Raw genomic sequence first — 56,414 nt, forward strand, 5'->3', positions numbered from 1 at the left:
CGAAGGCGAGACGAGGATCCTGAACGCGGCGAGCGAGCCTCACGTGCAGGATCTCTGCTGCCTCCTGAAGGCCATGGGAGTGCCGATCGAAGGTGTCGGAACGAACCTGCTCGTCGTCCAGGGCGTGGAGCGGCTGGGCGGGGCCGAGTTCGAGATCGGTCCCGACTACATCGAGGTGGGGTCGCTCATCACGCTGGCGGCCGTGACCGGCGGCGAACTGCGCATTCCGAACGCCCGGCCGCGTGAGCACCGGGCGACGCGGATCGCCTTCGGCCGGCTGGGCATCGACTTCGAGGTGCGTGGCGACGGCAGCGACCTGTTCGTGCCCGGCGGTCAGGAGCTCCAGGTGCGCACGGATCTTCAGGGCGCGATCCCGAAAGTCGAGGACGCGCCGTGGCCAGGTTTCCCCGCCGATCTCACGTCGATCGCGGTGGTGGGCGCCACCCAAAGCCGGGGCTCGGTACTGATCCACGAGAAGCTGTTCGAGTCCCGCATGTTCTTCGTCGATCGCCTGGTGGCGATGGGCGCCCAGATCGTGCTCTGCGATCCGCACCGCGTCGTCGTCAGCGGGCCGTCGAAGCTGTACGGACGGGACATGGTGAGCCCGGACATCCGGGCCGGCATGGCGATGCTGATCGCCGCGCTGTGCGCCGAAGGCCGCAGCGTCATCGACAACGTGCAGCAGATCGACCGCGGCTACGAGCGGATCGACGAGCGGCTGCGGTCGCTGGGCGCCGACATCGAACGCGTCGCCGATTCACTCGGCTAGGGTTGCCTCATGGCGGGCCTCTACTACGAGCAGTTTGAAGTCGGTCAACTCTTCGACCATGCGTTGCGGCGCACGGTGACCGAGGCGGACAACGTCTTCTTCACGGCGATCACCCACAACCCGGCCGCGCTCCATCTCGACGCCGAGGCGATGAAGAAGAGCGAGTTCGGCGAGCGGATCGTCAACAGTTGCTTTACCTTGAGCCTGATGGTCGGCATCTCGGTCGGCGACACGACCCTCGGTACGACGATCGCCAACCTGGGCTGGAACGACGTCGTGTTCCCGCGGCCCGTGTTCCACGGCGATACCCTGCGGATCGAGACCGAGGTGAAGGACAAGCGGGAGAGCCGCTCACGGCCCAACGCCGGCATCGTGACCTTCGAGCACCGCGCCTACAACCAGCGTGACGAACTCGTTGCCCGCTGTACGCGGCTGGGGCTGATGCTGAAGCTGCCGGAGGAAGACGACTCATGAAGTTCGTCGAACTCGCGACCTTCGATTCCCGGCTCGAGGCCGAGACGATCGGCCACGCCCTGGACCAGTACGACATTCCGTTCCTGGTGCAGAGCGCCGGGGTCGGCATGTTCGGCATGGGGATGATGGGGAAGTCACCGGTGCCGGTGAAGCTCTGCGTGCCGGACAACCGGCTGGACGAGGTGAAGGAACTGCTGAGTTGTGTCGCTGGTCCGTTGGAGGACGGCGACGAGCCGCCGGGAGGCTGAGGACCGCCCCCGGCGGATGCCGGCCAGAGGGCCGGCGCACCGACATTTCGGTGGGTCGGCGGTTTAGTCGGCGAGCAGTTCCAGGACCTCGGGCAGCAGCCGGCGGGTGGTGCTGAACGCCCGGTCGCCGTGGATCGTCTCGTTGCCGGCCCAGTCGCCGAAGTAGCCGCCGGCCTCGCGGAGGATGACGGGGAACGGTCCGCAGTCCCAGGCGCTCATCTTCGGGTCGACCATCAGTTCCAGCCGTCCGGTAGCGACCAGGGCGTGGCCGTAGGCGTCGGACCAGCCGACGCGGTAGGCGGTGCCGTCCATCATCCGCTGCCATGCCTGTCGGTGGCGGGGGTCGACGAAGAGTCCCGGGTCACCAAAGGAGACGTAGCCGTCGGCGAGGCTGGGTGTTTCGCGGACCTGCGCCGGCTCGCCGTTCAGCGTGCAGCCCCGGCCGGAAGCCGCCGCTACCGTCTCGCCGATGCCCGGGAAGTGGGCGACGCCGACTTCGACCCTTCCATCGACCTCCAGGCCGATCAGGATCCCGTAGAGCGGCACGCCACGGACGAAGGAACGGGTACCGTCGATCGGGTCGACGTACCAGTGGCGTTTCGAAGCGGCTTCCGAGGCAGACTCGCCGCCACCTGCCCCGAACTCTTCGCCGACGACGAGGTCGCCGGGAAAGGCCTCGGCGATCCGTGAACGGATCAGTTCCTCGGCGCCCCGGTCGGCCTCGGTGACCGGCGTCATGTCGCTCTTGAGTTCCGGGTCGACGCCGAGACGGAAGAACTCGAGCGTCAACTGGCCGGCGATCCAGGCGGTCTCGACCGCGAACTCGAGTTCGGCTGCGTAGTTCGTCACGGTATGAGGCTAGCGCGGCCGCCGGGCGCTGTGCGCCGGATGAGGCCAGGACGCTGCGTTTTCCAGGGCCTCCAGGGAGCGTCTAGAAGTTCTCGATCGTCCGCTCGTCACTGTTGGCGGGCAGCGCGATGTGCATGCCGTCGGCGGCGACGACCGCATCGTTCGGCGCGTCCTCGGCCCGGCCGCGCATGAACACGCCCTCCGCCTGCGCAGCGGGCAGGGGCGGTACGAGGTGGTTCAGCACCAGGAGTTTGACCTTCGCGTCGGCGGCCAGAGCATGCACGTCGGCGGGAAAGGTGTGGTAGTCGAGCGTGTCCCTGAGCATTTTCGCTGTGCGTTCGTTGCCGGCACTCTCGAGCGCCTGCGCCGCCCCGCCGATCAGAGCGCCGGACAGGACCTCGTGGACCAGGACGTCGACGCCCTGGCTCGCCGCCTCCACGTTCGCCGAGCGGATCGTGTCGCCGCTGACCACGACCGAGCGGCCGCCGTAGTCGATGCGGTAGCCGAGCGCCGGCGAGATCGGTTCATGCTCGACCAGGAACGCGGTGATCCGGAGACCGTCCTTGTCGTAGAAGACGCGCGAGGGCGCGTCCTCGGCGAGTTCGATCGCGTGCCCGTTCGCCTTGCCGCCGTCCGGCGCGAGCAGGTCGGCGCCGTGGTGAGCGACCCGGTAGGAGACGTCCAGTTCGTAGGCCGTCTGAAAGCCGGCGACGACCTGTTCGACTCCCGCCGGACCGTAGACGTCGAGGGGCACGGCCCGGCCGCCGGTCCAGCTCGCGAAAACGACCTCGCCGAGTTCTCCGATGTGATCGGAGTGGAAGTGGGTCAGCAGAACGCCGGTGAGACTTCCCATCGGCAGTCCCCAAAGCCGCAGATTCTCGGTCGACCCGGGGCCGACGTCGATCAGGAACATCCGCCCGCCGGCGATCACCGCCGTGCAGGGCCCGGCCCGCTCGGCGCTCGGCAACGGTGAACCGCTGCCGCAGATGACGATGTGGAGCGCGCCGTCGTCGAGCAGTGACGACCGGTTGGGCGGCAGGTTTCCGAACTGGGCAGCGGCGGCGGAACTCAGAAGCAGGAAGGTCGCCGTCAGCGCGGACACGATGGCCGCTGTGCGATGTTTCATGGGCGAAGCTCTCCTTGCTCGTCAGGCCCGGGATGGGTGGCGCCGGAACAGGTCTAATGACAGACATTAGCACATGGGTCCCAAGCCGGCAGCCAGACGCGACGCTAGCCCATACACTCGCCGGCGATGGCTGAGCAGGCGCTGATCAACGACCCGACCGCGCTGCTCGTCTTCTTCGCCGGCTTCGTGGCTCTGATCTTCGTGCTGGCGCAGACGCGGCCCTTCGACCGGCTCTTCAGGTACCTGCCGCCGATCGTCTGGATCTACCTGCTGCCAGTGGTGCTGACCACCGCCGGCATCACGCCGGCCGAGTCGGCCTTCTACGACTGGTGCACGGACTACCTGATGCCGTGCTCGCTACTCCTACTGGTGCTGGCGACCGACGTGCCGGCGATCAGGCGCCTCGGACCGCTGGCGGCGGCGATGCTGCTGTCGGGGTCGGTCGGCATCGTGATCGGTGGGCCGATCGCGCTGGCCATCTTCCAGCCGTTCCTGGATGACCCGCAGATCTGGAAGGGACTGGGAGCGTTGTCCGGCTCCTGGATCGGCGGTCTGTCGAACATGATCGCGATCAAGGAGGGCGTCGGCGCTCCCGACGACGTCTTCGCTCCGATGATCATTGTCGACTCGGTGGTCGGTTACGGCTGGATGTCGATCGTCATCCTGCTCAGCGGTTACCAGAACCGGATCGACCGCTGGAACCGGGCCCGCCGCGAAGAGCTCGACGCGCTGAACCAGCGGCTGCAGCAGGTCCAGGCCGAGAACGCGCGGCCGATCACGCTGCCTGCCTTCGCCTCCATGCTCGGCGTCGGCCTGGTGGCGAGCTGGCTCTGCATGCGCGGCGGAGAGCTGCTGCCCCAGGTCGGCTCGGTGCTGTCCCACTTCACCTGGGGCATCCTGCTGGTCGTCGCGGTTGGCCTCGCGCTGTCCTTCACGCCGGTTCGTCGTCTCGAACATCGGGGAGCCACGCCGGTGGCCTACGGTGGCCTCTACCTGATGGTCGCGACGATGGGCGCGGGCGGCGATCTCGCCGCCATCGCCGAGGCGCCTTTGGTGCTGGCGGTCGGCGTCGTCTGGATCGGCATCCACGTCGCCTGCCTGTTCCTCGCGATGCGCCTCCTGCGCGCGCCGATCTTCCTGTTCGCGACCGGCAGCATGGGCAACGTCGGCGGCGTCATCTCGACGCCGGTCGTTGCCGGCGTGTTCCAGCCCGCGCTTGCCGCGGTTGGTGTGCTGATGGGCGTCCTCGGCAACCTGGTAGGCACGCCGCTGGGGCTGCTGTGCGCCCAGCTCATGGCCTGGGTCGCGCGGGCGTACCACGGCGCCGCATCGTTGTAGAGCTGCCTGGCCGGCTACGCGACCTCCGGCTCGGGTGCGTCGTCGCCCACGGTCAGCGCCCGGAAGAGATCGATCTCCGTCTTGCAGGTCTTGACGACCCAGGCGATGACGGCGGCGTCGTCGATGAAGCCGGCGACCGGGACGAAGTCAGGGATGACGTCGATGGGAATGACGAAGTAGAGGACGGCGCCGGCGATGAGGATCAGGGTCTCTTTCCGGAGCCGGTAGTTGCCGCGCGCTACCGCGCGAAGCAGGTCGAACATCGTTCTCAGGTCGTCGATCACCCCGCTGAGCGGACTCGTGGCGCCGCCTGCGGAGTCGGCCTTCTCCCTTGCTTCGGCGACCATCTCACGGAGCTTGTCCGGCGATTCGACGATCTCCGCGGCCTGGTTCCTGGCGTGGAGCGGGAGCTCCATCTCGCCGGTCAACTCCCGATCGGATGCCATGTCGTCTTCACTTCCTGGAGGTCGGTGATTTCGTAGGGGCTCTGGATGTCCGTCCAGTCGTCGCTGGGGCGGAGCGCGACGCGTTTCAGGTTGTGGACGGCCTCGATCTCGGCGGACCTGGCGACGTCCCGGTCGGCGGTGCAGAGGAGCAGCCCGTCGACGTCGCGGTGCGCGGCGAGTGGGGCGAGCATCTCGTCCCGGCGACCGGTGAGGATGTTCACGACGCCGCCGGGGACGTCTGAGGAGTTCAGGACTTCGCCGAACGTGGTGGCCGGAAGCGGCTGGCTGCCGGTGACGAGTACGACGGTCGTGTTGCCGCCGGCGATCGCGGGGGCGATGGAGGAAACGAGGCCGAGCAGCGGAGACTCGGGGGCGAGCACGCCGACGACGCCCATCGGCTCGAGGATCGAGAAGTTGAAGTGCGACGTGGCGACCGGATTGACGCTGGAGAACACCTGCTGGAACTTGTCGGTCCAGCCTGCGTAGTGGACGAGCCGGTCGACGGCGGCCTGGACTTCGGCCGCGGCTTCGTCGGGGGTCGCACCGCCGGCGGCCAGCAGGGCCTCGAACTGGCCGCTCCGGCCCTCCAGCATCTCGGCGATCCGGTAGAGGATCTGGCCCCGGTTGTAGGCGGTGCGGGCGGCCCATCCGGCCTGCGCGGCGCGCGCCGCGGTCACCGCGTCCCGCACGTCCTTGCGCGAGCAGCGGCAGATGTTCGCGATCGGCGTGCCGTCTGGCGCCAGAGCCCGGTCGAAGCGTCCCGACTCGGAGCGCGGGAACTTGCCGCCGACGTAGACCTTGTGGGTCTTGAGCACCGGCAACCGGTCGGCCGCAGCCGCTCCCGCGGGTCGCTGCTCGCTCATGCCGCTCGCTCCGGTTGCAGGTAGGCGTGGAGCCCGGCCAGTCCGCCCTCGCGGCCGATGCCGCTTTCCTTGTAGCCGCCGAACGGGGCCGTCGGATCGAACTTGTTGTACGTGTTCGCCCACAACACGCCGGCGCGGATCCGGCTGGTGACGCGGAACGCCTTGGCGCCCTTGTCGCTCCAGACGCCGCCCGAGAGGCCGTAGGGCGTGTTGTTCGCCATCGCGATGCCTTCGTCCACCGTGCGGAACGTCTGCACCGCGAGTACCGGGCCGAAGATCTCCTCCTGAACCACGCGGTGCGACTGGGATGCCTGCAGGAACAGGGTCGGCCGGCACCAGTAGCCGCGTTCCGGCACCGGGCACGATGTCTGGAACGGTTCGGCGCCTTCCGCCTCGCCGATCTCGAGATACTCCTCGATCCTGTCGAGCTGGGCGCGGGAGTTGATCGCGCCGATGTCCGTGTTCTTGTCGAGCGGATCGCCGACGATCAGGGTCTCCATCCGGTCCTTCAGCTTGGAGATCACCTCGTCGGCGACGGACTCCTGGACGAGCAGGCGGGAACCGGCGCAGCAGACGTGCCCCTGGTTGAAGAAGATGCCGTTGACGATGCCCTCCACCGCCTGGTCGACGGCGGCGTCCTCGAACACCAGGTTCGCCGCCTTGCCGCCGAGTTCCAGGGTGTAGTACTTGTCGCTGCCGGCGAGCGCGCGCCGGATCAGCTTGCCGACCTCGGTGGAGCCGGTGAAGGCGACCTTGTCGACGTCTTCGTGCTGGACGATCGCCGCGCCCGTCTCTCCGGCGCCGGTGACGATGTTGACGACCCCGGGCGGAACCCCCGCGTCGCGGATGATCTCGGCCAGCTTGAGCGCGGTGAGCGGTGTCGTCTCCGCCGGCTTGAGCACGACCGTGTTGCCGGCCGCGATGGCCGGCGCGATCTTCCAGGCCGCCATGAGAAGCGGGAAGTTCCACGGGATGACCTGTCCGGCGACGCCGAGCGGCCGGGCCCTACGGCCGGGAAAGGCGTAGTCCAGCTTGTCGGCCCAGCCGGCGTAGTAGAAGAAGTGCGCGGCAGCTAGCGGGATGTCGACATCCCGCGACTCGCGGATCGGCTTGCCGCCGTCGAGCGACTCGGTGATGGCGAGTTCGCGGCCCCGCTCCTGGAGTACCCGGGCGATCCGGTAGACGTACTTGCCGCGCTCCCTGGGCGCGAGCTGTGACCAGACCTCGTCGTAGGCGCGGCGGGCGGACGCCACGGCGGCATCGACGTCGGCGTCCGAGGCGAGGGCCACGTCCGCGATCTTCTCCTCGGTGGCCGGATTCGCCGTCTCGAAGGTCCGGCCGCCTTTCGCGTCCGTGAACTCACCGTCGATGAACAGGCCGTAGCGCTCCCGCAGTTCGACGTGATCGGTCGACTCGGGCGCTGGCGCGTACTCCCAGCCGTCGCCGTTGCGGAGACGGAGCTTGGGCGCCGCGGCCTCGATCGATGGGGTGCTCGTCATCGGTTGAACATCATCTCCTCTAGAGAGAGAAGTCGTCGAACGACTGGTAGATGCCGCTTCCCTGCTTGACGATCTGGCGCAGGACATCGTTCGCCAGCGAACTGGCGCCGAAGCGGTACAGGTCGGGATCGAGCCAGTCCTGACCGAGCGTTTCCCGGACCATGACCAGGTGGCGGATCGCGTCCTTGGCAGTCGAGATCCCGCCCGCCGGCTTCATGCCGATCTTCTCGCCGGTGTTGCGGTAGTGGTCGCGGATCGCCTCCAGCATGACCAGGACGACGGGCATCGTGGCGGCCGGCTTGATCTTGCCGGTGGACGTCTTGATGAAGTCGGCGCCGGAGCGCATCGCCAGGTCCGAGGCACGGCGCACGGCGTCCAGTGTGCCGAGCTCGCCGGTCTCGAGGATCACCTTGAGGTGGGCGTCGCCGCAGGCCTCCTTGACCGAGGCGATCTCGTCCGCGGTGTAGGCGCAGTCGCCGGCCAGGAAGCGGCCGCGCGAGATCACCATGTCGACTTCGTCGGCGCCGGCCTCGACGGCTTTCCGCACCTCCAGCAGCTTGATCTCGATCGGGGCCTGGCCGGCAGGGAAGCTGGTGGCGACCGAAGCGACGTTGATGCCGCTGCCCTCGAGCGCCCGCTTCGCTACATCGACCAGGGCGGGGTAGACGCAGACCGCGGCCACGTGCGGCAGATCGGGCAGCGCCGCGTGCAGTTGCAGCGCCTTGGCGCAGAGCTGCCGCACCTTGCCCTCGGAGTCGGCGCCCTCCAGGGTCGTCAGGTCGATCATCGACAGGGTCAGGTGGAGCGCCTGGAGCTTGGCGTCCTTCTTGATGGAGCGCGAGCAGAGCCTCGCCACCCGCTCCTCGACGCCGACGGCATCGATTGGCGGCGACTCGAACGACGCGGTGGCAGTCGAACTCTGCATCACCCGTCAGTCTACGCCGGTTCGGCCTGCGGCGGGGCTGTGGCAGAGTCCTCGTGTCATGGCTGGGAACACGTTCGGAACCGCGCTGCGGTTGACCACGGCCGGCGAGAGCCACGGGCCGGGCTACGTCGGCATCCTGGACGGAGTGCCGCCGGGCCTCGAACTGTCCGAGGCCGACCTGCAGCCGGACCTCGACCGCCGCCGGCCCGGCCAGTCGAAGCTGACCACGCAGCGGATGGAGCCGGACGAGGCCCGCATCCTGTCCGGCGTCTTCGAGGGCAGGACGACCGGCACGCCGATCGCCTTCCTGATCGAGAACCGGGACCAGCGGCCCAGGGACTACAGCGAGATCAGGGAGAAGTACCGACCGGGACACGCCGACTACACCTTCGACGCCAAGTACGGCTTCCGCGACTACCGGGGCGGCGGCCGATCGAGCGCCCGCGAGACGTCGGTGCGGGTGGCGGCCGCGGCGGTGGCGAAGAAGCTGCTGCGGGAGCGCTGGGGAGTCGGGATCGTCGGCTACGTGAAGAGCATCGGCGACATCGAGGGCCGGATCGACGATCCAGCCGCGGTGGCCCTGGAGCAGGTTGAGGCGAACCCGGTTCGCTGCCCGGATCAGGAGGCCGCCGGACGGATGGCCGAACTGATCGAGCGGATGCGCTCGGAACGTGACTCGGTCGGCGGCATCTCGGAACTCGTCGCCACCGGCGTGCCGTCGGGTTGGGGCGAACCGGTCTTCGACAAGCTGAAGGCGGACCTGGGGAAGGCGCTCTTCAGCCTGCCGGCGGTGCTCGGCGTCGAGTACGGCGCCGGGTTCAGTGTGGCGACCGCCCGCGGCAGCGAGAACAACGATCCGTTCGAGATGCGGGAAGGGCGCGTCGCCACTCGCGGAAACCGCCACGGCGGCATGCTGGGCGGCATCTCCTCAGGCCAGCCGATCGTGCTGCGCTGCGCCGTCAAGCCGACCAGCAGCCTGCCGCAGCCGCAGGACACGGTGACCCGGGCCGGCGAGCCGACGACGATCGCCACCAGGGGCCGGCACGACCCGTGTCTCCTGCCCCGCTTCGTGCCGATGGGCGAGGCGATGATCGCGTTGGTGTTGGCCGATCACGCCCTGCGCCAGCTGACGCAGGGCGTCCTGGAGTAGCGCGGCCGAGTAGCGGCGACCCTACGGCTACGAGTCGATCTTCGCCGTCGCCTTACCCATCACGACGACGTCGCCGTCCTGGTTCACTGTCGAGACCGACAGGTCCACGAGGTTCTGGCCGTCCTCTTCACGCACCGCGTCGACCTTGGCCGTCGCGGTCAACGCGTCGCCCGGCCAGACCTGCCGCGTGAAGCGGACACCGTAGGCGGTCAGCCGGCCGTCGCCGACGAAGTCGGTGACCATCCGGCCCGTCATGCCCATCGTGAGCATGCCGTGGGCGAAGACGGTCGGGTACTTCGCCACCTTGGTGGTGAAGATCTCGTCGGAGTGGAGCGGGTTGTAGTCGCCCGAGGCGCCCGCGTACTGGACGATCTGCGTCCGGGAGAGGTCGTCGGTGAGCTTCTGCGTGTGGGTGTCGCCGACCTTGACCTTGCTTGCCTGAAGTGCCATCTGGTTCTCTCCTCAGTCGCTCTCGACGACCTTCTCGGTGCGTACGCCGACGCCGGTGGCGCGCACGACGAGTTCGCCGGATTCGTCGTAGTACTCGGTGATGTTCTCGCTGAACGTGAGCTTGCCGCCGCGCTTGCCCTGCCGCTCCCACGTGTTGCCGGGGCGCGTCTTGATCGTCAGGGTCTCGCCCGGGCTCACGTGGCGGAAGTACTCGAAGCGCTGCTCGGCGTGCAGGCCCGTGCCGCCGTCGCCGCCGGTCCGCTTCGGCGGTACGCCGGTGGGGTTCTTGCCGGAGCCGAACCAGGCCTCGCCGATCTTGGGCCGGAGGAAGTAGTCCGGGTCGTACTGCGCCGAGGATTGGTAGAAGGTCGGCGGCGCGATGACGTTGCCGGGTTCGGTGTCCGCCGCCGCGTCGGCGTCGTGATAGATCGGGTTCGGATCGCCGACCGCGCGCGCGAACATCATGATGTGGCCGGCCTCGATCGGGAACTTCTTTGCTGCCATTGCCGTTCCGTCCTCCTCTTCAAGTGGTGTCTGGAGCGCAGTTCTGCGTCGTTTGAGCGGGTGACTGTAACAGCATGAACCTGCTCCTGTTGGAGGACTCGGACTTCGATCCGGCGGCCGGACCCGGTGTGCGCGCGGTCGTTTGCGGCGAGCGCCTCCGGCATGTCCGCAAGGTGCTGCGGGCGAAGGGCGGCGACACGCTGGCGGTCGGGCGGCTTGGCGGCGGCATCGGCCGCGGCCGGATCGTCGAACTCAACCGTGATCGGGTCGTCCTGGAGCTGGGCCTGCTCGACCGGGAGCCACCGGAGCCGTTGCCCGTGACCCTCGTGCTGGCGCTGCCCCGGCCCAAGTTCGTCGGCCGCATCCTGCAGGCCGCGGCGGCGATGGGGGTCAAGCGGATCCTGCTCGTCCACACGGTTCGGGTCGAGAAGAGCTACTGGCAGAGCTCGGTGATGCGGCCCGAGTCCCTGCGACGTCACCTGATGCTGGGTCTGGCCCAGGCGCGGGACACGGCGCTGCCGGAGATCGAGTGCCTGAGAGGGCCTAGGGAACTGACCGATGCGCTGCCCGGCCTGGTTCAGGAGCACGAGCAGGTCCTGGTGGCCGATGCCGCCGGTGACGAGCCGTGTCCGCTGGGCGTCGATGGCCCGACGGCGCTGCTGGTCGGCCCCGAAGGCGGCTTCCTGGACGAGGAACTCGCCTCGTACAGGCACGCCGGCGCTACTGTCGTGAGTCTCGGCCCGCGGGCGCTGCGGGCCGAGCACGCGGTCGTGGCCCTGCTGTCGCGCCTCGCCTCCTGAGCGGGCCGGACGCGCGAGCTCCGGAGCCCTACTCCCGCAGCTTGGCGCCGACGGACCTCTCCACCTGTCCCAGGATGCGCCGGCGGAGCTTCTTCACGTCGCGGTCGCGCAGTGTGCGGTTCGGGGCCCGGAAGGTGAGGTGGTAGGCGAGGCTCTTCGAGCCTTCGCCGATCGTCTGGCCGCGGAACACGTCGAACAGTTCGACGGCGCAGAGCAGGGGCTTGCCGGCGGCGAGGAGGGCGGCCTCGACGGCCGCGGCCGGCGTCGCCTCGTCCACGATCAGGGCCAGGTCCTCGCGCACTTCGGGATAGACGGGAACGGGCTCGACCTGGAGGGAGTCGGGGACGAGCTCGAGGATGCGGTCGAGGTCGAGTTCGGCGGCGAGGACGGGGTGACCGTCCGCGGGCTCCAGATCGAAACGGGCGGCCACCGCCGGCTGGACTTCGCCCAGCCAGCCGACGGGCTTCGAGTCGGCACCGATTTCGATCGCCGCGGAACGCCCGGGGCGGTACGACGGTGGCGTCGCGTCGGCCTCAGGCGCCGTGAACTGGACCGCCAGGCCGAGCCGGTCCAGGACCGTCTCGACCACGCCCTTGACGTCGAAGAAGTCGAAGCGGTCGTCGTTCTCGCCCGTAGCCTGCCAGTGGCCTGCCCGGCGCGGACCGGTCAGCACGACGGCGGCCCACTGCCGCTCCTCGGGCAGCGAATCGCCTTCGTTGACCGGGAACACGCGGCCGACCTCGAACAGGGCGAGCCGGTCCGTGAAACGGCTGTTCGACGCCGCCGCTTCCAGCACGGACGCGAGCAGGCTGCGCCGCATGACGACGCGGTCGAGGGTCGAGGGATTGGCGAGCCGGACGTAGGGCGGTGGCTCGCCGTCTTCCAGTTGCAGCTTCGCTTCCGCCTCCGGCGTTGTCAACCGGTAGCTGACGATCTCCTGGAGTCCCAGGTCGGCGAAGGTGTCCTTGACGCGGTCTTCAAAGGACTGCTCGCGGTTGCCGCGCTGGGGCGGCAGCACGTCGCTGAGCACTGTCGACGGGATGCGGTCGTAGCCGTAGATACGGCAGACCTCTTCGACCAGGTCGTGCTGGCCTTCGACGTCGAGGCGGTGATCGGGAACGGTGACATGCAGATTGGCAGAGCCGTCCTGGACCTCGACCTCGAACTGGAGGCGTCGCAGCAGGTTCGCCGTCTCCTCGGTGTCGAGATCGAGACCGCTCAGGCGCCGCAGGTAACCGAGGTCGAAGTCGACGGTGACGCTCGGCGCCGGTTGCGGGTAGTGGTCGACGATCCCTTCCGCGATCGAGCCGCCGGCGTGAAGCCGGAGCAGTTCCGCGGCTCGCCGGGCCCCGAGCAGGGCCTGACTGGGATGGACGCCGCGGCTGAAACGGAAACCGGCCTCGGTGTGGATCCCGAGCTGGCGCTGGGTGCGCCGGATGCTTCGCGGCTCCCAGGCCGCCGCCTCCAGCAGCACGTTGCGGGTTTCGGGACCGATCTCGCTGTCCTGGCCGCCCATCACGCCGCCGACGCTGAGCGAGCCGGCGGGGTCGGTGACCATGATCTGGTTGGTCCTCAGCTTCTGCTCGGCGCCGTCGAGGGTCGTCAGACGTTCCCCCTCGCGCGCCAGCCGCGTGACGATGCGCACCGGGCCGCCGTCCGCGTAGCCGTCGGCCCGCTGCCGCAGCAGGTCGTAGTCGAAGGTGTGGTTCGGCTGTCCGATCTCGAGCATCACGTAGTTGCTGATGTCGACCACGTTGCTGATCGGCCGCTGCCCGGCGAGCTGCAGGCGGTGCTGCATCCAATAGGGAGACGCGCCCTGCTCGATGCCCTCGATCAGCAGGGCGACGAACCGCGGATTGAGTTCGGGGTTCTCGGTTTCGATCTCGACCCGGTCGGCGATCGGCGGTCCGTCCATCGTGAGCGGGACCGCCGGCGGCCGGAACGCTGCTTCCGTGAGTGCCGCCACCTCGCGCGCGACTCCCAGGATCGAGGCGCAGCGGGCGATGTTGGGAATCACGTCGATGTCGAGCACGACGTCGCCGAGCACTTCGGCCAGGGGCCGGCCGGGCTCGAGCGCGGGCAGCTCGTCGGCCGGCTCGAACAGGATGATTCCCTCGTGGTCTTCGCCGAGCCCGAGTTCGGCCGCCGAGCAGAGCATCGCGTCGCTGGTGATGCCGCGCAGCTTCTTCGGCTTGAGCCGCGTGATCTTCAGGTCGCGGTAGGGGTTGCGGTAGCTGGCCCCGGCGAGCAGCAGCGCGCCCCAGATGTCGGAATCGTTCAGATCCTCGCCGAGATACGGGAACAGGTTCGGCGCCCCTGTGATCACCTGCCGGGTGGCGTCGGCGCCGTAGTCGACGGTCGCCAGCACCAGGCGGTCGGCGTCCGGCACCGGGTCCACTCGCAGGACCTTCGCGGTCATGACCAGCTCCGCCGGCCACGGCAGCTCGGCGCCGGCGACGCCGAAGCGTTCGATCGCCTTGACCTCGAGGCCGGCGTTGGTGAGCAGCTCGGCGAGGTCGTCGGGTGGAAGGCCCGGGTCGAGGAAATCGCCGAGCCAGTTGAGTGGAACGCGCACTAGGCGACGCCCGGGAACTGGCGCAGGAAGCGCAGTTCGCCGTACGAGGAAACGGGCATTAGACGAACCGCTGGAACTGGTGCAGGAAACGCAGGTCGTTGGACCAGAAGTAGCGGATGTCGCGGATGCCGTGCCTGAGCATGGCGATCCGCTCGGGCCCCATGCCGAAGGCGAAGCCGCTCCACTCGTCCGGGTCGTAGCCGCCGTTCCTGAGAACGGTCGGATGGACCATGCCGCAGCCGAGGATCTCGAGCCAGCCGGTGTCCTTGCACAACTGGCAGCCCTCGCCGTCGCAGAGGAAGCAGGCGATGTCCATCTCCGCGCTCGGCTCGGTGAACGGGAAGTAGCTGGCCCGGAAGCGGGCGCCACGACCCTCTCCGAAGAGGCGGCGGGCGAACTCGGTCAGCGTGCCCTTGAGATCGGCGAAGGTGATCGCCGGGCCCACGGCCAGCCCCTCGATCTGGTGGAACTGGATCTCGCTGCGGGAAGTGATCTGCTCGTTGCGGTAGCACATGCCGGGCAGGATGACGCGCACCGGCGCCGGGTGCTGCTCCTGCATCGCCAGGATTTGGCCGCCGCTGGTGTGAGTGCGGAGGACGACGCTCGGATCCGTCGTGTAGAACGTGTCCTGCATGTCGCGCGCGGGGTGGTCGGGCGGCATGTTCAGGTCGCCGAAGTTCAACTGGTCGGTGACGACGTCGGGGCTCCGGTAGGTCTGGAACCCCATGTCGCCGAAGATGCGCTCGATGCGGCGCATGACCAGGGTCGAGGGGTGCAGGCCGCCGAGAGTGGGCCGGCGGCCCGGCAGGGTGACGTCGAGCTTGTCGGCATCGCCGTCGGTGTCATGCGCCGATCGCTTCAGGGCTTCCTGACGCGCTTCGAAGGCAGCCTGCAGCGAGGTCTTGATCTCGTTGATCCGCTTGCCGAACGCGGGCCGGTCGGCCGGTTCGATCTCGCCCATGCGGCGGGTCAGGAGCTGGACCTCGCCCTTGCGGCCGATCGTCGCCCGGCGCCACTCCTCGAGTTGCTCCAGATCGGCCGCCTGATCCAGGGCCGCGGAGACCCGCGCTTCGATGTCGTCGAGCTGGTCGATCATGGCGTCAGGCGGATCTTCGTTCGGCGCCCTTTCTCGGGCCCGGTGCGGCGCCTGACTCTACTAGGAGGTGGCGTGCGGCAGGACCCGAGGGATCAGCAACGCCAAGACCGTCAATAGGGGCAGGATGGAGGCCAGAACCGTGGCTCGGACGACTCCGACTCGCTGAACGACGTGGAGACCGATCCCGAACAGCGCTGCGCCGCAGAATGTCGCCAGGAGTTCGCCAGCGATGGGAACGATGCCCAGGAGGTTGGCGCCGTTTGCGTAGCAGATCGCGACCCAGGTCCCGCGGAAGCCGTGTGGCCTCGACGTGCGGGTCACGACCAGCAGAAGGTGGACGAGCGTACCCACGATCAACGTCGCGACCAGCGTGAGGGCGAAGAGGGCGGGAAGGGCAAGGAGGAGGACCTGGAACGCGAAGAGAACGAACAGGGTGGTTCCGAAGGGCAGTTCCTCGGCAGTGGGGAACTGAGATGGATCCATTCGCCACACCGTTTGGTAGACGAACTCCAGTGCCTGGTCCGGAAGGGTCAGGATGAGGACCGTGAAGACCACGCTTCCCAGGACCATGTAGATGAGTGTGACCAGGCCCGCGAACAAGAGGGGGCCCCAGATGCCCGCGTCGGGCCGGGTGCCCTCGAAGAATTTCCTCGGAGCGGTGGCCAGGAGGACCAGAGAGGCGACGAGGGCGGAGAACCGGCCGCGGTCCTTCCGCTCCTCCCACGGATTGACGACCGCGACGCCCGCGGCGCCGCCGGTGTTATCGTCCCCGGAGTTCACGCGGAGCACCTTACCGGAGCGATCCTGATGGCGGACGCCCGACAGCAGCGAACGGCGGCAGTGCGCGACGTCGGCGCCGGTGCCGGGGCCCTCGTCGTCGGCGTCGCTGCCTCCAGCGCCTTCAACGAGTTCGTGCCTGAGGGGCACCGGCCGGAGGACGTCCTTCCGGGTGCGAAGAGCGTTGTCGTGGCGGGCAACCAGGGGCCGACGGCGGGCGCCTGGCGCAGTCCCGATCACCGGGTGATGGAGATCACGGGCTACGACTTCCGCGAGAACGTCGCGGTCCACGTGATGTGCGACTACATCGAGCGCGAGCATGGCCATCGGGCGCTGCAGGCGCCGTCGCTGCCCACGGCCGGGCACAACCCGCCGATGAGCATGATGCTGGCCGCCGTGCTCGCGGGGCTGGGCACCCGCTCGCTGGCGGCCAACATCATCCTGCACCCGCGCTACGGCCTGCTGTACTACGCCGCCCTGGTCACGACGCTGGACCTCGAGCCGGACCACCCGCTGGAGGAGGACGTCTGCCCGTCGAAGCCCTGCATCCAGATGTACGAGAAGCTGGGAACCACGCCGTGCCTCGCCTCCTGCCCGAAGGACGAGGGCGGCTGCCTCGACGGCGCGCTCGACGAGGACGGCAGGATCAGCTACTCGTACTACGACCGCGAGCGCTGCACGTCGCGGTCGATGAACTTCGGTATCGGCTCAATCCAGAAGTCCCTGGTCCAGATCACCACGGAGGACGACCGGGAGCGGCGCAAGTCGATGATCTACTCCGACTTCTTCAGCCAGTCTCTGTCGTCGCTCTCGTACTACAAGGAGAGCGTGGCGCAGTGCTTCGAGTGCATGCGCGTGTGTCCGGTCGGAATGCACGAGAGGCGGCTGCAGTGACCGTTTCGCGCGTAATGGGGATGCCGACCGCCGATGAGGCCGCGGCTGCCCGCGACCGCGTGGCCACGATGGTCGAGCGCGGCGGCGCGCTGGCCTGGGGCGTCGCCGATGCCGACGCCTTCGACGAGGCGCCCGAGGGCTTCCGCCCCGGCGATCTGCTGCCAGGGGCGCGCCGGGTCGTGGTCGTCGGCGGCAGTCCGCCGAGAGCGGCCGATTGGGCGAGTCCCGTTCACGAGCACCTGGAGACGATGGGCACCAGCGACCGGATCAACTCCCTCGGCCTCAAGACGGCGAAGTTCATCGAGGCGGAGTTCGGCTACTACGCGCTGTTCGTGCCGCCGGGCGTGCGCAAGGGGAATCGCCCGTTTCTGAGCGTGGCGTTGGCCGCCGAACTCGCGGGTTGCGGGTCCCGCAGCCTGGCCGGGCCGGTGCTGCACCCGGAGTACGGCCTGCTGTTCTACTCCGCGATCATCACGACCTACCCCTTCCCGGTCACGCCGCCGCCGGCCGAGCCGGCCTGCCCGGCCCCCGTCTGCGTCGAGATGTGGGAGACCGAGGGCGAGACGCCCTGCACCAGGGTCTGCCCGCTCGGCGACGGGGGCTGCCTCGACGGGCGGATCGAGAACGGCCGGTTGGTGGAGCGCCGGTACGACGCGGCGCGCTGCACCTCCCGGGTCTACACGCACTGGATTCCCGGCTTCCAGAAGGGGCTCGAACTCGCCCTCGACCAGGACGACCCGGAGGCGCGCAAGATGGTGCTCTATTCGAGCCACTTCACGAAGACGCTGTGGTCGATGACCTACGCCGCGCAGAGCCAGGGCCAGTGCTGGGAGTGCATGCGGGTCTGTCCCGTGGGCGCCGACTTCAGGGACAAGGCGTAGACGCGAGGTGTGACGATGGCTTTCTTCTTTGTCGATCCCGAGACCTACCGCCGCCACCGGGAGGAGATCCTGGAGCTGTCGAACTCGATCCAGGTCGACATCCACGAGCATCTGCCGGGCGAGAAGCGGCGCCGCGGGCTGTCGGACCGCGAAATCGCCGAGCGGCTCGGCCTCGACGAGCGCACGGTGCGCGAGATCCGGGTGGTTGCCGAGCGCGACTACTACGACATCGAGGAATGGGACAAGGCGGTCGAGTTCAAGGACAAGGCCTGCCGCGCCTTCGCCGAAGAGGGAGTGTCCTATGTCTTCAAGGACAGGCGTGGCTGAGCTGGCGGCCGAGTAGATTCGACTCTTGTCGGCCTTCGGCGAGGCCCCTTGATCTGTGAGAAAGTAGCGCGCCGATGAAGACCGCGGTGCTCCAGTTCTTCTCGTGGCCTGACCGGCGGATTCCCCTGGAAGAGGTCTACCGGCGGGCGTTCCAGCGCATCGACATCATGGACCAGACCGGGTACGACGCGGTGTGGCTGGCGGAGCACCACTTCAGCTCCTTCAGCATCTGTCCGTCGATCCACATGATGGGGATCGAGGTCGCCGCGCGCACCAAGAACCTGAGGATCGGCACGGGTGTTTCGCTGGCGCCCTTCTACAACCCCCTGCGCCTGGCGGAGGAGGTAGCGCTGCTCGACGTGCTCTCCGGCGGCCGGGTCAACTGGGGCGTCGGCCGCGGCTTTGCGGAGGGGGAGTTCAGGGCTTTCGGCGTCGACCCGCGCTACAGCTACCCGGTTTTTCGGGAACACGTGCAGGCGGTGGTCGGCGCATGGACGAACGAACAGCTCACTTTCGAGGGAGAGCACTTCCAATGCCAGGGTGTCGAGGTGCTACCCAAGCCGGCACAGAAGCCGCATCCGCCGGTGTGGCTGGCTTCCTCGTCGCCGGAGTCGATGACCTGGGCGGCTCAGAACGGCTTCTCGATCATGCTTGACCCTCACTCGGCGCATAGCCGGATCGCCGAGAAGCGCGAGCTGTACCGGGAGATCCTGGAGCAGCATGGCCACTCGATCGAGGGCCGGGAGATCCCGATGGCGCGCCTCATCGCCTGCGCGCCGACGCGGGCCGAAGCGGAGGAGATCGCCAGGCGCGGCGCGCTGTGGACGGTCAGGTCCCACAGGCAGAAGGGTACGCGGGCGGTCGCGACCGATACGCGGCGCAACCTCGAGCGCCCTGAGCTGGCCGCACGACCCTTCAGTCAGGCCGGCGAGGAGGCGACTGCGGTCGCTCGATACCTCGACGGTGTCATCCTGTACGGCACGCCGGACGAACTGGTTGACGAGATCGCGCGTCTGAAGGAGGAGATGTTCCTCGACTATCTGCTGTGCGCGCCGCTCAGTCACAGTTCGTTCGTGCTCTTCACGGACGAGGTTCTGCCTCGGATCTGAGTGGCCGTCACCGATCCCTTCGACCGTTTCCGCGTCCTGTTCGAGCGCGCCTTGCGGAGGGCGCGCATCGCTGCATCGGTCAGAGTACGGCCGTGACTGCTCAGGATCCCTTCGCTCGCTTTCGGCACGTCTTCGAGCACGCCTTGGCCACGGGCCTGACCGAGCCGAACGCGATGGTCCTCTCCAGCGCCGACGAGGAGGGTCGTCCGTCGTCCCGGGTCGTGTTGCTGAAGCACTTCGACCGCGAGGGCTTCGTCTTCTATACGAACCTCGAGAGCCGCAAGGGCCGGGAGATCCTGGCGCGGCCGGACGTCAGCCTGAACTTCTTCTGGCGCGAACCGAAGGAGCAGGTGTGCATCTTCGGCCGTGCCGAGCGGGTCAGCGATGCCGAGGCCGATGCCTACTTCAGGACCCGCGACCGGAACAGCCAACTGGGCGCCTGGGCTTCGCAGCAGAGCAGGCCGCTCGCGAGCCGCGAGCAGCTCCTTGCCGACTTCGAGCAGGTTACCGAGCGGTTTGCGGGCGGCGACGTGCCGCGCCCGCTGCACTGGACGGGGCTGCGGGTCGTGCCCCGGCGTTTCGAGTTCTGGGTAGCCCGGGAGCACCGGCTCCACGACCGGACGTTCTACGAGCGGGACGGCGACGAGTGGCGGATGGGCCTGCTGTACCCGTAGCGCTGGTTCTCAGTACACCCGTGGCACGATGCGCCAGGGCACCCGCCGCCGGTACTCGTCCCAGAGCGGGCCGTACTTCGCGGCGCAGCGGCGGTCGTCGTCGCGCTCCCGTGGCACGAGCAGGAGGACGTAGTACAGCGGATAGAGCCAGGGAGCCACGAGCGCCGGGTGGCCGAGGCTCAGGGCAAGCCCGGTCGCCATCAGGATCTCGCCGAGATAGTTGACGTGGCGCGAGACGCCCCAGAAGCCGCTGCACAGGACGCGCCGCTCACCGTCCGAGATGGCTTCGGGCCGAAAGCGGCCGAGGAACGTCCGTTCGGGACTGAGCTTGAAGTGGAACTTCTGCATGTTCGCGCCCCGCGCCAGCGACCAGCCGGCGAAGAAGACGAGAGCGGCCAGAACGAGCAGCCAGGCGGGGGCGCGGGGATTGGGCAGGCCGGCGGCGGCCCATAGCCCGACTCCGTAGCAGTACGGGTAGAAGAACAGGCAGCCCCAGACGAGCTTGAAACCGACCCGCTCGGCGAACAGGTCGTAGGTGTAGAGGTGAACCCGCTCGAAGAACAGGTAGTCGCAGATGAACCATGTGAAGAGCGCGACGTAGAGGACGACGCCGGGCGACGGATCCTCGGGGTACGTCGAGTAGTGGTGGACGGCGAACGAGAGCAGGTTCAGCTCGAGCAGGGTGGCGCCGAAGACGTAGAGGAACATCTTTGCGTCGACGCGGCCACCGAGCAGGCGGGGGTTGGCGCGCCTGCCGAGGTAGAACTCCTTCAGGACGGAACCGCCGCGGCCCGGCGCCGTCAGGACGACCGCCGCCGAAGCGGCGATGCCGAGCGCCAGGGCCCCCGCGGCGCCGCTCCAGCGATGGGTCCACAGCCAGTCCCAGGGCATCACGCCGCTGGTGCCGGCCAGGAGCCACAGGCCGATCGTGACGGCGAAGACCAGTAGCCCGTTCAGGCGGTACCGGAGAAGCTCACCGGTCCGCTCGCCGCGGACGTAGCCCGTGACCCGGCGGGCGGGCAGCACGACGCTGAGACCGAGGATGACGGCACAGACGAGCCAGGGCGTGAGGAAACCGGGATAGCCGGTCAGGTCCAGGAGATGGACCTCGCCTAGGCCTCGGCCAGCTTGACCCACTCGAAGTCGCCGGGCTTGTGGTTGATCCGGATCCTCGGCTCCGCGATCCAGGAGGCGTAGCGGCCGGGCCGGAACTCGGGCTTCATCAGCGATTCGATGAAGGCGCGGTCGGAGTCGTCGGGCAGCCACTCGTGCCGGCGCCGGGTCCATTCGTCTTCCGAGACGATCCGGCCCGCCGGCGTGGTGTGCAGGTCGCGGTAGACGCCGATCTGCCGGTGGAAGGCCACGTGGGGCAGGGCGATCTCGAAGTCGAGTCCTGTCTGCCGAATCGTCTTGTTCCAGCGGCCAACGCCGAGGCTGCAGTCGCCGGTGAAGTCGTCGCGCAGGCGTGCGTTGAGCGCGTTCAGGGCCGGGTGCTGCACGATCTGCCAGCTGCCGTTCGCCGGTTCCGGGATGCCGTACGTCGCTTCGTGCAGCCGGTGATCGTCCTCAAGCCGATGCTCGCGAAAGCGGCCCTTGAGCCCGGCGTTGAAGAAGTTGGCGGAGTTCGTGGACAGTTCGGAGCCGAACAGGTCGAGTGTCAGGGAGTAGTGGAGGTTCACTTTCTTCTGGATCGTCGGCAGGTCGATCACACCGAGCGCCCGCACCGCCTCGACGTCGCTGGGGTCGTCCATGCCGGCGGCCGCCATCGCCTCGCACGTCCGCTGAACGATGCGGGTCACGCCGGTCTCGCCGACGAACATGTGGAACGCCTCCTCCGTCAGCATGAAGCGGCAGGTGCGAGACAGCGGGTCGAAGCCCGACTGCGCCAGGGATTCGAGCTGCATCCTGCCGTCGCGATCGGTGAAGAAGGTGAAAAGGAAGAAGGAGAGCCAGTCGGGCGTCTCCTCGTTGAAGGCGCCGAGCATTCGCGGGGCGTCGTCGGAGCCCGAGCGGCGGCGCAGCAGCTCGCCTGCCTCCTCCCGGCCGTCGCGGCCGAAGTACTTCTGGAGCAGGTAGACCATTGCCCAGAGGTGGCGACCCTCCTCGACGTTGACCTGGAACAGGTTGCGCATGTCGTAGAGCGAGGGAGCGGTCTTGCCCAGGAAGCGCTGCTGCTCGACGGAGGCCGGTTCGGTGTCGCCCTGGATGACGATCAGGCGCCGGAGCATGGCCCGGTACTCCCCCGGAACCTCCTGCCACGCGGCCTCGCCGACGTGGCGGCCGAAGGGGATCTTCCGGTCCGGGTCCTGCGGTGCGAGCAGGATGCCCCAGCGGTAGTCGGGCATCTTCACGTAGTCGAAGACGGCCCACTTGTCCGCGCCCTTCGACTCGACTCGTACCGCGGTGCGGAGATAGACGTCGGACGTCTGGAAGCCGTCAGGCCCCATGTCCATCCACCAGTCGATGTAGCCGGGGTGCCAGCGTTCCAGGCCGCGGCGGACGCGGGCGTCCGACGCCAGGGCGACGTTGTTCGGGATCAGGACGTCGTAGTCGACGGTGCTGTCGAGCTTGGACATGGTGTGCTCCGTCAGATGCGTTCGCTGTCGAAACGTGGTCGGCGGCCGGTGCCGTAGAGCCGGAGCGCGCCTTCGTCGCCGACCGCGTTGGGCCGCTGGAAGATCCAGTTCTGCCAGGCGCTGAGACGCCCGAAGATCTTGCTCTCGAGGGTTTCGGGACCGGGGAAGCGGAGGTTGGCCTCCAGCGCGGTCAGCGCGTCGGGCGAGAAGCTGGCCCGCTCCTCGAGCGCGATGCGCACCTCGTCCTCCCAGTCCAGGTCGTCCAGGATCTCGGTGACCAGGCCGGCTGCTTCGGCATCTTCGGCTTCGAGAGGGACGCCGACGAGTTCACGAAGGCGCTTCGTCGCGTCCTCCTCGCCGAGGAACCGCGTCTCGAGGCGGGAGAGCCCGTTCGGCGTGGGGAACAGGCCGAAGTTCAGTTCGCCGAGCTCGATGGAGGGCCCAGGCGCGCCATCTTCGCTCTCGCCCTCGAACATGTACGAGCGGTCCGCGGCCAGGGCGAGTTCGAGCAGCAGACCCGCGAAGCAGCTTCCCGGCGTGATCAGCGTGAACACGCTGCGCGCGGTCAGGTCGAGGCGCTTGAGCACCCGTTTCCAGTACAGCAGCACCTCGCGCGGGAACCAGTGGGCGCGTTCGCGGTAGAGGAACGCGTCGAAGGCGGCCACCGCGCCCAGGTCGCCTTCGGACTCGATGACGAGCTGCCCGATCCGGGTCTCGTTCAGGCGCAGGTGGAGCAGGGCGTCGTCCAGTTCCCGAGCCAGGACGAGAGGCCAGAAGGCGGCGCTCCGGGCCAGTGCTTCCGGCGCATCGGCCGGCGGCGGTTCGGTCGGACCGAGCACGGTCAGGCGGGCGGCGCCGAGCGCGCGGTCGAAGTCGATGCGGAGCGCTGTGTAGACGATCGAGTCCGCTTCCAGCTTCGGTTCGGCCTCAAGCCAGTCCGCGCCTCCGGTTGCAGCGGGACGGTCGCTCGAGGCGGCGAGCTCCAGTGCCCGCGCCTTCGCGCCGTCGTCGAAGGAGGATCGCGGCAACAGTTCGTCGACCAGGTTCCAGTCCACGGCGCGCCGACCCTTGACGCCTTCCTCCAGGGTGCAGAACAGGTCGGCCCGGTCGCGGCGGACGCGGCGCTTGTCGAGGAGCCGGGTCAGTCCGCCGGTGCCGGGAAGCACTCCCAGGAGCGGCACTTCAGGGAGCGAGACGGCCGAACTGCCGTCGTCGGCGAGGAGAATGCGATCGCAGGCGAGGGCCAGCTCGTAGCCGCCGCCCGCGGCCGTGCCGCGAACCGCACACAGGTAGCGCTGGCCGGAGTGCTGGCAGGCGTCTTCGATCGCCAGGCGGGTCTCGTTCGTGAACTTGCAGAAGTTCACCTTCAACTGGTGCGAGGAGGAGCCGAGCATGCCGATGTTGGCGCCGGCGCAGAAGATGCGGTCGCGGTCCGAGCGGAGCACGACGGCGTGGACCTCCGGATGCTCGAACCGCAGTCGTTGTGTGGCGTCGTAGAGCTCGAAGTCGACACCCAGGTCGTAGGAGTTCTGCTTGAGCTGGTAGCCGGGCCGGAGCCCCGCCTGCTCGTCGACCTCCAGGGTCAGGAAGGCGAGCGGCGGTTCGATCCTGAGCTGCCAGTGCCGGTAGCGGTCGGGGTGAGTGCGGAAGTTGAGCGGCTCTTCGCCGACGGTTCCGGCGGCCTGGTGCCCGGAAGGTCCGTCCGCGGTGGCCTGCTTGGACATCTGGTTGGTAGGGGAGCCTTGTTCCGGTTGGTGAGTATAGTCACCGCTCGTGAGCGTCCCGACCCCTGACGATCGCGGCGAGAACCGCGTCCCGCACGTCGAGTTCGAGGGCGTCGACAAGAGCTACGACGGCCAGAACCTGGTCGTGAGAGGGCTCGATCTCGCGGTGGAGCGGGGCGAGTTTCTGACCCTGCTGGGGCCTTCCGGCTCGGGCAAGACGACCTGCCTGATGATGCTCGCAGGTTTCGAGGCGCCGACCGCGGGATCGATCCGGATAGCCGGCCGGCCGATCCAGGATCTTCCGCCGCACAAGCGCGGAATCGGGATGGTGTTCCAGAACTACGCCCTGTTTCCCCACATGACGGTGGGCGGCAACCTGGCCTTTCCGCTCGAGGTGCGAGGCGTCGAGCCGGCCCTGCGGCGGGAGCGGGTCAAGAGGGCGCTTAGCCTGGTCCAACTGGAGGGGCTGGAGGACCGGCGGCCGGCGCACCTCTCGGGCGGCCAGCAGCAGCGCGTGGCAATTGCCCGGGCGCTGGTCTTCGAACCGGAACTCGTCCTGATGGACGAGCCGCTGGGCGCCCTCGACCGCCGCCTGCGCGAGGAGATGCAGTACGAGATCAGGCGTATCCACTCCTCCCTGGGCGTAACAGTCGTCTACGTGACGCACGACCAGCAGGAGGCGATGACGCTGTCCGACCGGGTGGCCGTGTTCCACAATGGCGAGATCGAGCAGGCGGCGTCGCCGGAAGTCCTGTACGAAGAGCCGGAACGCGCCTTCGTGGCGCGCTTCATCGGTGAGAACAACCGGCTCGACGGCGTTGTGGTCAGCGACGAAGACGGCGTCTGCGAAGTTGACATCGGCGGCCAGTTGATCCGGGCGATGAGCCTGGGTCTGTGCCCTCCGGGGACTCGAACCACAGTCGTCATCCGGCCCGAGCGCGTCGCGGTGGCTCCGCCGGACGGCCGCTACCGGAACGAAGTCGAGACCCGGATCGACGACATGATCTTTCTCGGTGACCATCTGCGCCTGCACATGACGGTCGGCGGCGCCTCCGACTTCATCGCGAAGATACCGAACGTCGTGGGTCACGGCGCCGTGCTGCCGGGCGACACAGTGCGTGTCGGTTGGGCGGCGCTCGACTGCCGGGCGCTGGTGCCCGAGGAACTGGCGGAAGGCGAAGAAGAGTGGTGAGGGCGGCCGCCGTCGCGGTCGCCGCGCTGCTGGCCGGCTGCGCGCCGGAGGCGGGAGATGGGCCGGAACTCGACTCTTCGGGTCCGGACACGAACGAAGGCGCGATCACCGTCGTCTCGTTCGGCGGTTCGTACGCCCGCGCCTGCGTTCTCGGCTACCACGAGTCCTTCACCGCCGAGACCGGCATCCAGGTCAACCTGGAGGACTACAACGGCGGTCTCGCGCAGATCCGCGCCCAGGTCGAGGCTGGCGCGGTTCACTGGGACGTCGTCGACCTGGGCGTCGCCGATACCGTGACCGGTTGCGACGAGGGTGTCCTGGAGCTGATCGAGCCCGAGCTGCTGCCGCCGGGTCCGAACGGCGAGGCGGCGGCGGACGACTTTCTGCCCGAGACGAACACGGAGTGTGGCGTGGGCACGCTGCTCTACTCCACGATCTACGCCTACAACGCGGAGACCCTGCCGGGTCCCGCGCCGACCACGATCGCCGACTTCTTCGACCTGGAACGCTTCCCCGGTCGCCGGGGGATGCAGCGTAAGCCGGAGGCGAACCTGGAGTTCGCGCTGATGGCCGACGGCGTGCCGAAGGAACGGATCTACGAGTTGCTCGGCACGGCGAAGGGTCTCGATCGCGCGTTCGAGAAGCTGGACACGATCAAGGACGAGGTCGTGTGGTGGGAGGCCGGCGCGCAACCGCCGCAGCTCCTCGCCGACGGCGAGGTCATCATGAGCACGGCATGGAACGGGCGGATCTTCAACGCACAGGTCCTGGAGAGTCAGCCCTTCGTCATCGTCTGGGACGGACAGATCATGGACCGGGGCCAGCTCGTCGTCGTGGCCGGCACTCCGAACCTTCAGGGCGCGCTGCGCTTCATGCGCCACGCCGCCCGCGCCGAGTCGATGGCGGGCGTGGGGAAGTACATCGCCTACAGCCCGGCCCGTCGTTCCGGCCAGGCGCTGATCGACCGGCACGCGGAGACGGGCACGGACATGTGGCCGCACATGCCGACGAACCCCGCGAACATGAAGAACTTCCTGATGAGCGACTGGGAGTGGTGGGCCGACCACAGGGACGAGATGCAGGAGCGGTTCGCGGCCTGGCTGGCGCGATGAGGAGTTCGGGCGTAATCGTCGTGAGCGTCGTCCTGGTCGCCGGCTGCCGGCTGGCCGCGGACTCGCCTCCGGGTTCGGCGCCGGGCAGCGAGGCGGGTGAGCGCTCGATCACTGCCGTTTCCTACGGAGGCTCCTACGCCCGCGCAGTCGTGAGGGGGTACCACGAGTCCTTCACGGAAGCGACCGGCGTTCAGGTCGACCTCGCCGACTTCCAGGGTGGACTGGCCCAGGTCCGGGCGCAGGTGGAAGCGGGCGCGGTCCACTGGGACGTCGTCGATCTCTCCGTGGCCGAGACGGTCAGCGGTTGCGACGAAGGCGTCCTGGAGTTGATCGATCCCTCGATCCTGCCGGCGGGCCCTGGCGGCGAGCTGCCGGAGGATGACTTTCTTCCCGAGATGAACACGGAGTGCGGCGTGGGCAACCTGCTGTTCTCCTCGATCTTCGCGTACAACCGGGAGGTCCTGACGGGACCGCCGCCGACCCGGCTCGCCGACTTCTTCGACCTGGAACGGTTTCCCGGGCGGCGTGGCGTGAGGCGGTCGCCGGAGGCAATTCTGGAGATGGCGTTGATGGCGGACGGGGTCCCCAAGGACCGTCTGTACGACGTGCTGAGTACGCCCGAGGGTCTCGAGCGCGTGTTCCGGAAGCTGGACACGATCAAGGACGAGGTCGTGTCGTGGGACACGTCCGCCCAGGCGCCGCAGTTGCTCGCGGACGGCGAGGTGCTGATGACGATGGCCGCGAACGGGCGCATCTTCAATGCCCAGGTACTCGAGGGGCAGCCCTTCGTCATCGTGTGGGACGGCCAGGTCCTGAACCGGGGTCAGCTCGCGATCGTCGCGGGTACGCCGCGGCTCGACGACGCGATCCGATTCGTCCAGCATGCAGCCCGCTCCGAGTCGATGGCGGGAGTCGGCCGCTACATCGCCTACAGTCCGGCGCGCTACTCGGCGGAAGCCCTGATCGACCGGCACTTCGAAACGGGCACGGAGATGTGGCCGCACATGCCGACGAACCCGGCGAACATGAAGAACTACCTGATGACCGACTGGCAATGGTGGGCGGACCACGGCGATGAGATGCTGGAGCGCTTCACCGCCTGGCTGGCGCGCTGAGGCTGAGGGCTCGAGCCGTGACGTCCCAGGAATCTCCAAGCGTCAGCCAGCCGCCTGCGCGGCCGCTGTGGCGCCGGGCGCTCGGGCCTCGACTGCGGGCAGCCGGTCTCGCCCTGCCGCTCGTCGCGTTCGTCACCGTGACGTTCCTCGGCCCCATGCTCAGCCTGCTGACGAAGAGCTTCTACGATCCCGAGGTCGCCGACGCGCTGCCTGAGACAATGGCCGCGCTGCGCGACTGGGACGGCCAGGGCACTCCGTCGGATGAGGCGTTCGCAGCCGTCGCCCGCGAGTTCGTAGCGGCACGGCAGGAGCGCACCCTCGGGCGCACGGCGAACCGCGTGAACCGCGTCGTGAGCGGCATGCGCAGCACGATCATGGGTGGTTCGCGGGAGATGGTCGATGCGGCCGCGGCTGCGGAAGCGGCCGGGGTGGAGATGGACGGCGCGTTCTGGCGGGAGACGATGATCGGCATCGACTCGCGTTGGGGCGAACCCGAGCACTGGCGCGCGCTTCAGGCCGCCGGCCAGCGGCTGACGGCGCGCCACTACCTAAAGGCTCTCGACTTCGAGCGCGGTCCGGATGGCGGCTACCAGCGGGCGCCGGAGGTGTGGCGGATCTACGTGCCGCTGTTCTGGCGGACGTTCCTGGTCAGTCTGGGCGTCACCCTGCTGTGTCTGGTCATCGGCTATCCGGTGGCGCACATGATCGCCAACTCGCCGCCGAAGCGCGCCAACGTCCTGCTGCTGCTCGTCCTGCTGCCGTTCTGGACCTCGCTCCTCGTACGGACCACCTCGTGGATCGTGCTGCTCCAGAACCAGGGCATCGTGAACGACTTCCTGGTCGCGATCGGGCTGATCGGCGACGACGGTCGGATCGCGATGATCTACAACATGACGGGCACGTTCGTCGCGATGACGCACGTACTGCTGCCGTTCCTCGTGCTGCCCCTCTACTCGGTGATGCGGGCCATCCCGCCGGCCTATATGAACGCCGCGGTGTCGCTGGGGGCGACGCCGTTCCAGGCGCTGCGCCGCGTCTACTGGCCGCAGACGCTGCCGGGTGTCGGCGCCGGCTGCCTGCTCACCTTCATTCTGGCGATCGGCTACTACATCACTCCGGCTCTGGTCGGCGGCCAGAGCGGACAGCTGATCTCGAACATGATCGCCTACCACGTCCAGACCTCGCTCAACTGGGGTCTGGCGGCGGCGCTTGCGGCCCTGCTGCTGGGCGGCGTGACGCTGCTCTACGTGGTCTACGACCGCCTGGTCGGCATCGACCGGATCGGGCTCGGATGATGGCGGCCACGGCAGTCAGCCCCGGCTACCGGGTCGCCCGCTGGGGCTACCTCGCGTTCTGCGTCGCCGCTTTCGTCTTCCTGATCGCGCCGATCCTCGTCCTGGTGCCGCTCAGCTTCAACGCCGAGCCCTACTTCACGTTCACGGAGGGCATGCTGCGGTTCGACCCGGAGGCCTACTCGCTCCGCTGGTATCGCAGCATGTTCGACGGCGACGAGTGGACGCGCCCGCTCGCCAACAGCCTGATCATCGGCATCTCGGCGACCGTCGTCGCCACCGTGCTCGGGGCGGCCGCGGCGCTGGGCCTCGCCCATCCGGCGATGCCGGGCCGCAAGATCGTCACGGCGCTCCTCATCTCACCGATGATCACGCCGGTGATCATCGCCGGCGTCGGCATGTTCTTCTTCTACTCGAACCTCGGCCTGGCGCAGACCCACATCGGGATCATCCTCGCGCACGCCGTGTTCGGCGCGCCCTTCGTCGTGATCACGGTCAGCGCGACCCTGGCCGGCTTCGACTGGACAGTCATGCGCGCGGCCGCCAACCTGGGCGCGAACCCCCTCGTCGCCTTCCGCCGGGTGCAGTTGCCGCTCATCCTGCCGGGCGTCATCTCGGGCTCCCTGTTCGCCTTCGCGGCGTCCTTCGACGAACTCGTCATCGTCCTGTTCATGGGCGGCCTGGAGCAGCGCACCCTTCCGCGCCAGATGTGGTCCGGCATCCGCGAGGAGATCAGTCCGACGATCCTGGCCGTCGCCACGTTCCTGATCGTCTTCGCGCTGCTGGCGTTGAGCACGGTGGAGTGGTTGCGGCGAAGGGGAGCGCCTGGGGGGCAGAGGGCCGGTTGAAGTGAAGATCTGGCGATCCCTGGTTACTCGAAAGAGAATCGACGACCAGGGGCGCGGGCATGGGCCCGTCAGCGGCCGGATTCAACTGGACCGCCCGTTGGGGGCGGTGCTCAGGCGGCGCCTGGCGGACCGCTCAGCGGCACGCCCCTTGGCATTCGCTCGGGTCGTCGTGTGGGCTGCCGGCGTCTTCACGCTCTTCTCCGTCTGCTACTTCATGGTCCTGGTAGCCGGGGAGGCGGCTAACGGCTCGGTCGCAACGAGGTCGGTGCCTGAGGTGCATTTCCCGCCGCTAACCAGCGACGACTGATCGTCGTCGTCGACGACGACGCAGAGGTTGTCCGGCTCGCCTGCTCCCGTCGGTAGAGTCCAGGGTGGTGAGCGCCGACGACCATGGCATCACGCTGGAGGCAGTCGAAGAGACGCTTGCGCTGATCGCTCCTCACATCGTTGAAACGCCGGTCGTCGAGTGGTCGGGCCCCGAGATGCGGGCGATCCTGCCGGGGGGCAGCCGTGTCCACGCCAAGCTGGAGCTCTTTCAGCGCTCCGGTACGTTCAAGGCGCGAGGAGCGCTGTCGAACGTTCTGCGATTGAGCGCCGAACGGAAGCGGGCCGGCGTAACGGCCATGAGCGCGGGCAATCACGCGGTCGCCGTGGCGTATGCGGCGAAGGCGGCTGGGACCAGCGCGAAGGTCGTCATGCAGCGATCGGCCAATCCGGCGCGCGTCGACCTGGCCAGGGCGCTTGGCGCCGAGGTCCTGATGGCGGAGGATGGCCCGAGCGGATTCGAGATGGTGGCCGCGATCGCTGCCGCGGAGGGCCGGGCGACGATCCATCCATTCGACGGCGTGGCGACGGCCCTCGGCGCGGCGACGCTCGGTCTTGAGATGCATCGGCAACTGGGGGACCTCGACGTGCTCATCGTCGCCATCGGCGGCGGCGGTCTGGCCGGGGGCGTGTCGGCGATCACGAAGCGATTGAACCCCGAGTGCCTCGTGGTCGGCGTGGAACCCGTGGGCGCCGACGCCATGCACAGGAGCTTCCGGTCCGGCAGACCGGAGCGCCTCGAAGCCGTGGACACCATCGCGGACAGTCTGGCGCCGCCCATGACCGAACGGCTGCCCTTCACGCTCTGCAGAAGCAACGTGGATCGCCTCGCCCTGGTCACCGACCGCGAGTTGGCTCAGGCCATGGGGCTCATCTTCCGGGAACTGAAGCTCGCCGTGGAGCCGGCCTGCGCCGCCACCACCGCTTCCCTGCCGGGTCTCGCCGGGGAGCTTTCGGGCGCGCGTGTGGGGTTGATCTTCTGCGGGTCGAACATCGACCGGGATACGTACGATCGATACTGCGAGCTCGGCGGGGGTCGACTTCGTTCCTGATCAGCGCTCGCGCGTCACGGCGTCAGGTCGAGCGATACCGCCACAGCCCCGTGGCGGCCATGCTGTAGACGAACAGGACCACCGAAGCCGCCATGCCGGGGACCAGACCGGCCAAGGCGCCGTACACCTCGACGATCCAGCCGAGGATGACGGCGCCGATCAGTGGGGCGCCCAGCAGACCGATGCCGAAGACGGCCATGACGCGGCCGCGGGAAAGCGGTTCGGCGGCCTCCTGGACGATGGCGCGGGCCAGGGTGGTCGTGACGCCCATGTTGAGGCCCCAGGCGATGACCGCGGTGACGACCAGCCACCAGGCCGGTTCGACCCAGATGAGAAACAGGACGACGACCCGAGAGAGCTGGAACAGGACGAACCAGCGGCCAGGCTTCCGGAACGGCATGAACCGGAGCATGATCAGGTTCGAGACGACCGCGCCGGCGAAGAAGACGATCATGAGCAACGAGAGCAATTCCGCGTCGCCGTCGTAGACATCCCGGACGATGAAGGGAAAGACGGTCAGGAAGCCACCGGCGTTGAAGATGCTGGAGACGAAGTTGACCGTCATCGCGTCGAAGACCGGACGCTGGAGGTAGGAGGCGCGGAAGCCCTCGCGGATCTGGCGCCGGGCGGGCGCGGTGGGCCCGTCGTTGGCGGACTCGTGCGAGCCGATTCGCCGGATCCACAGCGCCGCTACGACCAGGCACAGGCACTGAACCAGCAAGACCTGCCGCAGACCGATGCGGTCGAGTTGACCGGCGGCGCCGATCCCGATCATCGTGGTGAACATCGTGATGGCCGTGGACGCGGTCACCGCCCGCTGCAGATCCCGGCCCGCGATGCGGCTCAGCACGGACTGCTGGGCCGGTCCGGAGAACGACAGCGCGGCGCTGATTCCGAGGCCCCACGCGGTTACGGTCCAGACGCTGAGCTCTCCGAGTTCGAGTACAAGAATCAGCGCGAGGGGTACGAGGGCCGCTGCACCGAACACCCGTGTCAGCGTTGTCCGGGCGTCCGTGCGGTCGGCGCTGGCGCCGCCCCAGAGCATGATGATCACGCCGGGAAGGCCGACGGCCGCCTGCAGCGGGCCGACCTGGCTGGCCGGCAGGGAAAGCGCGCTGATCAGCAGCCAGGGCAGCAGGAGCTGGTACATGCCCAGGCCGGAACTCGAGCAGGCGAGTGTCCCCATGTACGCTTGCAGGCCCGGTCGGTTCCAGAGACGGTTGGGCGGAGTTGGGGGGGAAGCGATGACGACTACCTCGGTTGGCGGTCGGACGGGATGGCGAAGGCTACACGCGGCCCTTTGGCGGCGCGCGGCGCGGGGCCTGTGGGTCGGTGTCGCCGCGACGGCCGCGGTGGGCGCCACGAGTTGTACGGTTTCTGCCCAGGAGCGGGTCGACTTCGCGGCGCTCCGCCGGCAGATGGTGCGCGACACGATCTCCGAACCCCGCGACGGCCGGCCGCCGGTGCTCGACGTGAGCGTGATCGACGCGATGGGGAAGGTCGAACGCCACCTGTTCGTGCCGGAGGAGATCCGCGAGTGGGCCTACCGCGACTCGCCGCTCGGGATCGGTTGGCAACAGACGATTTCCCAGCCCTACATCGTGGCGCTGATGACGGAGCTCGCCGAACCGGACCCGGAAGACAGGGTGCTCGAGATCGGCACCGGCTCGGGCTACCAGGCCGCGGTGCTGGCCGAGATCGTCGATCACGTCTACACGATCGAGATCGTGGAGCCACTCGGGCTACGGGCGGCGGCGGCGCTGGACGCGGCCGGGTACGAGAACGTGACGACCCGGATCGGCGACGGCTACCTGGGGTGGCCCGAGGAGGCGCCGTTCGACGCGATCGTCGTCACGGCGGCGCCGGACCACGTCCCGCAGCCCCTGGTCGATCAGTTGGCGACAGGCGGCCGGCTGGTGCTACCCGTGGGGCCCGATGGCGGCCGCCAGGAACTCCAGGTGCTGGAGAAGCAGGCGGACGGATCGGTGGAGCGGACCCGCGTGATCCCGGTGCGCTTCGTGCCGCTGACGCGAAGTCGCTAGCGGCTGCGACCGCGGCAACTACAGGGGCACTTCCTCGCCCTCGCCCTCGACGACGAGCCCCAGGGTCACGTCGCCGAGGGGAACAGCCAGCGTGGGCTGATCGAGGTCGTTCCAGAACATGGTGGCGCTCTCCGCGCCGTCGTAGTTCTGAAACAGGGCCATCGTCATCGGATGGGTGGCGCCCTCGATGATCGTGATGCTGGCTTCGACCAGGGGCTCCTGCTCCGGGAAGCCGTAGGGATCGAAACTGTCGAGAGCGACCGGGATAAGAATGACGAAGTCGCGGAACCAGGTCTGCCCGGTGTGGTCGCCGTCCGCCGGCTGCACGGCGTAGCGGAGGGTGTAGGTGCCGGCCGGCACGATCTGCTTCTTGTAGGTGCTCCAGTCGTCCGTCGTCCGCATCACGCCGACGAGTCCGCCGGGAGGCAGGGTCGGGTACTCGACCCCGAGTTCGGCCGAGGGGTCCTGCATCGGCAGGGCGGGCGGGAACCAGAAGTCGACGGGTTGACCCTCGTCCCGGACCACCCGGTAGCCGGCCGGATCGAGCAGCGGGGCCAGCCAGTCCGGCAGATCCGGCGGTAGCGCCTCCGTGCGCTCGAGCGCGGGATCGGCGGCAAGCGGCGCGGCGAGCAGCAGCGCGGCGAGCAGGAGCCCGACGAGCGGGAGCCGGGCGCTCCTCACTCGAAGTTGATCACGGGGAGAGACCGGAGCTTCGCCAGCACTTGAAAGTCCCTCACTCGAAGTTGATTAGGTAGTGCCGGAAGTTCTCGGGCCCGACCTCGTCCAGCATCTGCAGGAACAGCACGAGTGGCTCGATGTCGGCGTCCGTGATGTTGATCTCGCCGAACAGCGGGTCGACGCCTTCCTGTTCGCTGCCGGCGGCTTCGGCCAGCGCCATGTGGGCCCGGATCGCGTCTTCGAGCGTGGCGGCGCTGCCGTCGTTGAGGTACGGGTCCGTGCGGGAGAGGTTCCGCAGCGGCGGCGTCTTGAAGTCGCCCGCGCCGGTGCCGTGGAGCGCGTAGTCGGTGAAGGTCGGCGGCACGTGGCAGCGGACGCAGTTGCCGACCGATTCCACGTCGAAGGCGCGGAAGAACGTCTTGAAGCCCTCGTAGGCCACGTCGGTGAACCCCTCCGGCCGCCGGATCAGGTTCCGTCCTTCCTGGTTGAAGATCCGGCTCTCGATGCTCGCCGCGTAGTTCAGCATGTCCTCGCCGTCGTTCGGCTGCTTGCGGAACCGGTTCTGCTCGGCGAAGGCGTCCCAGCGCGCGGTCATCGTGTAGCTCAGGGTGCGGGTGTAGTCGGCCAGCGCGCGGGCGCCGGCGGCCGCCACCTCGGGCCGCGGCAGGGACTCCAGGTCCAGGCCGTAGACCTCCTGGAACTGGTCGAGATAGGGCACGCCCGAGATCGCGTTGTGGCCCTCGTTCAGCAGCACGTAGGCCGCGTTGTCCATCCCTGCGTCACGGTCCTCGTCGTTCCAGCCGTACTGCTTGCCGACCAGCTTGTCGAGGATCATGTCCTCCATCGAGTCGTATGCGCCATCCCAGCCGAACACCTCGGCGCGGGAAGCGTCGGCCAGGGTCTGCGCGTTGCGCTCGGTCGTCTCGCGGTTCGCGGTCAGGCTGGTCGGCGTGTGGTCGGCGTAGTAGCGCTCGGGCTTGCCGGGCACCGACTCGCCGATGGCGTGGCACACGGAGCAGGCGATCGCGAAGCCCGTGCCCTGGTTGTTGAACAGGAGTTCGGCGAACAGGTCGTTGCCGAGCTGCTGCAAGGCCGGTGACGGTTCCTCCTGGGCGGCCGCCGCGGCGCCGAACAGGAGAGTGGTTGCCATGGCGAGCGCCGCCGGACGCATCACGTTTCTTCGCTTCATCGTCGTCCTCCGTTGGTGTCGAGAATAAACGATCCGATCAGTGGCACACTAAGCCGCCATGGCGAGGGCGCGAACGGTTCCCTGGGCGGAACTCGACACGATCTTCTTCGACGCCGGCAACACCTTCCTGTCGATGGACTTCGACCGGGTCGCCGCCGTTGCGGCCAGTCTCGGCGTCGAGTGCTCGGGACGGCAGTTGGAACGTGCCGAGGCGGCAGCGCGGCCGGTGCTCTCGGCGGCCCTGGCCGAGCGGCGGACGACCGAGGGAGGCGGGGCCTTCCGTTTCTACCTGGGAGCAACTCTAGAGCGGCTGCCGGCATCCAGCCGGGACGGCGTCGAGCTGGAGGCCGCCGTCTCCGGGCTCGCGGAGCGGCTCTTCTCGCCCGGCCACAACGACCGGCTCTGGAACCGCAGGCTGCCGGGCCGGAGGGAAGCGCTCGAGCGGATCCGCGCGCTCGGCTATCGCATGGTGGTGGTGAGCAACTCGGACGGCAGCATGGCGCGGACCCTCACCCGGATCGGCATGGACCATCTATTCGACGGTCTCGTGGACTCGACGGTGGTGGGCTTCGAGAAGCCGGATCCCCGGATCTTCGAGGTTGCGCTCGATCTGGCCGGCGCGCGTCCGGAACGGACGCTGCATGTAGGCGACCTGTACGCCGCCGACGTGGTCGGCGCGTGGGCCGCCGGCGTTCACGCCGTCCTGCTCGACCCCTGGACTGACTGGCCGGAGATGGATTGCCCGAAGGTGACCGACCTGGACGAGCTGGCGTCGCTGTTGCCGGGGCCGCCGGGGCGCGCGTGAAGCCCGGGGACCTTCGCCGGCACCGCCATCGGTTCTACGAGGCGGCCGTCCAGAACGTGGAAGTGGACATCGACTTCGTCGAGCGGGTCTATCGCCGCCTCAACGGACGGCTTCCCGGAACCCTGCGGGAGGACTTCTGCGGCACCGCCTCGCTGGCGAGCGCGTTCGCCGCCCGCAGGCCCGACAACCGCGCCTGGGGTGTCGACCTCCACCGCCCGACGCTGGACTGGGGCTGGCGCAATCGGGTCGAGGCCAGATGCGTCGAGGACAGCGTGGAGCTCGAGTGCCGCGATGTCCGCCTCGCGCCCGGCCCGGCGGTCGACGTGCAGGTCGCGTTCAACTTCTCGTTCTTCCTGTTCCCGGGTCGGGGTGAGATGCTGGACTACTTCCGGGCGGCGAGGCGCTCGCTCGAGCCGGGAGGCCTGTTCGTGCTGGACGCCTTCGGTGGCACGGACTCGTTTCAGGCGACGACCGAGGACACGGAGATCGAGGCCTCGGTGGGCGTCGACGGGATCGCCTTGCCGGCCTTCACCTACAGTTGGGATCAGCTCGCCTTCAACGCCGTCGATCACTGGATGCGCTGCGCGATGCACTTCACGCCGGAGGGCGGGGAGAAGGTGCGCAACGTGTTCCGCTACGCGTGGCGGATGTGGACCCTGCCCGAGATCCGGGAGTTGCTCGCCGAGGCCGGCTTCGACGATGTCGAGGTGTACGGCGAGGGCTGGGATGCCGGCACCGGAGAAGGGAACGGCATCTTCCGGCGCCGCACGCGGATGGCGAACGAGGGCAGTTGGGTCGTCTACCTGGTGGCGCGCTACTGATCGCCGCGGGGTCCGGCGAGGCGCAGCCAGTCCTCGTCGCGGACATCTTTGGCCAGGGTCAGGCCGCCGTCGGAACCGACGAAGACCGGGTCCTTGACCACGCGCACGCGTCCACCGCCCAGTTCGCCGAGCGCATTCTGCAGCGCCGCGCCAAGGCCGCGGATCAGACCGGATCCGCCGGTCAGAATCACGTTGTTGCGGACTTGGGCCTGGTACTCGGGTTCGACGCGTGCGATCAGGTCGAGCATCGTCTCGCGCAGCGGCTCCAGGAGGCTCTCGCAGGCGGTGCGCATCGGTTCGGTGATGTCGATCCGGGTCGGTCTGCCGCTTACCGGCGCGTCGACGACGACCGGGCCGCCTCCGCCCACGAAGGAGTACTTCTCCTTCCACGCGCGAGCCATGTGGATCGACACGGAAGCGTCGGGGAAGCGCTCCTCGATGCGCGCGTGCAGGTGATGGTCGACGGCGTCGCCCGCGACGGTCAGGGTGCGCTGGTCGCCCTCGGTCGGAAAGCGGCCCATGAGAACGCACAGGTCCGTCGTGCCCGCGCCGATGTCGACGACCATCGTGTGGACCAGGGCGTCGAGGCCGTAGGCGACGGCGAACGGTTCCGAGACGATCATCGTGCTCTTGACCTGGCCGTCGAGGATGCGCCGCAGGTTCTGGCGGTTCACGCGGAGAGTCTCGGCCGGCACGCCGACGACGGCGTGGATCGCCGGCTTCGGATTCCGCCCCTCGGGGACGGCCAGTTCGAGTAGCCGGCGGACGATCTCGCGCACCGCCTGCTCGTCGCGGGCGGACCCTTCCTTGATCAGGCCCCGCTCAAGCGGTCGGCGCAGATCAAGCATCGGTCGCTTCTCCAGGGCCTCGATGCCCACGAGCACGTCGCGCTGGAGGACCTTCCGGGCCACCATGTCTCGCGGCCAGCCGACGTAGCTCCGTACCATGTGACGCTCGCCGTTCGCGGCGGAAATCGAACTGCGCGACGTCCCCAGGTCGATGCCCACCTTGAGCACCGGCGGCTCGGGCATGGCGGCGGTCAGCGTGGTCATCAGGAACCGGTGAGCTTAGCTTCGAGCAGCAGAGACTCGGCATAGCTCTGGATGCCCGCGTCCAGGGCTTCGGCGATCGACTGGAGGTAGCTCTCTTCACGCAGCCGCTCGATCTCTTTCGCGTCTGAGAGGCAGGAAACCTCGGCCAGTACGGCCGGCATCTCGGCTCCGATCAGGACCACGAAGGGCGCGGACTTGACGCCGCGGTTCCGCAGGTCGGGGTTCTCAGCCCGCAGGCGGCCGAAGAGCGACGCCTGAATCGCTGTCGCCAGCGCCCGACTGTCGTCCTGCCGAGCCTGGGCGTACACCCCGTTGAGCAAACGGCGCAAGTCGCCGAGGGAGTAGCCCTGTGCCTCCGAGTTCTCGCGCTCGGCAAGAGCGGAGAGTTCGGGATCGTCCGTGGGGCCGAGATAGTAGGTCTCGACGCCGCAGACCCTGTTCGCCGGCAGCCAGTTCACGTGGATTGAAACGAACACGTCGGCGCCCGCGCGGTTGGCGATCAGGGTGCGGTAGTCGAGGGCGACGTTCATGTCGGCCTCTCGGGTCATCGCGACCCGGTAGCGGTCGTCCAGCAGGTTGCGCAGCCGGTAAGCGATATCGAGGGCGAGGGCCTTCTCGGTCAGACCTTCGGCTGCCGTGCCGGGAGAGGAGCCGCCGTGGCCGGGGTCGAGCACGATTCGTTCTACGGGCAGCGGGAAGACGCTCGCGTCGACGGCTTCCGGCGGGCCGGTGAAGCGGATCTCGGGCGCCGCGTCCAGGCCTCCATCGGTTCCTGCTGCGGGCGGAGCGTCCGGCTCCGGGCGGTTCAGTTCCAGGTAGCCGAGGGTGGCGGCAGCCGCTACGGGAAGGAGCAGCAGGAGGCTCCATGCCGAGCCACTGCGCGGCCTGCGGACGCGTCCGGCGTCCGGCTTGTCGCCCGGGCCGAGCGTGCGGCGGCCCAGGTCCTCGTTGTCGCGCACAGCCGCTTCGATCAAGCCGCGTTTGAAGTCCGTGCCGGACATGAATCGACGCTACCTGATCGGTCCTCGGCCGGTGCCCCAGGGTTCCAGCGCCTCAAGTAGTCTCGCGTGTTGGTGCAGCCGATGAGCGTTCCCCGATACTCCAGGGCCGCGTTAGGCCAGCGCAGGGTCTGGCTGTCCCGGCTTCTAGCGGTCGGCGCGCTCGCGCTGGTGGGCTGTAGCGGGGTTCGGCCGCCGGAGCTCGAGGCGCCGGCGCCGGCCGGCTACGGCGATGATGCGCGTGCTCCGGAAACAGGGTTCGAGGCTGGTCCCGTCGAGGTGGAGTGGTGGACGGCGTTCGGCGATCCCCTGCTGTCCAGGTTGATCGTCGAGGGGCTGGAGCACAACTCCAGCCTCCGCGCCGCGGCTCTGAACGTCGATGTCGCGCTGGCTCAGGCCCGGCTTGACGGCGCGGCGCGCAACCCCGAGATCGAAGCGGCGCTCGATCCCGGGCGACGCAAGCAGAACACGGCGCAGAGCGGACTCACGGAAGCGATCCCGATTCCCATTCCCGGCTTCGAGCCCGGCGGCGTGCGGAGTTTCGCCTTCACGTCCTACGGTCTGGCGCTCAACGTTCGTTGGGAGGTCGACCTGTGGGACCGGCTCGGCGCACTGACCGCGGCTTCCCTGGCCGAGGCGGCCGCTTCTTCCGCCGACCTCGATGGCGCCCGGCTCTCGATCGCCGGCCAACTCGCGAAGGTGTACTTCGGGACGGTCGAGGCGGTGCAGCAGGTGGAACTGGCCGAGCGAACCCTGGCCAGCCGCGAACGGACGCGCGATCGCGTCGAGGCCCGCTACCGGCGCGGTGTCGCGGCGGCGCTGGAGGTGCGGCAGGCGCGAACCCAGGTCGCGACCGTGGAGGCCTCTCTGGCGGCGCAACGGCAGACGCTCGACGGATTGCGCCGGCAGATGGAGGTGCTGCTCGGCCGCTATCCCTCCGGTGAGATCGAGGCGGCCGCGGGGCTGCCCGCGCTTCCACCGCTGCCGGAAACCGGAGTGCCGGCCGCCCTGCTGGGGCGGCGCCCCGATCTGCGGGCGGCGGAGTATCGGGCGGTCGCCGCCTCGGAGCGGCTCCGCGCCGCCCATCGGGCGCTCTATCCGAGCTTCACGTTGAACGGGTCGGCGGGCACGTCCAGCGGCGAACTCCGGGACTTGCTGGACGGGGACTTCTCGGTCTGGAGTCTCGCCGCCGGCCTGCTCCAGCCCCTGCTGTCCGGAGGCCGCCTGCGCGCCGGCCGCGACCTGGTGGAAGCCGGACTGGGCGCGGCGGAAGCAAGCTGGCTGCAGACGGCGCTCCAGGCCTTCTCTGAGGTGGAGTCGGGCCTCGCGGCCGAACGGATGCTCGAGGCGCGAACGGCGGCGCTCGAGCGAGCCGCGATGGAGAGCCGGGAAGCGGAGCGTCTGGCGGAGGGCCGCTACCGGGAGGGACTCGTTGGCTACCTGCAGGTGCTCGACAGCCAGCGGACGTCGTTTCAGTCGGAGAGCCAGTTGCTCGCGGCCCGACGCCAGCAACTGGAGTCGCGGACGGACCTGATCCTGGCCCTGGGTGGTGGGGTTTACGCGGAGCCGGCCGCGCCAGCCGCGAGCGGGGGACCCTGATCGTGATGAAGTGGACCCTGCCGGCCGCGATTCTGGCGGTGGCCGCTCTGGTGGTTGTCGGTCTGGTCCGTTCCAGGCCGGTGGTCGAGACCGCGCCGCGCGAGATCGCGCCGCCGCCGGTCCGCGTCCTGACCGTTACGCCGACTGCAGTCGACCTGGGCGTTCGTTCCCAGGGCTCGGTCATTCCGGTGACCGAGGCCGACCTGGTCTCGGAGGTCGCGGGCACGATCGTCTGGACGGCGGAGAGTTTCGAGGTCGGCGGCTTCTTCGATGCCGGCGAGGTCCTGCTGCGGCTTGACCGGCGCGACTACGAACTCGCGGTGGCAAGCGCCCGGGCCGCGCTCGCGCAAGCGGGAGTCGGGCTGGCTCGGGAGCAGGCGGAGTCCGATGTCGCGCGCGAAGAGTGGGAGGAACTGGGAGCCGACGGTGAGCCGGGGCCCCTGGTGCTACGCCAGCCGCAGTTGGCTGAGGCGAGGGCGCAGGTGGAGGCTGCGCTCGCCAACAAGAGGCGCGCCGAATTGGATCTCGAGCGGACGGCGATCCGGGCGCCCTTCGCCGGCAGGCTGCGCGCGAAGAGGGTCGACCGCGGCGAGTTCGTGAACCGGGGCGTGCCGCTGGCCACGATCTACGCGGTGGACGCCGCCGAGGTCGTCCTGCCGGTACCCGACTCGGAGCTCGCTTTCCTCGACCTGCCGCTGGGCAGCGAGCTGGGCGACTCCGGGCCCCGGGTGCTGCTGCGAGCGCAGTTCGCCGGCGGCCGGCACGAGTGGGAGGGCCGGATCGTGCGCGTCGGCGGCGAGATCGACCCGGCGACCCGAATGGTGAACCTGATCGCGCGGGTGGACGATCCGTACCAGGCGTCCGGGGACCGGCCGCCACTGTCGGTGGGCCTGTTCGTGGACGCGGAAGTGGTCGGTCGATCGGTGGAGTCCGTGTTCCAGGTACCGCGCGAGGCGCTGGTGGGAGCGGACCGCTTGTGGCTGGTGGAGGACGGCAGGCTGGTCCTGCGTCAGGTCGGCATCCTGCGCGCGGACCCGGAGGTGGTGATCGTCTCGGACGGCCTGGCGGACGGGGACCGGATCAGCCTCACGATCCTCGAGAGTGCGGTCGACGGAATGCGGGTGACGCCGCAGCCGGAGCCTGACGGCCTCGGGACAGGCGGGAGCGGGCCATGAACGGGATGATCGCCTGGTTCGCCCGCAACGGGGTAGCGGCGAACCTGTTGATGGTGCTGATCGTGGCGTGGGGCGTGCTCGCCCTGACCGGAATCCCGATCGAGGTCTTTCCGAGCATGGAGACCCAGAGCATCACGGTGAACGTTCCCTACCTCGGCGCGGCGCCCGAGGAGGTCGAACAGGGCGTGTGCCTCCGGATCGAGGAGGCGGTACAGGACCTGGAGGGAGTCGACACGATCCGGTCCACGGCCGCCGAAGGTTCCGGCACGGTCGTCATCGAACTGGAAACGGACGCGGATACCCGCGAGGTGCTGGACGAGGTCAAGTCGCGGATCGACGCGATCACGACTTTTCCGGTGGAGACCGAGAAACCGATCATTCAGGAGGCGCTCATCCGGCGGCGGGTGATTACGGTCGCCATCTACGGTGACGTCGAGGAGAGGGCGCTCAAGGCGGTCGCGGAGGAGGTTCGGGAAGGGCTCTCCGACCTGCCGGACATCACCCAGGTCGAACTCGACGCGGTGCGGCCGTACGAGATCTCGATCGAGGTCTCCGAGGACACCCTGCGGCAGTACGGCCTGACCTTCGACGAGGTCGTACTCGCCGTCCGCCGTTCGTCGGTCGATCTCCCGGGCGGAGCGGTCCGGGCGCGCGGCGGCGAGATCCTCCTGCGCACGATGGGCCAGGCGTACCGCGGCGACGAGTTCAGCGACATCGTGCTGCGAGCCCGGCCCGATGGCAGCCGCCTGGTTCTCGGCGACATCGCAGAGGTGAGGGACGGCTTCGCCGAGACCGACGTGACGTCGCGGTTCGACGGGCAGCCGGTCGCCCTGGTGCAGGTCTACCGGGTCGGCGACCAGAGCGCGCTGCGACTTGCGCGCCAGGTCAAGGGCTTCGTCGCGGAACGCCAGGCTGCGTTGCCACCCGGCCTTTCGATGACGACCTGGCTCGATGACACGGTGCCGTTGCAGGACCGCTTGCGGGTGTTGATCGAAAGCGGTCGGCTTGGTCTGCTGCTCGTGTTCCTGGTGCTGGCGCTGTTCCTGAAGTTCCGGTTGGCGCTCTGGGTGTCCGTGGGCATCGCAGTGTCCTTCATGGGCGCTCTCGGCCTGCTGCCGCTGGTCGACGTCTCGATCAACGTGATGTCCCTGTTCGCGTTCATCCTCGTGCTCGGCATCGTCGTCGACGATGCGATCGTGGTCGGCGAGAACATCTATCGCCACTTCGAGATGGGCAAGTCCGGCCCGCGTGCGGCGATCGACGGCGCGCGTCAGGTGGCGACTCCCGTCACCTTCTCGATCCTCACCACGCTGGCGGCGTTCTCACCGCTGATCAACTCCGTTGAAGGCCCGTCGGGAGCGATCGCGAGGACGATCCCGCTGGTCGTCATCGGCTGCCTGGCATTCTCGCTGATCGAGTCCATGCTGGTGCTGCCGAACCACCTCTCCCACCTGACCCACCGGCACGAGGAAGGGAAGGGCGGACGCTCCCTCTGGGGCTGGGCCATGTTCCAGGGTTTCTTCGCCAACCGGATGAAGTGGGTGATCGAGCGCGGCTACCGGCCGCTGATCGAGCGGGCGATCGAGTGGCGATACTCCACGGTCGCGATCGGTCTGGCGGTTCTGTTCATCACCGGGGGCTACGTGTTCTCCGGTCGGATGAAGTTCGAGTTCTTCCCGGACGTCGAGGCCGACAACGCGGTCGTCCTGCTGACGATGCCGCAGGGGACGCCGGCCTCGACCACCCTGGCCGCCGTGCGCCGCATCGAAGCGTCCGCGTTCGAGCTGGAAGCCGAGTTGGAGGCCGAGGGTCACGCCGACCTGTTCCGCCACGTGATGGCGACGGTCGGGTCGCAGCCCTACGCCGCGCTCCAGCAGGCGAGCGGACCGACAGCCAACTTCGAGGTGGCGGTCGCGGCGCCGCACCAGGGCGAAGTGAACATCGAACTCGCGTCCTCCCAGGAGCGGACGATTCGAGCCACGGAGGTTGCCCGTCGCTGGCGCGACAAGGTGGGCCCGGTGGCCGACGCGGTCAGGGTCGAGTACACGGCCAGTCTGGTCAGCTTCGGGTCGGCCGTCGATGTCCAGCTCACCGGCCGGAACCTCGACCACCTGCGGGCGGTGGGCGAGGAGATCAAGGCGCGTCTCGCCGACTATCCGGGCGTGTTCGACATCTCGGATTCGTTCCGCGCCGGCAAGCGGGAGATCCGGCTGGAGCTCGACCGGCGGGCCGAATCGCTGGGCCTCAGCCTCGAGGATCTGGGCCGCCAGGTGCGCCAGGGCTTCTACGGTGCCGAGGCGCAGCGAATACAGCGAGGCCGCGACGACATACGAGTGATGGTGCGCTATCCGGCCGACGAGCGGGAGACGCTGGCGTCGCTCGAGGACATGCGGATCCGCACGCCGACCGGCGCCGAGGTCCCGTTCTCCTTCGCGGGCCGCGCCGAGTTCGGCCGCGGCTTCGCGACGATTCAGCGGATCGACCGGAGGCGGGTGCTGAACATCACGGCGGATGTGGATCCCGCGGTGGTGACGGCGAACGAAGTCGTCGGCGACATGGAAGCCAACGTGCTGCCCGCGATCCTGGCCGGCTATCCCGGCGTCGATTTCTCCTTCGCGGGCGAGCAGGAGGAGCAGCGTCAGACGTTCGAGGGCCTGTTCCGGGCGCTGGGCCTGGCGCTGATCGTCATCTACGCGCTGCTCGCGATCCCCTTCAAGTCCTACCTTCAGCCGCTGATCGTGATGAGCGCGATCCCGTTCGGCCTGATCGGAGCGGTGATCGGCCATCGGCTGATCGGCATCAACCTGACCATGCTGTCGCTGCTCGGACTGATCGCGCTGACCGGAGTCGTGGTCAACGACTCCCTGGTCATGGTCGACTTCATCAACCGGCGGCTCCAGATCGGCATGCCGGTCCACCAGGCGATCCACGATGCCGGCGCAGCTCGCTTCCGGCCGATCGTGCTGACCTCGCTGACCACGTTCGTGGGCCTGCTGCCCCTGCTGCTGGAACGGAGTTTCCAGGCCCAGTTCCTGGTCCCGATGGCGGTGTCGCTCGCCTTCGGGGTCCTGTTTGCGACCGCGATCACGCTGCTGCTCGTGCCGTCGCTCTACGCCATCCTGAACGACTTCCGTTCCCAACTGGCGATCCACGGCGCGAAGCCTCCGGCGGTCCCACCCGCGGGCGCCGAGCCTGCTGTAGGAGCCTGACATGTCCGCCGCTCGCACGACCCGGATCGCCGCGATCCTCGCCGTGGCCGCTCTCGGCCTCGCCTTCGCTGCCGAGCCCGCCAGCTACGACCTCGTCCTCGCCGGTGGCCGCGTGATGGACCCGGAGTCGGGTCTGGACGCCGTGATGGACGTCGGCATCTCCGACGGCACGGTCGAGGCGATCTCGGCGGAGAGCCTCGACGGGACGGAAGTCGTCGACGTCTCGGGCCACGTCGTGGCGCCGGGCTTCGTCGACCTCCACGCGCACGGCCAGGACCCGTTCAGCCGCGACCTGCAGGTACGGGACGGGGTGACCGCGGCCCTTGAACTCGAGGCCGGTGCGTACCCGGTCGACGAGTGGTACGAGGAACGGGAAGGCTCCTGGCGGATCCACTTCGGCGCTACGGCCGCCTATGGGGCCGCGCGGGTGCTGGCGTTCGGGGAGGACGAGCAGGCGGCGACCTACGAGGCGGCGAGCGCGCAGCAGATCGAGGCGATACAGGAGACCCTCAGGGACGGCCTGGCCGACGGCGCGCTCGGCATCGGTCTGCCGCTCCAGTACCAGCCGGGCGCGTCGAGGTCCGAGATCTTCCGCATGTTCCAGACCGCGGCCGAAGCGGGGGTGACCGTCTTCTCCCACATCCGCTACGCCGGTGTCGTGGAGCCGGAGAGTTCGATCGCCGCCGTCCAGGAGATGATCGCCGACGCGGCCGGCTCCGGCGCTTCGGTCCACATCGTCCATATCGGTTCGAGCGGGCTGGCGCAGATGCCGACCGTCATCGAGATGATCGACCGTGCGGCCGCCGGAGGCGTCGACGTGACGACCGAGATCTATCCCTACACCGCGGCCTCGACCGACATCCGCGCCGCGATCTTCGATCCCGGCTGGCGGGAACGGCTGGCAGCGGACTATGGCGACATCGAGTGGGTCGCAACCGGCGAGCGCCTGGACGAGGCCGGCTTCAACGAGCGAAGGGCCCTTCCCGTGTCCGAGGAGGCGACGATCATCGCGCACATCATTCCGGAGCAGGAACTCGGCGACGCAATTGCGCACCCCGCCGTGATGATCGCCAGCGACGGCGTCGGCTACATCGACGGCCGGGCTCATCCCCGCGGCGCCGGGACGTTCGCCCGCGTGCTCGGCCGCTACTCGCGCGACGAGGGGCGGCTCAGCCTGATGGAGGCGATCCGCAAGATGACCCTGGCGCCGGCCCGCCGGCTCGAGGACGTGGCGCCGGCGATGCGCAGGAAAGGCCGCCTGAGCGTCGGCGCCGACGCCGACATCACGGTGTTCGACCCGGAGACGGTGATCGACCGGGCGACCTTCGCCGAACCCGCGTTGCCCTCGGCGGGCATTCCGCACGTGCTCGTGGACGGCGTGTTCGTGGTCCGGGACGGCGAACTGGTCGAAGGCGCCCTTCCTGGCAGGGGTATTCGGTCGAGCGTCGTCGACGCGGACTGAGCTCAGCGCTCGAAGCGCGGCTCCCGCTTCTCCATGAACGCCCGCACGGCCTCCTTGTGGTCCGCCGTCCGTACCGAGCGGACCATCCCCTCCGCCTCGATGGCGAGCGACTCCCGCAGACTCCCGAGCACTGCCCGGTTCACGTTTCGCTTCATGTAGCCGAGCGCCGCCCGGGGTCCGTTGGCCAGCTCCAGCGCGAGCCCCCGCGCCTCCGCTGCCAGGTCGTCGAACGGCACGATCCGGTTGACGATTCCGAGACGGAGACACTCCTCGGCCGGAATGCGGCGGCCGGTCATCAGCAGTTCCTTCGCCACGGCGGGACCCACGAGGCGGGTCAGAAACCAGCTCGACCCGTAGTCGCCGGACAGTCCGATGCGCCGGAAGGCCGTGGTGACAAACGTGTCGTCGGCCATGACGCGGAGGTCCGCGGCGAGGGCGATGGAGAGGCCGGCGCCGGCCGCCGGTCCCGGCAGAGCGGCGACGATCGGCTTGTCCAGTTCCGCCATCCGCAACGTGAGCGACTCCTGCTTCTCGATCAGCGTGGCGACGGCTTCGTCGACCGTCGGCGGCGCCTTCGGCGCGCCACCGTCCTTCGCTCGGTTCGCCCCCATGCCGGAGACGTCGCCGCCGGCGCAGAACGCCCTGCCGGCGCCGGTCAGCAGGATCGCGCCGCAGCGCTCGTCCGCTTCGAGGGTCAGCAGGATGCTCCGGAGCGCCGGGGTCAGGGTGTCGCCCAGCGCGTTCCGCTTCTCCGGCTTGTTCAGCGTCACCGTGGCGACGGCGTCCTCCAGGTCGCACAGCAACTCGTTCGTGCCGGTGTCGAGACCTACCTTGTTCATACGGGGCGACCTCCTTCTGGACGGAGGCCGGAGTGTAGCGATCGCCTCGTGCCTTGACCTGCCGGCATGGTGCGGATACGTTTCGGACCATGCACCGAAACCGTACGCGATCCGATGACGATCCGTTCACGGATCGGGAGTCCAGCCTGCTCGGTTTCGAGGTCCTGACCAAGGCGGAGGCGATGGGGATTGTGGGGGGAAGCGCCGCCCTTCGTCTCGACAGCGGGGTCTGGGAGAACGCGTTGGAACGGATCCGTCAGGCGGGGATCGGGAAGCGCCTCAGGTGGGAGGCTCCGGAGGGGGGCCACGACCACGAGCACTTCGTCCGTCGGCTCGAACAACTGAGCGAAGCGCTCGAGGAATCGCCGGTACCGGCGACGGAAGGCCCGAAGCTCGACGCCATGTTGGGCCACGAGCTGCTCGCCAGGTTGCTCGCCGTCTCGGTGGTCAGTTTGCGCCGCTACCTTTCTGGCGCGCGCAGGATGCCGGACCGGGTGGCCGCGCGGCTGCACTACCTGGCGTTCGTGACTTTCCACGTTGCCGGCGGCTTCACCGACGAGGGTGTTCGGCTCTGGTTCGACAGGCCGCGCTATCAGCTCGACGGTGCTACGGCCGCGGAGCTTCTTGCCGGCGACTGGCAGCCCGACGAACCGGGGCCGCGCCGGGTTCGGGAACTCGCCCGCTGGCTCGATTCGTCGCCTGCGACGTGATCGCGTTCCGGCATGTTGCGCCGCTCCGGCCATTCCTCTGGACGGAACGCTCGCAGCCCGACGCACGCTGGCACGCAGAGGGTGAAGGCCCCGTGCAGTACCTGAGCGATACCCCGGACGGAGCCTGGGCGGAGTTCCTTCGCGCCGAGGGAATCTGTGATGTGGCGGACCTCCTGGTCGCGCGGCGGACGCTGTGGGCCGTCGATATCGGAACGGAGGAACTCGCGACGCCGCGGCTGCCGGTGGACGTTCTGACCGGAGGTCGCGAAACCTGGGAGGCTTGCCGCCAGGAGGCTCGCCGTCTGCGAGCGGCCGGCGCCACGGGTTTGAGGGCGCGATCCGCCGCACTCAGGCCGGGCATGGCGCGCGGCTCGAGGGTCGACGCCGGCAGACTGGTGCCCGGCGAGGAGCGCTCGGGCGACACGATCGTGCTGTTCGGCCCGCGGCCCGACCTGGTGGGCTGGCGCGCGGCCTTCCTGGGCCGGCCCGCCGAAGTCCTGCTCGAAGCCGTTCGTCACTTCGGGCCAAGCGCCTAGCGCCGGCGGCCGGCGCTAGCTCGGACCACGCCGGCGCCGGCACCGACGCGGCAGGTGTGGATCTCGGGCCGCCGGCCGAAGCGGCGCTCGAAGGCCGCCGCGGTGCGCTCGCGTACATGGCCGGCGGCGGCTTCGCTGGTGATCGCGGTCACGCAACCGCCGAAGCCGGCGCCGGTGAGACGGGCGCCGTAACAGCCTTCGGCGCCGGCGGCGGCTTCCTGGAGCACGTCGAGTTCCTCGATGCTGACGTCGTAGTCGTTGCGGGAGCTGCCGTGGGACTGGGCCATCAGGTCGCCGAGCGCGCGCAGGTCGCCTTGCCGCAGCGCTTCGGCGCCATCCAGGACCCGGCGGCACTCGGTGACGACGTGGCGGGCGCGGCGGTCGAGCGGCGGTTCGAGCATGTGTCGCAGGCGGTCGAGGTCGGCGGGTTCCAGGTCGCGGAGCGTGGAGAGCTCCGGCAGATGGGGCCGCAGCAGGTCCGCGGCGCGGAAGCACTCGGACTTGCGGTCGTTGAAACCGGTGCCGGAGGCGAGGGCGCGGCGGACGCCGGTGTCCGCGACCAGGAAGACGAGGTCTTCGGGGGTCGGGATCAGCTCGTGCTGGAGCGATCGGCAGTCGAGCAGCAGGGCGTGTCCTTCGCGGCCTTGCACCGAGGCGAACTGGTCCATGATGCCGGACTGGACGCCGACGTACTCGTTCTCGACCTGCCGGCCGATGCCCGCGCGTTCGATGCCGTCCAGTTCGAAGCCGGCGAGTTGCTCCCAGGCGACGAGGAACGCCATCTCGACGGCCGCCGAGGAACTGACACCGGCTCCGATCGGCAGATCGCCTCCGAAGACGGCTTCGATCGGCGGTACCTCGATCCCGCGCCGGCCGAGGGCCCAGGCCAGCCCCTGCGGATAGTCGACCCAGGAGGCCTGTCCGCCGCGCTCCGAGACGGGTGGCGCGGGCTCCACGGCGTCGAAGGCGGTCTTCTCGGCGAGATCGAGGGCCGCGAGCCGGGTTTCCTTGCCGCGCGCCCGTCGCGCCGCGACCCACACTGCGCGGTCGATCGCCGCCGGCAGCACCCAGCCCTCGCTGTAGTCGACGTGGGCACCCAGCAGGTTGGCCCTGCCGGGCGCGCGGGCGATGACGTCGGGCTCGGCCCCGAAGCGATCGCGGAACGCGTCGACGAGATCGCCGACCTTCATGCGGGAGTCTCTTCCGTCAGGCCAGGAGGTGGTACATGTCGGTGCGGCGCTTCGCCGGGTCGTCGTTCCAGTCGCCGTAGACCTCCCAGCACGGACCGGCGAGGGCGAGGTCCTGCTCGGCGCACCATCGGTGGATCGCCTGGTGGACGCCGGGGATCTCGCTGTAGTCGCCGTGGAGCACGGCGTGGGCGCACCGGCCTGCCGGCGTCGCCGAGCGGACGAGGCCGTCCGCCGCCTCGGTCGAGGCGGGCACCTGGACGCCCACGTCGACTTCCATCCGGTCGCCGCTGACGTCGCGGTAGAACCAGACGTTCTGACCGGCGCCCTCGACGCCGTGGTCCCGCACGAAGGCGCCGACCCGCTCCATCAGGGGCAGGAGCTTGGCGGGAACCTCGGTGAACGTGGCGCTGGTGCGCGCCGCCAGCAGGGGCTGCTCCTCGACGGTGACGATAGTGATGTCGGTCACTTGGTGTTCTCCTCGGGCGCGCGCGGTTGATCAGGTCGCCCCGGAGGCTAGATCGCGCCTGCCTTGCGATCAAGAGTCGAGAATGGCCGCCGCTCGCAGCAGAAGGTCCTGCGACTCTCGCAGGCCGCCCTCGCGGCTGGTGGCGAGCCAGATGTCGGGGAGGTCGCCGGCGATGTCGCGGAGGTCGGCGCCGAGGGCGGCGCGAACCTTCGGTGGGAGCTGGTGGGCCCGCAGGCCGCGTCCGGCGGCGAGGCGTGCGACACCCAACTGGCAGCACCACATCATCATCCGGCAGGTCCAGTCCAGCGCGGCATGGTTCGGATCGCTCTCGACCCGGTTCAACCGGTCCCTGGAGGCGGCCAGCCGGGCGTACGTCCGCTGCAACGTGCCGATGCTGAGCCGCCGGAAGCGCCGGTGGGTGAGGTCGTCGTCGATGAACCGGAGGAGATAGAAGAGAGCGGTGCCGTTGATCACCGGGCCGCCGCAGTCGAGGTCGATGGCGCCGAGGTCGATGACGGTGCGAGCCACGGTCTCATCCCCGTCGTAGACGAGCCGGACAGCGTGGTCGAGCCAGGCCTCCTCGGTCCGCTCGGGGCCGCTAGCTGTTTCTCGCGCCGCATCAACGGACCAGGCGAAACCGGCGCCGATGGAAAGCGGTAGCTCGGCGATGACTGGCGGCTGCAGGTGTCCGTGGTCGCCCCAGTCGGTGATGAGAAAGCCCTGAGCGCCGGCCTTCGAACCGGCCGTTGCGGCGAGGGCCAGGTTGCCGACGGCGTTCTGCAGCCGGCCGCCGAAGCTGTGCCAACTGCTGGTGCCCGGGCACACCCAGAACTCTCTACCCGAGGTGGCCAGCCGGGCGCACTGGTCCTCGAAAGGGTGACTCGCGTCGTAACCCCAGCACAGCGCGACCGCGTCTGCGGGGACGCGGTCGATCACCTCGGGGTGTTCGAGGATGATGTCGCCCCAGAACAGCATCTGCCGGTCGCGCTCCGTGGCGAGACCGTGGACCTGGCGCAGGAAGTCCAGGTACACGGCCGGTTTGCCCCGTTCCTCGCACGCCTCGGCCGAGCGCCCACGGCCCAGGTCGAACGTCTCGTCCAGGCCGACGTTGAAGCGCCGGCTGCCGAACTGGGGCAGCAGTTCGTCGTAGAGACCCACGAGGAGATCGAGGACCCGCGGGTCGGTGGCGCACAGGCTGAACGGCTCCGGGTCGATGGAGAAGGGGTGCTGGAAGCCCTCGGGCACTTCTGCCAGCGGCCGGTACCGGTCGTGGATCAGCCAGCGGTGGAAGTGGCCGAAGCTGTTCTGGTTTGGCGTCAGTTCGATGAACCGCTCCCGGCACCAGGCGTCGAGCTCCCGGATCTCGCCGGCGGTGAACGGCGAGGCATCGCGCCAGACCTCCTCGTGATCCGCGTAGGCGTAGGTGTGTTCGACGTAGAGCTGGAGGTGGTTGATCTTCCAGTCCGCGAGCCGGTCGACGAGTCGTTCGAGGTACTCCATCCGCGGCACGCGGTTCCTGCTGACGTCGAGCATCGCGCCGCGGATGGGGAAGTCCGGTCGGTCCTCGATGTCTGTGGCCGGCACCTCGAAGCCGGCGGCTGCCGGCCGACCGCGCGAGGCGAGCCACTGCTTCAGGGTGGTGGCCGCCCGGAACACGCCAGTCGGCGTCGCGGCCTGGATGGTGATGCCGTCCGGGTCTGTGCGCAGGTGATAGCTCTCGTCGGTCGGAAGGTCGACACGCGAGGCTCCCTCGGCGCCCGGCGAGTCGACCGTGACCCGGCAGGCGACGCCGGCGCCGGAGCCGTTCCCGGCACCCGCGGGGAGGAGCTGGTGCCCCGTGGTTGCCAGAGCGCGCCGCAGGCCCGCGAGCGCGAACTCGAGTTCCTCCGAGGCCTCCGCCGGTTCTGCCCCCGCCGCGGTCACATGGAGCGGAACGGGCGAGCCCGGCGGCAGGACCAGGGGATCGGCGGCGTCAGGGACCTCGACCCGCCGCGGCGGCGGCCAGAGACTCACGGGCCGGCGGTCTAGCAGCCCGTGGAAGAAGTCGCGCTGCATTCGAGCGGCCATGCATCCCGCCCAGCGTCGTTGCTCCTCGGTCGAATACGGCCCGGTATGCTCCCTCGTCGCGCCTTGCTGGACGGGCGCCTGACCGCTCTCGGTGCGACACGCACTTCTCCCACGGGCTGCTAGGTCCCCCGCACCTGGATGTCGACGCCGGTCGGGCTGGTATGGCGCCCGCCGCCCGCGGCCGAAGTCCAGGCGAGGTGGTCGATCGCCCGACCCGCCGTCGGCTCCAGTGCGTCGTCGGTCTGCCGGAACAGCACCCGCATGGTGCCGTAGTTGACGGCGAGCAGGACGTCCTTGAAGGTCTCGGCCGGACCGGGGACGTGTTCCAGCAACCAGGAGCGGTCCTCCTCGCAGTCCGGTCCCAGGATGTGGACGTGGTGGAAGCCGGGGTGCTTCGCGTCCTCGAGGAGTTCGATCTTCGCGCCCCAGGGATCCGTCACGAACGAGATGTAGAGCTTCGCCGGCCCGAAGTGCCGGGGTTCCCAGAACTCCGTAGCGCCATCGGCGAGCATCGCGGCGTGGAGATCGTCCAGGTTGTCGACGGACCAGCCCGAGTGATCAAGTCCGGTGCCGATGCTGGGGCCGGGAGTCTCGGCGCCGCGCCAGTGGAGGTCCGCCGTGCCGTTGCCGGCCCGGAAGCGGGCGGCGGCGCCGTCCGCGCTTGCCAGGAGTTCGCCGCCGAAGTGCCGCGCATACCAGTCGGCGGCGGCAGCGGGATCGGAGGCGTTCAGCGCCAGGCGGTCAAATCGGCAGGTATCGGTCATGGCCGGAGGCTCCTCGGGCTTGGGTGACGGCGGAGAGGGAAGGGCGGTGATTGTGTCACCGATCGGCGGTGCCCCGCGGGTTTCGACCGATCGGGCGTAAGCTGTGTCCCGTGAGAGGGATGCGGTGCGGCAGCCCGCCATGACGACGCCGGCCAGGGATCGCGAGGCGCTATCGGGCGTCGTCGAGCGGGTCGTCTTCCACAATCCGGACAACGGATTCGCGGTGCTCCGCATACGGGTACGGGGCAGCTTCCAGTTGACGACCGTGGTGGGACGGCTGCCACTGGTCTCACAGGGGGAGACGATCCAGGCGTCCGGCTCGTGGAAGAACGACCCCAACCACGGGGTCCAGTTCCAGGCCGAGCGGCTTGCTGTATCGCCGCCCGATTCGCTGGACGGCATCCGTCGCTACCTCGGTTCGGGCAAGGTGCATGGCGTCGGCCCCAAGATGGCGAAGCGCCTCGTCAAGGCGTTCGGCGAGGACGTGTTCGACATCATCGAGAACGAGCCTGAGCGCCTGGTGGAGGTTCCCGGCATTGGTCCCAAGCGGGCGAAGAGTCTGAGCGAAGGATTCAGGGACCAGAAGGCTGTGCGGGACATCATGGTCTTCCTGCAGACGCACGGCCTCGGCTCGGCACGGGCGGCCCGGATCTATAAGTCCTACGGCGCCGACGCGGCGACGTTGCTCACGGAGGATCCGTACCGGTTGGCGAGGGACATCCGCGGCATCGGCTTCAGGATCGCGGACAGCATCGGCGCCAGTCTGGGCAAGGACCGCGAGGGTCTGCCGCGTGCGCGGGCCGGCCTCGGCTACACGCTGGAGCAGGCGCGAGGCGCCGGACACTGCGGGCTTCCCCGGAACGAGCTCCTCGAACAGGCGCAGGAACTGCTGAAGATCCCGGAGGAGATTCTGACCACCGCGCTGTCGGACGAACTGAACGCCGGGCGGCTGGCTGTCACGCGTCTGAACGGCGAAGAGGCCGTATTCCTGCCGCCGCTGCTGTCGGCTGAGCGCGCCATCGCCCGCCGGCTGGGGGAGCTGATTCGGGCCGACCCGCCGTCCTGGGCCGATATCGAAGCCACGAAAGCCCTGGCGTGGGTGGAGCAGCGTCTCGACGTGACGCTCGCGCCGACCCAGCGCGCCGCGGTGGAGACGAGCCTCTGTTCGCGCGTCGCCGTGATTACCGGTGGCCCGGGGGTTGGCAAGACGACTCTGGTCAACGCTCTGCTGCGGATCCTGAAGACCCGCAATGTGCGCTGCGCGCTCTGCGCGCCTACGGGTCGGGCGGCCAAGCGGCTCGGCGAGAGCACCGGTGAGACGGCGAGGACAATCCACCGGCTGCTGGAGATCGACCCGTCGAGCGGCGCCTTCCGCCGCGGCCGCCTGCGCCCGCTCGATTGCGGCCTGCTGGTCGTCGACGAATCCTCCATGGTAGACGTCGAGCTGATGGCGGCACTGCTCCAGGCGCTGCCGGCGGAGGGGTCGCTGCTGCTGATCGGCGACGCGGACCAGTTGCCCTCGGTCGGCCCGGGCCAGGTGCTGCGGGACCTGATCGACTCAGGCGCCATCCCGGTAGCGCGTCTTCGGGAGATCTTCCGGCAGGCCGACAACAGCCGGATCGTGCGCAACGCGCATCGCGTGAACCGGGGCTACCTGCCGGCGCTCGAGTCCGCGCGAGGCGAACTGAGCGACTTCTACTTCGTGCCGGCAGAGGACGCCGAGGACGGCCAGCGCAAGGTAGTGGAAATCGTCGCCGGGCGGATCGGCCGTCGGTTCGGTCTCGATCCGATCCGCGACGTCCAGGTCCTGTCGCCGATGAACCGCGGTCCACTGGGCGTACGGACCTTGAATGTGACCCTGCAGGCCGTGCTGAACCCGGCGCCGGAGTCAGGCGCCGTCGAGGTCGAGCGCTTTGGTTGGAAGTACCGCGCCGGCGACAAGGTGATGCAGACCGAGAACGACTACGACAAGGACGTGTTCAACGGCGACCTCGGCCGCATCCAGTCGATCGACCCGGGCGCCGAGAAGATGACGATCGCCTTCGACGGCCGCCCCGTCGAGTACCGCTTCAGCGACCTGGACCGCCTCATGCTGGCCTACGCGGTCACCGTCCACAAGTCGCAGGGCTCCGAGTACCCGGCGGTCGTCGTGCCGGTAACGACGCACCACTACGTCATGCTGCGCCGCAACCTGCTCTACACGGCGATCACCCGCGGCCGGAAGCTCGTCGTCATCGTCGGCCAGAAGTGGGCTCTCCAGAAAGCCGTCGAGGAAGCCTCCGACCTGCGCCGCTACTCGACGCTGCGCGAGCAACTGACGGCGCTGCCGTCCGGGAGCTAGCCGTCTGCCGCCCGCTCGCGCGGCAGCCGAATCTCGCTTACCAACTGCTGCACCTCATCCGGCGGCGGCTTCGTGAACCGGCTGACGATGATGGCAAGAGCGAAGTTGATCAGCATGCCGACGGCGCCGATGCCCTCGGGGCTGATGCCGAACAGCCAGTCCTCGGCGGTCGCTTCCGGCCGGATCAGGCGGAAGTAGACGATGTAGGCGCCGGTGAACAGGATGCCGCTGCTCATGCCGGTGATCGCGCCCTCCTTCGTTGTGCTCTTGGTGAAGATGCCGAGTACCAGGACGGGGAAGAAGCTGGACGCGGCGAGTCCGAAGGCGAAGGCCACAACCTGGGCGACGAAGCCGGGCGGCGAGATGCCGAAGTAGGCGGCGACGACCACCGCGACGGAAGCGGTCACGCGCGCGAGCAGGAGTTCCCTGCGCGAACTCATGTCCTTCCACAGGATCGACTTGCCGATGTCGTGGGAGATCGCCGACGCGATGACCAGCAGGAGACCGGCCGCGGTCGACAGCGCCGCCGCGAGTCCGCCGGCGGCGACCAGGGCGACCACCCACGCCGGCAGCTCGGCGATCTCCGGGTTGGCGAGGACCATGATGTCCTGGTCGACGGTCAGCTCGTTGGCCCCGTCGGACATATCGATCACCCCGTCGCCGTCCTGGTCGTCGAACGAGATCAGGCCGGTGGTCTCCCAGCTCCTGAACCACTCCGGCACCTCGCTGTAGCTCGTGTTGTGCAGCGTCGAGATCAGGTTGACGCGGGCGAAGGCGGCGACGGCGGGCGCCGTGGTGTAGAGCAGACCGATGAAGACCAGCGCCCAGAGCGCGCTCCAGCGCGCCGCGCGGGCGCTGCGCACGGTGTAGAAGCGGACGAGCACATGGGGGAGTCCGGCGGTGCCGACCATCAGCGCCAGCGCGATCGCGGTGACGTCGATCATGCTCTTCTTGCCCGGCACGAAGGCTGCCGTGTACTCGGGCAGGCGGAGTTCCCGGTGCAGCGCGTCCAGCGCCTCGAGCAGGAAGACGCCGGCCTGCTGGCCTTCCTGCACCGTGCCGCCGAACCCGAACTGCGGGATCGGATTCCCGGTGATCTTCCACGAGATGGCCGCGGCCGGAATCAGGAAGGCGACGATCAGGACGCAGTACTGGGCGACCTGCGTGTAGGTGATGCCTCTCATGCCGCCGAGCACGGCATAGAAGAAGACGATGACCACGCCGATGATCACGCCCCAGTGGACCTCGACTTCCAGGAAGCGCGAAAAGACGACCCCGACGCCGCGCATCTGGCCGGCGATGTAGGTGAACGAGACGAAGATGGTGCAGGCGGCTGCCACCAGCCGGGCGGCGTCGGAGTAGTAGCGGTCGCCGACGAACTCGGAGGTCGTGAACTTGCCGTACTTGCGGAGGTATGGGGCAAGCAGGAGCGCCAGCAGGACGTAGCCGCCGGTCCAGCCCA

Annotated in this window: 53 protein-coding genes (2 of these 53 only partly in view); 28 read left to right on the forward strand and 25 right to left on the reverse strand. The window is 68.9% G+C overall.

Annotated elements, in window-relative coordinates; all coding sequences use genetic code 11:
* The 3 genes in view from murA to OXI49_03380 are tightly spaced (at most 9 nt apart) and all read left to right on the forward strand, a layout consistent with a single transcriptional unit that may run on beyond the window.
* Positions 1–769, forward strand: partial view of a UDP-N-acetylglucosamine 1-carboxyvinyltransferase gene (murA, locus tag OXI49_03370; protein ID MDE2689526.1) — the 3' portion only. It extends 569 nt beyond the left edge of the window; the window shows 769 of its 1,338 coding nt (coding positions 570–1,338); its start codon lies beyond the left edge, outside the window; its stop codon occupies positions 767–769.
* 9 nt (positions 770–778) lie between these two features.
* The gene (locus OXI49_03375) at positions 779–1,243 is read left to right on the forward strand and encodes a MaoC family dehydratase (protein MDE2689527.1); all 465 of its coding nucleotides are present in this window, start codon (positions 779–781) and stop codon (positions 1,241–1,243) included.
* Positions 1,240–1,491 carry a hypothetical protein gene (locus OXI49_03380; GenBank protein MDE2689528.1) on the forward strand — a complete coding sequence of 84 codons (252 nt, stop codon included), beginning with the start codon at positions 1,240–1,242 and terminating at the stop codon, positions 1,489–1,491. Before OXI49_03375 ends, OXI49_03380 begins: the two co-directional genes overlap by 4 nt.
* A gap of 63 nt (positions 1,492–1,554) precedes the next feature.
* Here OXI49_03380 and OXI49_03385 read toward each other — a convergent pair whose 3' ends face one another.
* On the reverse strand, positions 1,555–2,340 hold the full coding sequence (locus tag OXI49_03385; protein ID MDE2689529.1) for a histidinol phosphate phosphatase: 786 nt from the start codon (positions 2,338–2,340) through the stop codon (positions 1,555–1,557).
* Between the two features lie 82 nt (positions 2,341–2,422).
* Positions 2,423–3,466 carry an MBL fold metallo-hydrolase gene (locus tag OXI49_03390; GenBank protein MDE2689530.1) on the reverse strand — a complete coding sequence of 348 codons (1,044 nt, stop codon included), beginning with the start codon at positions 3,464–3,466 and terminating at the stop codon, positions 2,423–2,425.
* A gap of 126 nt (positions 3,467–3,592) precedes the next feature.
* Here OXI49_03390 and OXI49_03395 point away from each other — a divergent pair, with 126 nt between their 5' ends.
* Entirely contained in the window at positions 3,593–4,804 is a 1,212-nt protein-coding gene (locus OXI49_03395; GenBank protein MDE2689531.1) for a DUF819 family protein, read from the forward strand.
* Between the two features lie 14 nt (positions 4,805–4,818).
* Here OXI49_03395 and OXI49_03400 read toward each other — a convergent pair whose 3' ends face one another.
* From OXI49_03400 to deoC, 4 genes are read right to left on the reverse strand one after another with little or no spacing between them, the layout of a single operon-like run.
* The gene (locus OXI49_03400; GenBank protein ID MDE2689532.1) at positions 4,819–5,250 is read right to left on the reverse strand and encodes a YkvA family protein; all 432 of its coding nucleotides are present in this window, start codon (positions 5,248–5,250) and stop codon (positions 4,819–4,821) included.
* On the reverse strand, positions 5,229–6,113 hold the full coding sequence (locus OXI49_03405; GenBank protein MDE2689533.1) for an aldehyde dehydrogenase family protein: 885 nt from the start codon (positions 6,111–6,113) through the stop codon (positions 5,229–5,231). The genes OXI49_03400 and OXI49_03405 overlap by 22 nt, the downstream gene beginning before the upstream one ends.
* Entirely contained in the window at positions 6,110–7,612 is a 1,503-nt protein-coding gene (locus tag OXI49_03410; GenBank protein MDE2689534.1) for an aldehyde dehydrogenase family protein, read from the reverse strand. The genes OXI49_03405 and OXI49_03410 overlap by 4 nt, the downstream gene beginning before the upstream one ends.
* A gap of 19 nt (positions 7,613–7,631) precedes the next feature.
* A complete protein-coding gene (gene deoC / locus OXI49_03415) occupies positions 7,632–8,537 on the reverse strand; it encodes a deoxyribose-phosphate aldolase (protein ID MDE2689535.1) in 906 nt (301 codons plus the stop codon).
* Between the two features lie 58 nt (positions 8,538–8,595).
* Here deoC and aroC point away from each other — a divergent pair, with 58 nt between their 5' ends.
* Entirely contained in the window at positions 8,596–9,687 is a 1,092-nt protein-coding gene (gene aroC, locus OXI49_03420; GenBank protein MDE2689536.1) for a chorismate synthase, read from the forward strand.
* A 27-nt stretch (positions 9,688–9,714) separates the two neighbouring features.
* Here aroC and OXI49_03425 read toward each other — a convergent pair whose 3' ends face one another.
* Together OXI49_03425 and OXI49_03430 are read right to left on the reverse strand one after the other, a co-directional pair.
* Complete coding sequence (locus OXI49_03425) at positions 9,715–10,137, reverse strand: MaoC/PaaZ C-terminal domain-containing protein (protein MDE2689537.1); 423 nt, start codon at positions 10,135–10,137, stop codon at positions 9,715–9,717.
* A gap of 12 nt (positions 10,138–10,149) precedes the next feature.
* Positions 10,150–10,641: a MaoC family dehydratase N-terminal domain-containing protein gene (locus tag OXI49_03430; protein MDE2689538.1), complete on the reverse strand. Its 492-nt coding sequence runs from the start codon at positions 10,639–10,641 to the stop codon at positions 10,150–10,152.
* 74 nt (positions 10,642–10,715) lie between these two features.
* On the opposite strand from OXI49_03430, the gene OXI49_03435 reads away from it, so the two are divergent.
* Positions 10,716–11,441 (forward strand): RsmE family RNA methyltransferase, encoded by a 726-nt coding sequence (locus OXI49_03435; protein MDE2689539.1) that lies wholly within the window; start codon positions 10,716–10,718, stop codon positions 11,439–11,441.
* Positions 11,442–11,469: 28 nt separating this feature from the next.
* Here the strand turns inward: OXI49_03435 and pheT are convergent, their stop codons facing one another.
* From pheT to OXI49_03450, 3 genes are read right to left on the reverse strand one after another with little or no spacing between them, the layout of a single operon-like run.
* Positions 11,470–14,016: a phenylalanine--tRNA ligase subunit beta gene (pheT, locus tag OXI49_03440; GenBank protein ID MDE2689540.1), complete on the reverse strand. Its 2,547-nt coding sequence runs from the start codon at positions 14,014–14,016 to the stop codon at positions 11,470–11,472.
* A 58-nt stretch (positions 14,017–14,074) separates the two neighbouring features.
* Entirely contained in the window at positions 14,075–15,112 is a 1,038-nt protein-coding gene (gene pheS / locus OXI49_03445; GenBank protein MDE2689541.1) for a phenylalanine--tRNA ligase subunit alpha, read from the reverse strand.
* A gap of 60 nt (positions 15,113–15,172) precedes the next feature.
* Entirely contained in the window at positions 15,173–15,892 is a 720-nt protein-coding gene (locus OXI49_03450) for a YIP1 family protein (GenBank protein MDE2689542.1), read from the reverse strand.
* A 27-nt stretch (positions 15,893–15,919) separates the two neighbouring features.
* Here OXI49_03450 and OXI49_03455 point away from each other — a divergent pair, with 27 nt between their 5' ends.
* The 5 genes from OXI49_03455 (at position 15,920) to pdxH (ending at position 19,774) form a co-directional block, all read left to right on the forward strand.
* Positions 15,920–16,783, forward strand: coding sequence for a hypothetical protein (locus OXI49_03455; protein ID MDE2689543.1), 864 nt, complete (start codon positions 15,920–15,922; stop codon positions 16,781–16,783).
* 20 nt (positions 16,784–16,803) lie between these two features.
* Positions 16,804–17,664 carry a hypothetical protein gene (locus tag OXI49_03460; GenBank protein ID MDE2689544.1) on the forward strand — a complete coding sequence of 287 codons (861 nt, stop codon included), beginning with the start codon at positions 16,804–16,806 and terminating at the stop codon, positions 17,662–17,664.
* 15 nt (positions 17,665–17,679) lie between these two features.
* Positions 17,680–17,991 carry a hypothetical protein gene (locus tag OXI49_03465; protein MDE2689545.1) on the forward strand — a complete coding sequence of 104 codons (312 nt, stop codon included), beginning with the start codon at positions 17,680–17,682 and terminating at the stop codon, positions 17,989–17,991.
* 74 nt (positions 17,992–18,065) lie between these two features.
* Positions 18,066–19,100: an LLM class flavin-dependent oxidoreductase gene (locus OXI49_03470; protein MDE2689546.1), complete on the forward strand. Its 1,035-nt coding sequence runs from the start codon at positions 18,066–18,068 to the stop codon at positions 19,098–19,100.
* Positions 19,101–19,192: 92 nt separating this feature from the next.
* Positions 19,193–19,774, forward strand: a complete 582-nt coding sequence (pdxH, locus tag OXI49_03475; GenBank protein ID MDE2689547.1) for a pyridoxamine 5'-phosphate oxidase — start codon at positions 19,193–19,195, stop codon at positions 19,772–19,774.
* A gap of 9 nt (positions 19,775–19,783) precedes the next feature.
* Here pdxH and OXI49_03480 read toward each other — a convergent pair whose 3' ends face one another.
* Genes OXI49_03480 through boxC form a run of 3 tightly spaced genes read right to left on the reverse strand, consistent with a single transcriptional unit; the run spans position 19,784 to position 24,074 of the window.
* Complete coding sequence (locus tag OXI49_03480) at positions 19,784–20,911, reverse strand: DUF1295 domain-containing protein (protein MDE2689548.1); 1,128 nt, start codon at positions 20,909–20,911, stop codon at positions 19,784–19,786.
* Positions 20,887–22,350 carry a benzoyl-CoA 2,3-epoxidase subunit BoxB gene (gene boxB, locus OXI49_03485; GenBank protein MDE2689549.1) on the reverse strand — a complete coding sequence of 488 codons (1,464 nt, stop codon included), beginning with the start codon at positions 22,348–22,350 and terminating at the stop codon, positions 20,887–20,889. Before boxB ends, OXI49_03480 begins: the two co-directional genes overlap by 25 nt.
* Positions 22,351–22,361: 11 nt before the next feature.
* Positions 22,362–24,074 (reverse strand): 2,3-epoxybenzoyl-CoA dihydrolase, encoded by a 1,713-nt coding sequence (boxC, locus tag OXI49_03490; GenBank protein ID MDE2689550.1) that lies wholly within the window; start codon positions 24,072–24,074, stop codon positions 22,362–22,364.
* A gap of 49 nt (positions 24,075–24,123) precedes the next feature.
* Here boxC and OXI49_03495 point away from each other — a divergent pair, with 49 nt between their 5' ends.
* The 7 genes from OXI49_03495 (at position 24,124) to OXI49_03525 (ending at position 31,009) form a co-directional block, all read left to right on the forward strand.
* Positions 24,124–25,266, forward strand: a complete 1,143-nt coding sequence (locus OXI49_03495; GenBank protein ID MDE2689551.1) for an ABC transporter ATP-binding protein — start codon at positions 24,124–24,126, stop codon at positions 25,264–25,266.
* A complete protein-coding gene (locus tag OXI49_03500; protein ID MDE2689552.1) occupies positions 25,263–26,378 on the forward strand; it encodes an ABC transporter substrate-binding protein in 1,116 nt (371 codons plus the stop codon). Before OXI49_03495 ends, OXI49_03500 begins: the two co-directional genes overlap by 4 nt.
* 20 nt (positions 26,379–26,398) lie before the next feature.
* Positions 26,399–27,493, forward strand: coding sequence for an ABC transporter substrate-binding protein (locus OXI49_03505; GenBank protein MDE2689553.1), 1,095 nt, complete (start codon positions 26,399–26,401; stop codon positions 27,491–27,493).
* A gap of 17 nt (positions 27,494–27,510) precedes the next feature.
* Positions 27,511–28,788 carry an ABC transporter permease gene (locus OXI49_03510; GenBank protein ID MDE2689554.1) on the forward strand — a complete coding sequence of 426 codons (1,278 nt, stop codon included), beginning with the start codon at positions 27,511–27,513 and terminating at the stop codon, positions 28,786–28,788.
* Positions 28,788–29,633, forward strand: coding sequence for an ABC transporter permease (locus OXI49_03515; protein ID MDE2689555.1), 846 nt, complete (start codon positions 28,788–28,790; stop codon positions 29,631–29,633). The genes OXI49_03510 and OXI49_03515 overlap by 1 nt, the downstream gene beginning before the upstream one ends.
* A 148-nt stretch (positions 29,634–29,781) precedes the next feature.
* A complete protein-coding gene (locus tag OXI49_03520; protein MDE2689556.1) occupies positions 29,782–29,940 on the forward strand; it encodes a hypothetical protein in 159 nt (52 codons plus the stop codon).
* 67 nt (positions 29,941–30,007) lie between these two features.
* On the forward strand, positions 30,008–31,009 hold the full coding sequence (locus OXI49_03525; protein MDE2689557.1) for a pyridoxal-phosphate dependent enzyme: 1,002 nt from the start codon (positions 30,008–30,010) through the stop codon (positions 31,007–31,009).
* Between the two features lie 22 nt (positions 31,010–31,031).
* Here OXI49_03525 and OXI49_03530 read toward each other — a convergent pair whose 3' ends face one another.
* The gene (locus tag OXI49_03530) at positions 31,032–32,372 is read right to left on the reverse strand and encodes an MFS transporter (GenBank protein ID MDE2689558.1); all 1,341 of its coding nucleotides are present in this window, start codon (positions 32,370–32,372) and stop codon (positions 31,032–31,034) included.
* Between the two features lie 55 nt (positions 32,373–32,427).
* Here OXI49_03530 and OXI49_03535 point away from each other — a divergent pair, with 55 nt between their 5' ends.
* The gene (locus OXI49_03535; protein MDE2689559.1) at positions 32,428–33,051 is read left to right on the forward strand and encodes a protein-L-isoaspartate(D-aspartate) O-methyltransferase; all 624 of its coding nucleotides are present in this window, start codon (positions 32,428–32,430) and stop codon (positions 33,049–33,051) included.
* Between the two features lie 18 nt (positions 33,052–33,069).
* Here the strand turns inward: OXI49_03535 and OXI49_03540 are convergent, their stop codons facing one another.
* Together OXI49_03540 and OXI49_03545 are read right to left on the reverse strand one after the other, a co-directional pair.
* Positions 33,070–33,732 (reverse strand): hypothetical protein, encoded by a 663-nt coding sequence (locus OXI49_03540; GenBank protein MDE2689560.1) that lies wholly within the window; start codon positions 33,730–33,732, stop codon positions 33,070–33,072.
* Positions 33,733–33,784: 52 nt separating this feature from the next.
* Positions 33,785–34,918, reverse strand: a complete 1,134-nt coding sequence (locus OXI49_03545; GenBank protein ID MDE2689561.1) for a hypothetical protein — start codon at positions 34,916–34,918, stop codon at positions 33,785–33,787.
* Between the two features lie 58 nt (positions 34,919–34,976).
* Here OXI49_03545 and OXI49_03550 point away from each other — a divergent pair, with 58 nt between their 5' ends.
* Both OXI49_03550 and OXI49_03555 read left to right on the forward strand, forming a co-directional pair.
* Positions 34,977–35,723, forward strand: coding sequence for an HAD family hydrolase (locus tag OXI49_03550; GenBank protein MDE2689562.1), 747 nt, complete (start codon positions 34,977–34,979; stop codon positions 35,721–35,723).
* The gene (locus tag OXI49_03555) at positions 35,720–36,544 is read left to right on the forward strand and encodes a methyltransferase domain-containing protein (GenBank protein ID MDE2689563.1); all 825 of its coding nucleotides are present in this window, start codon (positions 35,720–35,722) and stop codon (positions 36,542–36,544) included. The genes OXI49_03550 and OXI49_03555 overlap by 4 nt, the downstream gene beginning before the upstream one ends.
* Here OXI49_03555 and OXI49_03560 read toward each other — a convergent pair.
* A complete protein-coding gene (locus OXI49_03560; protein MDE2689564.1) occupies positions 36,538–37,596 on the reverse strand; it encodes a rod shape-determining protein in 1,059 nt (352 codons plus the stop codon). The two genes, OXI49_03555 and OXI49_03560, sit on opposite strands and share 7 nt — an antisense overlap.
* The gene (locus OXI49_03565) at positions 37,596–38,597 is read right to left on the reverse strand and encodes an N-acetylmuramoyl-L-alanine amidase (protein ID MDE2689565.1); all 1,002 of its coding nucleotides are present in this window, start codon (positions 38,595–38,597) and stop codon (positions 37,596–37,598) included. The genes OXI49_03560 and OXI49_03565 overlap by 1 nt, the downstream gene beginning before the upstream one ends.
* A gap of 81 nt (positions 38,598–38,678) precedes the next feature.
* Between OXI49_03565 and OXI49_03570 the strand changes: the two genes are divergently transcribed.
* From OXI49_03570 to OXI49_03585, 4 genes are read left to right on the forward strand one after another with little or no spacing between them, the layout of a single operon-like run.
* On the forward strand, positions 38,679–40,193 hold the full coding sequence (locus OXI49_03570; protein ID MDE2689566.1) for an efflux transporter outer membrane subunit: 1,515 nt from the start codon (positions 38,679–38,681) through the stop codon (positions 40,191–40,193).
* A gap of 5 nt (positions 40,194–40,198) precedes the next feature.
* Complete coding sequence (locus OXI49_03575) at positions 40,199–41,368, forward strand: efflux RND transporter periplasmic adaptor subunit (protein ID MDE2689567.1); 1,170 nt, start codon at positions 40,199–40,201, stop codon at positions 41,366–41,368.
* On the forward strand, positions 41,365–44,577 hold the full coding sequence (locus OXI49_03580) for an efflux RND transporter permease subunit (protein MDE2689568.1): 3,213 nt from the start codon (positions 41,365–41,367) through the stop codon (positions 44,575–44,577). Before OXI49_03575 ends, OXI49_03580 begins: the two co-directional genes overlap by 4 nt.
* A gap of 1 nt (position 44,578) precedes the next feature.
* The gene (locus OXI49_03585) at positions 44,579–46,039 is read left to right on the forward strand and encodes an amidohydrolase family protein (protein ID MDE2689569.1); all 1,461 of its coding nucleotides are present in this window, start codon (positions 44,579–44,581) and stop codon (positions 46,037–46,039) included.
* 2 nt (positions 46,040–46,041) lie between these two features.
* Here the strand turns inward: OXI49_03585 and OXI49_03590 are convergent, their stop codons facing one another.
* A complete protein-coding gene (locus OXI49_03590; GenBank protein ID MDE2689570.1) occupies positions 46,042–46,878 on the reverse strand; it encodes an enoyl-CoA hydratase-related protein in 837 nt (278 codons plus the stop codon).
* An 89-nt stretch (positions 46,879–46,967) separates the two neighbouring features.
* Between OXI49_03590 and OXI49_03595 the strand changes: the two genes are divergently transcribed.
* Together OXI49_03595 and OXI49_03600 are read left to right on the forward strand one after the other, a co-directional pair.
* Positions 46,968–47,588: a hypothetical protein gene (locus OXI49_03595; protein ID MDE2689571.1), complete on the forward strand. Its 621-nt coding sequence runs from the start codon at positions 46,968–46,970 to the stop codon at positions 47,586–47,588.
* Between the two features lie 92 nt (positions 47,589–47,680).
* On the forward strand, positions 47,681–48,124 hold the full coding sequence (locus tag OXI49_03600; GenBank protein ID MDE2689572.1) for a hypothetical protein: 444 nt from the start codon (positions 47,681–47,683) through the stop codon (positions 48,122–48,124).
* Here OXI49_03600 and galK read toward each other — a convergent pair.
* From galK to OXI49_03620, 4 genes are all read right to left on the reverse strand, one after another.
* A complete protein-coding gene (gene galK / locus OXI49_03605; protein ID MDE2689573.1) occupies positions 48,121–49,314 on the reverse strand; it encodes a galactokinase in 1,194 nt (397 codons plus the stop codon). The two genes, OXI49_03600 and galK, sit on opposite strands and share 4 nt — an antisense overlap.
* A 16-nt stretch (positions 49,315–49,330) precedes the next feature.
* Positions 49,331–49,780, reverse strand: a complete 450-nt coding sequence (locus OXI49_03610; GenBank protein ID MDE2689574.1) for a GyrI-like domain-containing protein — start codon at positions 49,778–49,780, stop codon at positions 49,331–49,333.
* Between the two features lie 69 nt (positions 49,781–49,849).
* On the reverse strand, positions 49,850–51,847 hold the full coding sequence (locus OXI49_03615) for a family 20 glycosylhydrolase (protein ID MDE2689575.1): 1,998 nt from the start codon (positions 51,845–51,847) through the stop codon (positions 49,850–49,852).
* A 119-nt stretch (positions 51,848–51,966) separates the two neighbouring features.
* On the reverse strand, positions 51,967–52,611 hold the full coding sequence (locus tag OXI49_03620; protein ID MDE2689576.1) for a VOC family protein: 645 nt from the start codon (positions 52,609–52,611) through the stop codon (positions 51,967–51,969).
* A 139-nt stretch (positions 52,612–52,750) separates the two neighbouring features.
* Here OXI49_03620 and OXI49_03625 point away from each other — a divergent pair, with 139 nt between their 5' ends.
* Positions 52,751–54,952 carry an ATP-dependent RecD-like DNA helicase gene (locus OXI49_03625; protein ID MDE2689577.1) on the forward strand — a complete coding sequence of 734 codons (2,202 nt, stop codon included), beginning with the start codon at positions 52,751–52,753 and terminating at the stop codon, positions 54,950–54,952.
* On the opposite strand, the gene OXI49_03630 is transcribed toward OXI49_03625, so the two are convergent.
* On the reverse strand, positions 54,949–56,414 hold the 3' portion of the coding sequence (locus tag OXI49_03630) for a cation acetate symporter (protein MDE2689578.1). It continues 232 nt past the right edge of the window; the window shows 1,466 of its 1,698 coding nt (coding positions 233–1,698); its start codon lies off the right edge, out of view — the gene reads right to left on this strand; the stop codon is at positions 54,949–54,951. The two genes, OXI49_03625 and OXI49_03630, sit on opposite strands and share 4 nt — an antisense overlap.

The organism is Acidobacteriota bacterium (genome assembly GCA_028875725.1).
GTDB lineage: Bacteria > Acidobacteriota > Thermoanaerobaculia > Multivoradales > Multivoraceae > Multivorans.

Bases quoted from the DNA above. Each gene is read 5' to 3' on its own strand.
- deoC (MDE2689535.1), bottom strand. From the start codon at position 8,537: ATGCAGAGTTCGACTGCCACCGCGTCGTTCGAGTCGCCGCCAATCGAT.
- OXI49_03560 (MDE2689564.1), bottom strand. From the start codon at position 37,596: ATGACCACGCTGACCGCCGCCATGCCCGAGCCGCCGGTGCTCAAGGTG.
- OXI49_03460 (MDE2689544.1), top strand. From the start codon at position 16,804: ATGCCGACCGCCGATGAGGCCGCGGCTGCCCGCGACCGCGTGGCCACG.
- OXI49_03395 (MDE2689531.1), top strand. From the start codon at position 3,593: ATGGCTGAGCAGGCGCTGATCAACGACCCGACCGCGCTGCTCGTCTTC.
- OXI49_03535 (MDE2689559.1), top strand. From the start codon at position 32,428: ATGGTGCGCGACACGATCTCCGAACCCCGCGACGGCCGGCCGCCGGTG.
- OXI49_03625 (MDE2689577.1), top strand. From the start codon at position 52,751: ATGACGACGCCGGCCAGGGATCGCGAGGCGCTATCGGGCGTCGTCGAG.
- OXI49_03595 (MDE2689571.1), top strand. From the start codon at position 46,968: ATGCACCGAAACCGTACGCGATCCGATGACGATCCGTTCACGGATCGG.
- OXI49_03405 (MDE2689533.1), bottom strand. From the start codon at position 6,113: ATGAGCGAGCAGCGACCCGCGGGAGCGGCTGCGGCCGACCGGTTGCCG.
- OXI49_03410 (MDE2689534.1), bottom strand. From the start codon at position 7,612: ATGACGAGCACCCCATCGATCGAGGCCGCGGCGCCCAAGCTCCGTCTC.
- galK (MDE2689573.1), bottom strand. From the start codon at position 49,314: ATGAAGGTCGGCGATCTCGTCGACGCGTTCCGCGATCGCTTCGGGGCC.
- OXI49_03400 (MDE2689532.1), bottom strand. From the start codon at position 5,250: ATGGCATCCGATCGGGAGTTGACCGGCGAGATGGAGCTCCCGCTCCAC.
- OXI49_03580 (MDE2689568.1), top strand. From the start codon at position 41,365: ATGAACGGGATGATCGCCTGGTTCGCCCGCAACGGGGTAGCGGCGAAC.
- OXI49_03570 (MDE2689566.1), top strand. From the start codon at position 38,679: ATGAGCGTTCCCCGATACTCCAGGGCCGCGTTAGGCCAGCGCAGGGTC.
- OXI49_03550 (MDE2689562.1), top strand. From the start codon at position 34,977: ATGGCGAGGGCGCGAACGGTTCCCTGGGCGGAACTCGACACGATCTTC.
- boxC (MDE2689550.1), bottom strand. From the start codon at position 24,074: ATGTCCAAGCAGGCCACCGCGGACGGACCTTCCGGGCACCAGGCCGCC.
- OXI49_03615 (MDE2689575.1), bottom strand. From the start codon at position 51,847: ATGGCCGCTCGAATGCAGCGCGACTTCTTCCACGGGCTGCTAGACCGC.
- OXI49_03545 (MDE2689561.1), bottom strand. From the start codon at position 34,918: ATGAAGCGAAGAAACGTGATGCGTCCGGCGGCGCTCGCCATGGCAACC.
- OXI49_03620 (MDE2689576.1), bottom strand. From the start codon at position 52,611: ATGACCGATACCTGCCGATTTGACCGCCTGGCGCTGAACGCCTCCGAT.
- aroC (MDE2689536.1), top strand. From the start codon at position 8,596: ATGGCTGGGAACACGTTCGGAACCGCGCTGCGGTTGACCACGGCCGGC.
- boxB (MDE2689549.1), bottom strand. From the start codon at position 22,350: ATGTCCAAGCTCGACAGCACCGTCGACTACGACGTCCTGATCCCGAAC.
- pheS (MDE2689541.1), bottom strand. From the start codon at position 15,112: ATGATCGACCAGCTCGACGACATCGAAGCGCGGGTCTCCGCGGCCCTG.
- OXI49_03435 (MDE2689539.1), top strand. From the start codon at position 10,716: ATGAACCTGCTCCTGTTGGAGGACTCGGACTTCGATCCGGCGGCCGGA.
- OXI49_03590 (MDE2689570.1), bottom strand. From the start codon at position 46,878: ATGAACAAGGTAGGTCTCGACACCGGCACGAACGAGTTGCTGTGCGAC.
- OXI49_03375 (MDE2689527.1), top strand. From the start codon at position 779: ATGGCGGGCCTCTACTACGAGCAGTTTGAAGTCGGTCAACTCTTCGAC.
- OXI49_03430 (MDE2689538.1), bottom strand. From the start codon at position 10,641: ATGGCAGCAAAGAAGTTCCCGATCGAGGCCGGCCACATCATGATGTTC.
- OXI49_03455 (MDE2689543.1), top strand. From the start codon at position 15,920: ATGGCGGACGCCCGACAGCAGCGAACGGCGGCAGTGCGCGACGTCGGC.
- OXI49_03380 (MDE2689528.1), top strand. From the start codon at position 1,240: ATGAAGTTCGTCGAACTCGCGACCTTCGATTCCCGGCTCGAGGCCGAG.
- OXI49_03575 (MDE2689567.1), top strand. From the start codon at position 40,199: ATGAAGTGGACCCTGCCGGCCGCGATTCTGGCGGTGGCCGCTCTGGTG.
- OXI49_03470 (MDE2689546.1), top strand. From the start codon at position 18,066: ATGAAGACCGCGGTGCTCCAGTTCTTCTCGTGGCCTGACCGGCGGATT.
- OXI49_03425 (MDE2689537.1), bottom strand. From the start codon at position 10,137: ATGGCACTTCAGGCAAGCAAGGTCAAGGTCGGCGACACCCACACGCAG.
- OXI49_03465 (MDE2689545.1), top strand. From the start codon at position 17,680: ATGGCTTTCTTCTTTGTCGATCCCGAGACCTACCGCCGCCACCGGGAG.
- OXI49_03515 (MDE2689555.1), top strand. From the start codon at position 28,788: ATGGCGGCCACGGCAGTCAGCCCCGGCTACCGGGTCGCCCGCTGGGGC.
- OXI49_03565 (MDE2689565.1), bottom strand. From the start codon at position 38,597: ATGTCCGGCACGGACTTCAAACGCGGCTTGATCGAAGCGGCTGTGCGC.
- OXI49_03390 (MDE2689530.1), bottom strand. From the start codon at position 3,466: ATGAAACATCGCACAGCGGCCATCGTGTCCGCGCTGACGGCGACCTTC.
- OXI49_03585 (MDE2689569.1), top strand. From the start codon at position 44,579: ATGTCCGCCGCTCGCACGACCCGGATCGCCGCGATCCTCGCCGTGGCC.